At 67.2% G+C, this 56,663-nt stretch carries 56 protein-coding genes, 1 other RNA gene, 1 pseudogene and 1 riboswitch (2 of these 59 running past the window's edge); of the genes and pseudogenes, 28 read left to right on the forward strand and 30 right to left on the reverse strand.

Annotated elements, in window-relative coordinates; translation table 11 throughout:
- The 3 genes from AC1D1A_RS00455 to AC1D1A_RS00465 form a co-directional block, all read right to left on the reverse strand.
- On the reverse strand, positions 1-361 hold the beginning of the coding sequence (locus AC1D1A_RS00455) for a glycosyltransferase family 2 protein (RefSeq protein WP_476946892.1). 389 nt of this gene lie to the left of the window's left edge; 361 of the gene's 750 nt are visible here — the first part of the coding sequence; it begins with the start codon at positions 359-361; its stop codon lies beyond the left edge, outside the window.
- 78 nt (positions 362-439) lie between these two features.
- Complete coding sequence (locus AC1D1A_RS00460; protein ID WP_476946893.1) at positions 440-1,366, reverse strand: glycosyltransferase; 927 nt, start codon at positions 1,364-1,366, stop codon at positions 440-442.
- Positions 1,353-2,588, reverse strand: coding sequence for a polysaccharide biosynthesis protein (locus tag AC1D1A_RS00465; RefSeq protein WP_476946894.1), 1,236 nt, complete (start codon positions 2,586-2,588; stop codon positions 1,353-1,355). Before AC1D1A_RS00465 ends, AC1D1A_RS00460 begins: the two co-directional genes overlap by 14 nt.
- An 87-nt stretch (positions 2,589-2,675) precedes the next feature.
- Here AC1D1A_RS00465 and AC1D1A_RS00470 point away from each other — a divergent pair, with 87 nt between their 5' ends.
- Entirely contained in the window at positions 2,676-3,431 is a 756-nt protein-coding gene (locus tag AC1D1A_RS00470; RefSeq protein WP_476946895.1) for a glycosyltransferase, read from the forward strand.
- A 108-nt stretch (positions 3,432-3,539) separates the two neighbouring features.
- Here the strand turns inward: AC1D1A_RS00470 and AC1D1A_RS00475 are convergent, their stop codons facing one another.
- The gene (locus AC1D1A_RS00475) at positions 3,540-5,330 is read right to left on the reverse strand and encodes a GH25 family lysozyme (protein WP_476946896.1); all 1,791 of its coding nucleotides are present in this window, start codon (positions 5,328-5,330) and stop codon (positions 3,540-3,542) included.
- A 157-nt stretch (positions 5,331-5,487) separates the two neighbouring features.
- On the opposite strand from AC1D1A_RS00475, the gene rfbB reads away from it, so the two are divergent.
- On the forward strand, positions 5,488-6,486 hold the full coding sequence (rfbB, locus tag AC1D1A_RS00480; RefSeq protein WP_476856700.1) for a dTDP-glucose 4,6-dehydratase: 999 nt from the start codon (positions 5,488-5,490) through the stop codon (positions 6,484-6,486).
- A gap of 3 nt (positions 6,487-6,489) precedes the next feature.
- Positions 6,490-7,914 (forward strand): sugar nucleotide-binding protein, encoded by a 1,425-nt coding sequence (locus tag AC1D1A_RS00485; RefSeq protein ID WP_476946897.1) that lies wholly within the window; start codon positions 6,490-6,492, stop codon positions 7,912-7,914.
- An 80-nt stretch (positions 7,915-7,994) separates the two neighbouring features.
- Here AC1D1A_RS00485 and AC1D1A_RS00490 read toward each other — a convergent pair whose 3' ends face one another.
- A complete protein-coding gene (locus tag AC1D1A_RS00490; protein WP_476946898.1) occupies positions 7,995-9,659 on the reverse strand; it encodes a DUF2142 domain-containing protein in 1,665 nt (554 codons plus the stop codon).
- Positions 9,656-10,660, reverse strand: coding sequence for a substrate-binding domain-containing protein (locus AC1D1A_RS00495; protein WP_476946899.1), 1,005 nt, complete (start codon positions 10,658-10,660; stop codon positions 9,656-9,658). Before AC1D1A_RS00495 ends, AC1D1A_RS00490 begins: the two co-directional genes overlap by 4 nt.
- Positions 10,661-11,334: 674 nt before the next feature.
- On the opposite strand from AC1D1A_RS00495, the gene AC1D1A_RS00500 reads away from it, so the two are divergent.
- The 13 genes from AC1D1A_RS00500 to ssrA all read left to right on the forward strand — a co-directional run bounded on the left by AC1D1A_RS00500 (position 11,335) and on the right by ssrA (position 21,846).
- Positions 11,335-12,558 carry a CpaF family protein gene (locus tag AC1D1A_RS00500; RefSeq protein WP_476946900.1) on the forward strand — a complete coding sequence of 408 codons (1,224 nt, stop codon included), beginning with the start codon at positions 11,335-11,337 and terminating at the stop codon, positions 12,556-12,558.
- On the forward strand, positions 12,558-13,412 hold the full coding sequence (locus AC1D1A_RS00505) for a type II secretion system F family protein (RefSeq protein WP_476947062.1): 855 nt from the start codon (positions 12,558-12,560) through the stop codon (positions 13,410-13,412). Before AC1D1A_RS00500 ends, AC1D1A_RS00505 begins: the two co-directional genes overlap by 1 nt.
- Positions 13,409-14,350, forward strand: coding sequence for a type II secretion system F family protein (locus AC1D1A_RS00510; protein ID WP_476946901.1), 942 nt, complete (start codon positions 13,409-13,411; stop codon positions 14,348-14,350). Before AC1D1A_RS00505 ends, AC1D1A_RS00510 begins: the two co-directional genes overlap by 4 nt.
- Positions 14,351-14,632: 282 nt before the next feature.
- On the forward strand, positions 14,633-14,836 hold the full coding sequence (locus AC1D1A_RS00515; RefSeq protein WP_476947063.1) for a hypothetical protein: 204 nt from the start codon (positions 14,633-14,635) through the stop codon (positions 14,834-14,836).
- 3 nt (positions 14,837-14,839) lie between these two features.
- Complete coding sequence (locus AC1D1A_RS00520) at positions 14,840-15,265, forward strand: TadE family protein (protein WP_084475966.1); 426 nt, start codon at positions 14,840-14,842, stop codon at positions 15,263-15,265.
- The gene (locus AC1D1A_RS00525) at positions 15,246-15,698 is read left to right on the forward strand and encodes a hypothetical protein (RefSeq protein ID WP_230008411.1); all 453 of its coding nucleotides are present in this window, start codon (positions 15,246-15,248) and stop codon (positions 15,696-15,698) included. Before AC1D1A_RS00520 ends, AC1D1A_RS00525 begins: the two co-directional genes overlap by 20 nt.
- 35 nt (positions 15,699-15,733) lie before the next feature.
- The gene (locus tag AC1D1A_RS00530; RefSeq protein ID WP_476946902.1) at positions 15,734-16,147 is read left to right on the forward strand and encodes a pilus assembly protein TadG-related protein; all 414 of its coding nucleotides are present in this window, start codon (positions 15,734-15,736) and stop codon (positions 16,145-16,147) included.
- A gap of 160 nt (positions 16,148-16,307) precedes the next feature.
- Positions 16,308-17,423, forward strand: coding sequence for a peptide chain release factor 2 (gene prfB / locus AC1D1A_RS00535; protein WP_476946903.1), 1,116 nt, complete (start codon positions 16,308-16,310; stop codon positions 17,421-17,423).
- A 193-nt stretch (positions 17,424-17,616) separates the two neighbouring features.
- Positions 17,617-18,438: a cell division ATP-binding protein FtsE gene (ftsE, locus tag AC1D1A_RS00540; RefSeq protein WP_043435207.1), complete on the forward strand. Its 822-nt coding sequence runs from the start codon at positions 17,617-17,619 to the stop codon at positions 18,436-18,438.
- Positions 18,435-19,349: a permease-like cell division protein FtsX gene (gene ftsX, locus AC1D1A_RS00545; RefSeq protein WP_028276034.1), complete on the forward strand. Its 915-nt coding sequence runs from the start codon at positions 18,435-18,437 to the stop codon at positions 19,347-19,349. Before ftsE ends, ftsX begins: the two co-directional genes overlap by 4 nt.
- A 26-nt stretch (positions 19,350-19,375) precedes the next feature.
- Positions 19,376-20,779, forward strand: a complete 1,404-nt coding sequence (locus tag AC1D1A_RS00550) for a peptidoglycan DD-metalloendopeptidase family protein (RefSeq protein ID WP_476931283.1) — start codon at positions 19,376-19,378, stop codon at positions 20,777-20,779.
- Between the two features lie 116 nt (positions 20,780-20,895).
- Positions 20,896-21,366 (forward strand): SsrA-binding protein SmpB, encoded by a 471-nt coding sequence (gene smpB / locus AC1D1A_RS00555; protein ID WP_026266743.1) that lies wholly within the window; start codon positions 20,896-20,898, stop codon positions 21,364-21,366.
- A 111-nt stretch (positions 21,367-21,477) separates the two neighbouring features.
- Positions 21,478-21,846, forward strand: a transfer-messenger RNA (tmRNA) gene (ssrA, locus tag AC1D1A_RS00560).
- 142 nt (positions 21,847-21,988) lie between these two features.
- Here ssrA and AC1D1A_RS00565 read toward each other — a convergent pair.
- From AC1D1A_RS00565 to AC1D1A_RS00630, 14 genes are all read right to left on the reverse strand, one after another.
- Complete coding sequence (locus AC1D1A_RS00565; protein WP_230007703.1) at positions 21,989-22,333, reverse strand: SHOCT domain-containing protein; 345 nt, start codon at positions 22,331-22,333, stop codon at positions 21,989-21,991.
- 39 nt (positions 22,334-22,372) lie between these two features.
- Positions 22,373-22,837 carry a DUF6325 family protein gene (locus AC1D1A_RS00570; protein ID WP_223916098.1) on the reverse strand — a complete coding sequence of 155 codons (465 nt, stop codon included), beginning with the start codon at positions 22,835-22,837 and terminating at the stop codon, positions 22,373-22,375.
- Positions 22,838-23,137: 300 nt separating this feature from the next.
- Positions 23,138-23,272: a hypothetical protein gene (locus AC1D1A_RS00575; RefSeq protein WP_018775274.1), complete on the reverse strand. Its 135-nt coding sequence runs from the start codon at positions 23,270-23,272 to the stop codon at positions 23,138-23,140.
- Between the two features lie 47 nt (positions 23,273-23,319).
- On the reverse strand, positions 23,320-23,691 hold the full coding sequence (locus AC1D1A_RS00580) for a hypothetical protein (RefSeq protein ID WP_223916096.1): 372 nt from the start codon (positions 23,689-23,691) through the stop codon (positions 23,320-23,322).
- Positions 23,692-23,778: 87 nt separating this feature from the next.
- Positions 23,779-24,147, reverse strand: a complete 369-nt coding sequence (locus AC1D1A_RS00585; protein ID WP_223916176.1) for a fluoride efflux transporter FluC — start codon at positions 24,145-24,147, stop codon at positions 23,779-23,781.
- Entirely contained in the window at positions 24,147-24,596 is a 450-nt protein-coding gene (locus tag AC1D1A_RS00590) for a fluoride efflux transporter FluC (RefSeq protein WP_476858860.1), read from the reverse strand. The genes AC1D1A_RS00585 and AC1D1A_RS00590 overlap by 1 nt, the downstream gene beginning before the upstream one ends.
- Entirely contained in the window at positions 24,597-25,310 is a 714-nt protein-coding gene (locus AC1D1A_RS00595) for a metal-dependent transcriptional regulator (RefSeq protein ID WP_476946904.1), read from the reverse strand. It abuts the gene before it with no gap.
- 16 nt (positions 25,311-25,326) lie between these two features.
- Complete coding sequence (locus AC1D1A_RS00600; RefSeq protein WP_476848814.1) at positions 25,327-26,613, reverse strand: Nramp family divalent metal transporter; 1,287 nt, start codon at positions 26,611-26,613, stop codon at positions 25,327-25,329.
- Positions 26,614-26,780: 167 nt separating this feature from the next.
- Entirely contained in the window at positions 26,781-27,575 is a 795-nt protein-coding gene (locus AC1D1A_RS00605) for a class I SAM-dependent methyltransferase (RefSeq protein WP_476946905.1), read from the reverse strand.
- Positions 27,576-27,655: 80 nt separating this feature from the next.
- Entirely contained in the window at positions 27,656-29,095 is a 1,440-nt protein-coding gene (locus AC1D1A_RS00610; RefSeq protein ID WP_476946906.1) for an aminotransferase class V-fold PLP-dependent enzyme, read from the reverse strand.
- 34 nt (positions 29,096-29,129) lie between these two features.
- Positions 29,130-29,243, reverse strand: a riboswitch (SAM riboswitch).
- 77 nt (positions 29,244-29,320) lie between these two features.
- Positions 29,321-30,151, reverse strand: coding sequence for a histidinol-phosphatase (gene hisN / locus AC1D1A_RS00615; protein WP_028277489.1), 831 nt, complete (start codon positions 30,149-30,151; stop codon positions 29,321-29,323).
- A gap of 76 nt (positions 30,152-30,227) precedes the next feature.
- Positions 30,228-31,343, reverse strand: a complete 1,116-nt coding sequence (rsgA, locus tag AC1D1A_RS00620) for a ribosome small subunit-dependent GTPase A (RefSeq protein ID WP_079553032.1) — start codon at positions 31,341-31,343, stop codon at positions 30,228-30,230.
- Positions 31,327-32,730: a 3-phosphoshikimate 1-carboxyvinyltransferase gene (gene aroA, locus AC1D1A_RS00625; protein WP_476858857.1), complete on the reverse strand. Its 1,404-nt coding sequence runs from the start codon at positions 32,728-32,730 to the stop codon at positions 31,327-31,329. The genes rsgA and aroA overlap by 17 nt, the downstream gene beginning before the upstream one ends.
- Positions 32,731-32,737: 7 nt before the next feature.
- Positions 32,738-33,286: a DoxX family protein gene (locus tag AC1D1A_RS00630; RefSeq protein WP_028277492.1), complete on the reverse strand. Its 549-nt coding sequence runs from the start codon at positions 33,284-33,286 to the stop codon at positions 32,738-32,740.
- Between the two features lie 248 nt (positions 33,287-33,534).
- On the opposite strand from AC1D1A_RS00630, the gene AC1D1A_RS00635 reads away from it, so the two are divergent.
- Together AC1D1A_RS00635 and rsrA are read left to right on the forward strand one after the other, a co-directional pair.
- Entirely contained in the window at positions 33,535-34,287 is a 753-nt protein-coding gene (locus AC1D1A_RS00635; protein WP_156945176.1) for a sigma-70 family RNA polymerase sigma factor, read from the forward strand.
- On the forward strand, positions 34,284-34,544 hold the full coding sequence (gene rsrA / locus AC1D1A_RS00640) for a mycothiol system anti-sigma-R factor (RefSeq protein WP_018775287.1): 261 nt from the start codon (positions 34,284-34,286) through the stop codon (positions 34,542-34,544). Before AC1D1A_RS00635 ends, rsrA begins: the two co-directional genes overlap by 4 nt.
- Before the next feature lie 97 nt (positions 34,545-34,641).
- Here the strand turns inward: rsrA and AC1D1A_RS00645 are convergent, their stop codons facing one another.
- The 5 genes from AC1D1A_RS00645 to AC1D1A_RS00665 all read right to left on the reverse strand — a co-directional run bounded on the left by AC1D1A_RS00645 (position 34,642) and on the right by AC1D1A_RS00665 (position 40,963).
- Positions 34,642-34,716, reverse strand: coding sequence for a 50S ribosomal protein bL37 (locus AC1D1A_RS00645; protein WP_104061284.1), 75 nt, complete (start codon positions 34,714-34,716; stop codon positions 34,642-34,644).
- Between the two features lie 114 nt (positions 34,717-34,830).
- Positions 34,831-35,469, reverse strand: coding sequence for a PadR family transcriptional regulator (locus tag AC1D1A_RS00650; protein WP_476946907.1), 639 nt, complete (start codon positions 35,467-35,469; stop codon positions 34,831-34,833).
- A complete protein-coding gene (locus AC1D1A_RS00655; protein WP_476946908.1) occupies positions 35,469-36,296 on the reverse strand; it encodes a DUF4097 family beta strand repeat-containing protein in 828 nt (275 codons plus the stop codon). Before AC1D1A_RS00655 ends, AC1D1A_RS00650 begins: the two co-directional genes overlap by 1 nt.
- Before the next feature lie 151 nt (positions 36,297-36,447).
- Positions 36,448-37,047, reverse strand: a complete 600-nt coding sequence (locus AC1D1A_RS00660) for a GDSL-type esterase/lipase family protein (RefSeq protein WP_079553040.1) — start codon at positions 37,045-37,047, stop codon at positions 36,448-36,450.
- 112 nt (positions 37,048-37,159) lie between these two features.
- Positions 37,160-40,963 (reverse strand): multifunctional oxoglutarate decarboxylase/oxoglutarate dehydrogenase thiamine pyrophosphate-binding subunit/dihydrolipoyllysine-residue succinyltransferase subunit, encoded by a 3,804-nt coding sequence (locus AC1D1A_RS00665; RefSeq protein ID WP_476946909.1) that lies wholly within the window; start codon positions 40,961-40,963, stop codon positions 37,160-37,162.
- A 353-nt stretch (positions 40,964-41,316) separates the two neighbouring features.
- Between AC1D1A_RS00665 and AC1D1A_RS00670 the strand changes: the two genes are divergently transcribed.
- From AC1D1A_RS00670 to AC1D1A_RS00695, 6 genes are all read left to right on the forward strand, one after another.
- A complete protein-coding gene (locus AC1D1A_RS00670; protein ID WP_476856717.1) occupies positions 41,317-42,795 on the forward strand; it encodes a GuaB1 family IMP dehydrogenase-related protein in 1,479 nt (492 codons plus the stop codon).
- 318 nt (positions 42,796-43,113) lie between these two features.
- Entirely contained in the window at positions 43,114-44,451 is a 1,338-nt protein-coding gene (locus AC1D1A_RS00675; RefSeq protein WP_476946910.1) for a hemolysin family protein, read from the forward strand.
- Positions 44,448-45,512 carry a hemolysin family protein gene (locus AC1D1A_RS00680; protein ID WP_476946911.1) on the forward strand — a complete coding sequence of 355 codons (1,065 nt, stop codon included), beginning with the start codon at positions 44,448-44,450 and terminating at the stop codon, positions 45,510-45,512. The genes AC1D1A_RS00675 and AC1D1A_RS00680 overlap by 4 nt, the downstream gene beginning before the upstream one ends.
- 177 nt (positions 45,513-45,689) lie before the next feature.
- Positions 45,690-46,664, forward strand: a complete 975-nt coding sequence (locus AC1D1A_RS00685; protein WP_476946912.1) for a metal ABC transporter solute-binding protein, Zn/Mn family — start codon at positions 45,690-45,692, stop codon at positions 46,662-46,664.
- Positions 46,665-46,713: 49 nt separating this feature from the next.
- Positions 46,714-47,529, forward strand: coding sequence for a metal ABC transporter ATP-binding protein (locus AC1D1A_RS00690; RefSeq protein WP_476873191.1), 816 nt, complete (start codon positions 46,714-46,716; stop codon positions 47,527-47,529).
- On the forward strand, positions 47,530-48,417 hold the full coding sequence (locus AC1D1A_RS00695) for a metal ABC transporter permease (protein WP_476848826.1): 888 nt from the start codon (positions 47,530-47,532) through the stop codon (positions 48,415-48,417). It begins immediately after the preceding gene.
- A gap of 122 nt (positions 48,418-48,539) precedes the next feature.
- On the opposite strand, the gene AC1D1A_RS00700 is transcribed toward AC1D1A_RS00695, so the two are convergent.
- Positions 48,540-49,001: a Fur family transcriptional regulator gene (locus AC1D1A_RS00700; RefSeq protein WP_223916071.1), complete on the reverse strand. Its 462-nt coding sequence runs from the start codon at positions 48,999-49,001 to the stop codon at positions 48,540-48,542.
- Positions 49,002-49,133: 132 nt separating this feature from the next.
- Between AC1D1A_RS00700 and AC1D1A_RS00705 the strand changes: the two genes are divergently transcribed.
- Positions 49,134-49,790 (forward strand): MBL fold metallo-hydrolase, encoded by a 657-nt coding sequence (locus AC1D1A_RS00705; RefSeq protein ID WP_476856721.1) that lies wholly within the window; start codon positions 49,134-49,136, stop codon positions 49,788-49,790.
- 61 nt (positions 49,791-49,851) lie between these two features.
- Here AC1D1A_RS00705 and AC1D1A_RS00710 read toward each other — a convergent pair whose 3' ends face one another.
- A complete protein-coding gene (locus AC1D1A_RS00710) occupies positions 49,852-50,970 on the reverse strand; it encodes a PLP-dependent cysteine synthase family protein (protein ID WP_476931229.1) in 1,119 nt (372 codons plus the stop codon).
- A gap of 48 nt (positions 50,971-51,018) precedes the next feature.
- Here AC1D1A_RS00710 and AC1D1A_RS00715 point away from each other — a divergent pair, with 48 nt between their 5' ends.
- Positions 51,019-51,891, forward strand: a complete 873-nt coding sequence (locus AC1D1A_RS00715) for a sulfurtransferase (RefSeq protein ID WP_476858847.1) — start codon at positions 51,019-51,021, stop codon at positions 51,889-51,891.
- A gap of 77 nt (positions 51,892-51,968) precedes the next feature.
- Here the strand turns inward: AC1D1A_RS00715 and AC1D1A_RS00720 are convergent.
- Together AC1D1A_RS00720 and AC1D1A_RS00725 are read right to left on the reverse strand one after the other, a co-directional pair.
- Positions 51,969-53,470 (reverse strand): annotated as a pseudogene (locus tag AC1D1A_RS00720) (HNH endonuclease).
- Positions 53,471-53,834: 364 nt separating this feature from the next.
- Positions 53,835-54,695, reverse strand: coding sequence for a phosphotransferase family protein (locus AC1D1A_RS00725; protein ID WP_476946913.1), 861 nt, complete (start codon positions 54,693-54,695; stop codon positions 53,835-53,837).
- Between the two features lie 150 nt (positions 54,696-54,845).
- On the opposite strand from AC1D1A_RS00725, the gene AC1D1A_RS00730 reads away from it, so the two are divergent.
- Together AC1D1A_RS00730 and AC1D1A_RS00735 are read left to right on the forward strand one after the other, a co-directional pair.
- Positions 54,846-56,030 (forward strand): NAD(P)-dependent alcohol dehydrogenase, encoded by a 1,185-nt coding sequence (locus AC1D1A_RS00730; RefSeq protein WP_476946914.1) that lies wholly within the window; start codon positions 54,846-54,848, stop codon positions 56,028-56,030.
- Positions 56,027-56,455 (forward strand): HIT family protein, encoded by a 429-nt coding sequence (locus AC1D1A_RS00735; protein ID WP_476857530.1) that lies wholly within the window; start codon positions 56,027-56,029, stop codon positions 56,453-56,455. The genes AC1D1A_RS00730 and AC1D1A_RS00735 overlap by 4 nt, the downstream gene beginning before the upstream one ends.
- Before the next feature lie 72 nt (positions 56,456-56,527).
- Here the strand turns inward: AC1D1A_RS00735 and hrpA are convergent, their stop codons facing one another.
- On the reverse strand, positions 56,528-56,663 hold the end of the coding sequence (hrpA, locus tag AC1D1A_RS00740) for an ATP-dependent RNA helicase HrpA (RefSeq protein WP_476946915.1). It continues 3,890 nt past the right edge of the window; the window shows 136 of its 4,026 coding nt (coding positions 3,891-4,026); the start codon falls outside the window, past its right edge — the gene reads right to left on this strand; its stop codon occupies positions 56,528-56,530.

Raw genomic sequence — 56,663 nt, forward strand, 5'->3', positions numbered from 1 at the left:
CGAAGCGGGCGCCGATCGAGATATCCGCGTGCTGAAGGCCGGCGAGAACTTCGTCAATGTTCCGGGGATCGTGCTGGCCGTCCGAGTCCACCTGGATTACCTGGACGTAGCCGAGACGCTGGGCGTACTTGAAGCCGGCCCGCATGGCGCCCCCGACGCCGAGGTTGAAGGGCAGGTTCAGGACGGTCGCGCCAGCCGCTGCTGCCTCGTCCGGCGTCGAGTCCGTGGAGCCGTCGTTGACGACCAGCACGTCGTAGCGGGCATTAGTGCGGAGGACTTCACGCACGGTGCTGCCGACTACGGCGCCTTCGTTCCAGGCAGGCATAATCACCAAGACGCGCGGGGAGGGTATGGCTTCCATATCGTCCAAACTATATCAATTCAGTGCAGGGTCCTCGCCGGCGTGGGCCGCCGGGCCGGCGTCGGGCGCCCCCGGGCGTCAGCGCAGGCGCCGCTCAAGCTCCGCCGGTATGCGCCCCGTGGAGCCCCGGACCGCGTCCGCGAACCCCGCGGCGGCAGCGCGCAGGAGCTTGCCGCGGCCGGGACTAAAGGTAAAGCGAAGGACATGCGCCTTCATCTCCTCAACGAGGCGCCGCAGCACCCAGCCCGGATATTTGCGCAGGTAGCGAAGGGTCAGCAGCGTTCCGTTCCGGCAGATGTAGTAGACCCGGCTCGGGGAATGGTAATTGTAGGAAATTTCCCGGCCCAGCACCCTCAACGGCCGGCCAAAAAACCGGCCGGGTTCGCGCTGTCCCAGGTCGTGGGCGATGTCACAGCCTTCGCCCACCAGTACCGCGAGCCCTGCCGCGCGCGTCCGCATGGTGAATTCGGAGTCGACGCCGTCGATGAACAGGGCCTCCTCGAAGGGACCGATCCTGTCAACGGTGGCACGTGGGATGAGGAAGCCGGACTGCATCGGATCGAAGGCGTGAACGAACGGGCCCTCGACGTGCAGCACGGGGATTGGGTGCCCGCTGTACGAAGCGGCCGTCACGAATCCGACGCCGACACCGGCGGCGGTGGCTTGGGCGTAGGTGGCCAGGCCCCGCCGGACGTACTCGCCGGTAGGACGGGAGTCTTGGTCCAGTGTCAGGAAGAAGTCCGGGTTCCAGCGTGCCCGCGCCGCCGTCACGCCGGCGTTCAGCGCGGCCGCGATCCCGGAATTCTGCTGCTGCCGGACAACCAGGGCGCCGGTCTCCGCGAGGGCCGCCAGGACGGCTTCGGAGCCGGCAGGCGATCCGTCGTCCACGACGATGACGTGCCCCACCTGCTGTTGGAGGGCCCGCACGGTGTCGGCCAGCGATGGATCGGGGCGGTAGGCGGCGACGACCGCGGCGACGGCGGGCGAGGGATCATTCGGCGTCAACGGTTTCCTTGCTTTCTGTGGCGAGCAGTTTCGACCCCGGGATCAGCAAGGTCACGAACAGGATGGCTTCGCTGAGGGCCATGCCCAGCGCGATGCCCGGGGCGTTCCCCATGGACCCGGCGTAGATCATGGCCGCGACCCCGAATACGGCCGAAATCAGCGTCCAGCGAAGCACCAGGCCCTGTTGGCCGGCCGGGATGAGCAGGTTGCGGATGAAAGGGGTGCTGGCGCTCAGGAAGAGGAAGGCGAGCCCGTAGTAGAAGCACAACTGGGTGGTGGCTTGGGCTTGTCCGGCGAAAAGCAGGCTGCTGACAAACGGTCCGGCGACCGTCAGGACCGCTGCGCCGATCACGCCGAGTCCGATATGGGACCAGATGGCTGCAAGGTGGCGCCTCTTGCGGCCCGACGCTCCGTGTTCCAAGGTCCAGCCCTGGAAGGCGTTGCCGAGGGCCACCACGGTGAACAGGCCGAAGCGGTAGAGCGTGTCCGCCGTCGCCAGGCTGCCCGACGCCGCCGGCGCGGTGGTGGCGGTCGCAATGGGGGCGGGCGTGGAGGCGTAGGCATTTCCGGCGAGGCTGATGCCCGCCGTCCGGCCCTGGGCCCCCAATTCGCGGACGGCCCCGCGGAGATCCCGGGGCCACCAGTTTCCTCCGGGCGAGTAGGCCCGGTGAAACACGATGAGGGAGGCCAGGGTCGTGACTGCGAGCAGGCCCGTGTAGTACCAAAGCTGATGGCTGATCAGCAGAACAGGGACGGCCAAGGCGGTGGCGATGAAGCGGGGGACGGTGTCGTAGACGGCCAGCAGCCGGGGCTGGCCCAGGCCGATGCAGAACCACGACGGCGACATCCCGGCGATGGCCACCGCGCAGGTCATCGCCACGGCTTCCCAGCGGAACGCGGGAACGGCCACCATCGCGGCGACGGTTGCGGCGGCGGGCAGGGTCAGGACCAGGAGTATCAGCCTGGTCCGGATGCTGCGCACGTAGACGGCGGCACGGTCGGCGCTGCTGGCTGCCCGGGCGACGGCGACGGGCCCGTCCACGTTCCAGCCCCACATCAGCACGGTGGCGCCGAAGGTGCCGATCGCCTGCCCGGAGATGACGCTGGAGATTCCCTCGCCGCCGACAAATCCCGAGATGACCGGGATGAGGAGGAGCGGAGTGATCAAGGACAGCAGGGGCAGAACGGTGAACCCTGAAAGTCGCAGCAGTACGGTTCTCATTCGAGCCGGAATCCTTGTTTCTTAGACATCGTCCCTCGATCCTACGGGATGCCAAGGCGTTGCCCGCGGTCCCCTAGGATGGTGCAGATGAACGATCAGAACCGGTTGCCCGACGTTCCGCTCCGGGCCAGCATCTGCATGGCAACGTACAACGGCGCGGAGTTCGTGGCGGAGCAGCTCGCCTCGATCCTGGCCCAGTTGGGCCCGGATGACGAGATCGTGATCGTGGACGATGCCTCAAAAGATGACACGGTGGCGCGGATCCGGGAGCACGACGATCCCCGGGTCCGCCTGATCGAGGCCGTCGCCAACCAGGGATACGTCCGCTCCTTCGAGCAGGCCGTGCGGGCCAGCCGCGGCGTCGCGATCTTCCTGGCGGACCAGGATGACGTCTGGATCGAGGGGCGGCTGGACGCCATGCTGGACGCCCTGGCGACGGACGCCGTCGTGGCCAGCAACTTCGATGTGCTCGGCGGCGGTGACCGCCCCCGGATTCCCCGGCTCCGTGCGGCTGACAGCGGCCGCCACCGGGCCAATCTCTGGGGCATCCTGGTGGGCTACCGCGCGTACTACGGCTGCGGGATGGCCTTCCGCCGTGAAGTTATCGGCAGCTTCGTCCCGGTCCCCGCGTACCTGCGCGAGTCCCACGACCTCTGGCTGGCAATCCTGGGCAACACGGCCGGCTCGATCCGCCACCTGGACGCCTCGACCCTGCTGCGGAGGCTGCACGAGAGCAACGCCACCCCGCGCGGCTGGCGATCGCTCCGTGTGATCCTGGCCGCCCGGGTGGTCCTCCTGCGCCTCATGATCGAGGCCCGCCGGAGGCTCCGCACGGCGTCCTGAGCGGCACCCCCAGTGGGAAGTTAACGGTCGATACAGCGGGAAGATACGCGGAAGATACGGCGAAGGCCCGGGACCTGACGGTCCCGGGCCTTCGTTCGTCCGGCGCTCCTAGAAGTAGGAGATGTCCACAGTCCGCTTGGCGAGGCTGTTGGTCAGCTGCCAGCTGTTGCCGCGCACAATGCCCACGGTGGTCAGCCTGTCCCCGTTCCAGTCGCCGGTGATGGGACGGTCGGTGCCGACTCCGAAGGCGATGAAGTTAGACACAACCGGGGACTTGATGCGGTTGCTGAGCCACCACTCGCCCTTGCGCCACACGCCGATGCTGGTCTTGCCGTCCCCGTCCCAGTCGCCGACGATGGGCGTATCGGAGGGAATCCCGAAGCCGCTGTACTCGTTGACCACCGGATTGTTGACGTTGTAGCTGACCTGGAAGCTGGAGTTGCGCCAGATGCCGATCCCGTCGCGGCCGGCGCCGTTCCAGTCGCCAACGATGGGGGTGTCGGATCCGACGCCGAAGCCGACGACCTTCGTGATGGCCCTGGTGTTGATGTCGTCCACGAGCCACCACATGCCGTTGCGGAAGATGCCAATCCCGGCCCGGCCATCACCGTTCCAGTCGCCGACGACGGGCTTGTCGCCCGGGCTGCCGTAACCGAAACAGCGCCGCGGGGCCAAGGGCATCTGCAGGCACCAGTATCCGTCCTTGAACCAACCGGTGTAGGACTTGCCGTCGCCTGCCCATTTGCCGCTGAGCAGGGTGGCGCCCGGAATGAGGCCGATTGGGTAGGTGTCAGGCGTGGAGGCGAGTCTCCGCAACTGGTCCAGCGAGCCGTTGAAGACGTTCTGGTCGCCCGGGAACGTGGCCCTGACCGTCTGGGAAGCGTTCGCGAAGGCGTTGGCGTACTGCCAGACCGTGTAGGTGGGCCAACCGCCGGGAACGGACGGTCCATTGGTGTAGTAGGAGGCCAGCCACAGCGGGTTGATCTGGCTGAATTCGGTGGTGTTGCCCAGACAGTCGCGCCAGAAGTAGTAGCTGGTGTAGATCATGGCCTGTTTGTTGGTCATCCGGTAAACGGTCTGGGTGAAGTCCCTTACCCACGTGGCCAGCTGCCCSGGGGAGGCACCGTAGCAGCGGTTGAGGCCGGCGTAGGGGTTGTCCTCGATGTCGAGGACCGGGGGCATCGTGACGCCGTCCGGGGACCAGCCGCCGCCGTTGTTGACGAAGAACCGGGCCTGGGCGGCGCCGTCGGAAACATCGGGGCGGCCAAAGTGGTAGGCGCCGCGGAGCAGGCCGACGGAACGTGCACCGGTGTACTGCGCTCCGAATTCGCTGCTCCGGTAGGTGGTGCCCTCCGTGGCCTTGACGTAGGCGAAGCGGGCGCCGTTGGCCCGCACGGAGGACCAGTTGACGCCGCCTTGCCAGGAGCTGACATCCAGGCCCAGAGGCTGCCCGCGGGTGGCGAAGGGCTGCTCTGAAACCCAGGGCTCGGTGGCCTGGGCGACGGTGACCTGCTGCGTCTTGGCCATTGCGGCCGAGGTCGAGGCCGGATTGAGGCCGGCCCGGCCCATTCGCGCCTGTCCCTGTTCCGGCGCGGGCTCGGGCGCGATGGCGGCCTGCACCCGTGCTGAAGGGGACGCGGACGACGCCGGCGCCGCCGCGGTCGCTGGGGCCGTGGCCGGCGCGGTTGCCTGTTTCGGGGCGGCACTGGTTGCCGCCACCGCAGTCGGTTTGGGGGTCGTCGCAGCCGCCGATGCGGTGGGCGCAGGCGCCTTGGTGGTGACGGCGGGAGAGGGGCTGGGCGCCGGTGCCGCAGCGGCAGGATTGGCCCAGGTCAGCGCCAGCGCGAGAGGAAGACAGAGTGCCGCGGTGGTCCGTAGTTTGTGGATTTTGATTGTCATCACCGTTACTCCGGAGGATCTGGACAGAGGCCAAAATCACCCCCGCATGTGCGTAAAGAGTAACCAATTGACGTCAGTGTTACCAATGTGGCCAATGTTGCGGCAGGTGTGTCCGCCGTCGGGAGGGGAGAATTTCGGCAGCCGGTAAGCTGGCCTCATGCAGAAACTCCTCGTCACCGGCGGCGCCGGCTTCATCGGCTCCAATTTCGTCCACTACGTACTGGAGAACACCGACCACCACGTCACGGTCCTCGACAAGCTCACCTACGCGGGCAATGTGGAGTCGCTGGCGGGCCTGCCTGCAGGCCGGTTCACGCTGGTGCAGGGCGACATCTGCGACGCCGCCGTGGTGGAGCGCCTGGTGGCCGGGTCCGACGTCGTGGTGCACTACGCCGCGGAATCCCATAACGACAACTCGCTGCACGATCCGCGCCCGTTCCTGGACACCAACATCATCGGGACCTACACCCTGATCGAGGCCGCGCGGAAGCACAACAAGCGCTTCCACCACATCTCCACCGACGAGGTCTACGGCGATCTCGAGCTCGATGACCCGGAGCGGTTCACCGAGAGCACGCCCTACAACCCCTCCAGCCCGTATTCCTCCACGAAAGCGGGCTCGGATCTGCTTGTCCGCGCCTGGGTGCGGTCCTTCGGCCTGCAGGCAACCATCAGCAACTGCTCCAACAACTACGGTCCGTACCAGCACGTGGAGAAGTTCATCCCGCGCCAGATCACCAACGTGATCGACGGCATCCGTCCCAAGCTGTACGGCAAGGGCGAGAACGTCCGTGACTGGATCCACGCCAACGACCACTCGTCCGCTGTCCTGGCGATCATCGCCGAGGGCCGGATCGGGGAGACCTACCTGATCGGCGCCGACGGCGAGAAGAACAACAAGGACGTCGTCGAACTGATCCTCAAGCACATGGGCCAGGCGCCGGACGCGTACGAGCACGTGGTGGACCGGCCCGGCCACGACATGCGGTATGCCATCGACTCCTCCAAGCTGCGCGAGGAACTCGGCTGGAAGCCGCAGTTCTCCAACTTCGAGGCCGGCATCGAAGACACCATCGCCTGGTACCGGAACAATGAGGACTGGTGGCGGCCCCAGAAGGCCGCCACGGAAGCGAAGTACAAGGAACAAGGCCAGTAGATTATGTCGATCGAGTTCTCGAAAAAGCTCACAGCGCACGAAACCCCGATCCCCGGCGTCGTCCTCTACGACCTTCCGGTCCACGGTGACAACCGGGGCTGGTTCAAGGAGAACTGGCAGCGGGAAAAGATGGTGGCGCTTGGCCTGCCCGACTTCCGCCCGGTGCAGAACAACATCTCGTTCAACGAATCCGCCGGCACCACCCGCGGCATCCATGCCGAGCCGTGGGACAAGTTCATCTCCGTGGCCACCGGCAGGATTTTCGGCGCCTGGGTGGACCTGCGCGAAGGCCCGACCTTCGGCGCCGTGTTCACCGCCGAGATGGATCCCAGCCAGGCCATCTTCATTCCCCGCGGGGTCGGGAACGCCTTCCAGACGCTGGAGGACAACACCGCCTACACCTACCTCGTCAACGACCACTGGTCCGCCGACGCCCAGGGCCAGTACACCTTCCTGAACCTCGCCGACGAGACCGCGGCCATCAGCTGGCCAGTGCCGCTGGGCCGGGCCGAGCTCTCGGACAAGGACAAGGCGCACCCGCGCCTGGCGGACGTCACGCCGATGCCGCCGAAGAAGGTCCTCGTGGTCGGCGCCAACGGCCAGCTCGGCAAGGCGCTGCGCCGGCAGTACGACGGCGACCCGTCCGTTGAGTTAGCCGGCCGGGACGATTTTGACCTCGACAGCGAGGACGCCTTCGCCGGACGGAACTGGAAGAACTACTCCACGATCATCAACGCCGCGGCCTACACCGCCGTGGATGCCGCCGAGTCGGCCGAGGGCCGCGCGGCCGCCTGGGCAGTCAACGTCACGGCCGTGGCGCGGCTGGCCCGCACCGCCGTCGAACACGACCTCACCCTGGTGCACGTGTCCTCGGACTATGTCTTCGACGGCACGCGCGCCACGCACGACGAATCGGAGCCGGTGGCGCCGCTGGGCGTCTACGGCCAGACCAAAGCCGCGGGCGACGCCGTCGTCAGTGTGGTGCCCCGGCACTACATTGTGCGCACCAGCTGGGTGATCGGTGAGGGCAACAACTTTGTCCGCACCATGGCCTCGCTGGCCGAGCGCGGCATCGAACCGTCGGTGGTTGATGACCAGATCGGGCGGCTGAGCTTCACCGAAGACATCGCCGCCGGCATCCGGCACCTGCTGGAATCGGGCGCCGAGTACGGTGTCTACAACCTCAGCAACGACGGCGAGCAGCAGTCCTGGGCGGATATCGCCGCGGACGTCTACGAACTCTCCGGCAAGCCGCGGGAGGCCGTGACCGGTGTGAGCACCGAGGAGTACTTCAAGGGCAAGGCCGTCTCGCCGCGGCCGCTGAACAGCGCCCTCAACCTGGACAAGATCAAGGCGACCGGGTTCGTCCCGCCGCTGTCCGCCGAACGACTCAGGGAGTACATGGGGGCAACGGTTTCCCAGCACTGAGGATTGGCAAAAAAGACCCGTTCACGCGCTTTGAACTTCGCGTGGACGGGTCTTTTTGGCGCTGGCCAGGGGAGTTCAGGTCAGTTGGCCGCCGCTGCGGCCACGGGACGCTTGCCGGAGTGCTTCCTCCTGAGCCGCCATGGCCGCTTCGGGAGCAGGGCATGGCCCGGGAAAAGATAGCTGAACAGCTTGGACGCACACAGCAGAACCGCGGCCGCGAAGGCCAGGGTGAGGACCTCCCAGGTCATTGGCGGCTGCCAGCCAGGCACGGTGAACATCGTCTGCCAGTTGGCCGTTTCCTGGAGTCCGACGACGTAGCGGCGGAGCACGTTCACAAAGGCGTAGGTCTGCGCGATGCAGCCGGTCAGCAGCAGGATCCTGGCGATCGTCCGGCTCTGCGGGCTGCGTCCGAACGGGCGGAACCGCATGGCGAGCCCCGCCGAGATGATCGCGATCGTGAACAGCGGCAGGCTATACCGGCCCTGCCAGATGAATCCGGCGGTGTTGATGAGGGCAGCCTGCACCACGGCCGGGACCACCGCCAGCAACGCGACCGCGACCCAGAACGCGGCCTGCAGCCGGTAGGGCCGGACCAGCAGTACCGTGAGGATGAGGCCGAACAGCAGCATGTTCCAGAACATGTGGACGGCCTGTGGAACGGGTGCATCCAGCCACCCCGCGACGCCAATGTACTGGCCGGCAAAATCAAAGGACTTGTCCATCATGGTCAGGAACGCGTTGTAGGGGCGCACCTCGCCGTTGACGTTCGAGATCCCGGCCGGGGCTTCACCGGCGGAGGCCGGCGCCCTGAACATCAGGAAGTTCCACGCCACGCCCAGGACGATTCCCACGGTGGTCAGCGCCGTCACCGTCAGCACCACCCGGTTTTTGAAGATGGCGGCGATGTCCGCGCGCCGGAAGAAGAGGCAGGCAACGATTGCGCCGCAGAGGAGCCACAGGAGGGACACGTTCCGGGTGTTGGCCAGTGCCGCGGCCGCTATGCCGACGGTCAGGATGGCCGGACGTGCCCGGTCAAGGTGCCGCGAATTCTCGAGCACGGACACCAGCCCGCAGAAGGCGGCCATGGACGCTGCGATTTCAAGCGAGTTGGGATTGATGCCGCTGGCAAGGAACAGGACCATCGGCGTCGTCCCAATCACAGCCGCGACTAGCGGCCACTTCGGGTGCCGCAGGCGGGACAAGGCGGTGAAGCCGGCAGCGTAGAAGGCGGCGGACAACAGGCCGCTGACGATCCGCATGGCGAAGATCGCCGGCGCACCGGACATGAAGAGGCTGGGCAGCCCGACAAGCCAGTAGTAGAAGGGGTTGTAGAGCCCGGCCGAGGTCACACCGATGGTGAGGTCGTTGTCATCGAGGGGGATCGCCGGGGCGCAGCCTGCGGGTTTCGTCGCCTGGAAGGGGAAACACATCTGCGACTGCACGTTGGCGATGTAGGACGGAACCTGCACATGGACTCCGTGGCCATAGGATTCGCCGGGGCCAGGGAAGAACTGGCCCCGGGCGACTGCGGCCGCCTTGATGGTGTGCGAGGGTTCGTCCGGATAGGCCATGAGCGGTGTGGCCAGGATCCACAGGGTGATGAGGACCGAAAGGAGACCAAAGACGGGAAGGAAGAAGCCCAGCCCGCTGCGGGTGGCCGGGGACAGCGCGAAGCGCCGCACCCGTCCAGTGCCTGGCGCTGAGCCTGCAGGGGAGGGCTGTTCCGCCTCGGTTGCGTGGATCACTGTGCGTCCCCGATCGTGTCAATCAGTTTCTTGGACTCCCGCATGGCCTCTTCGCTGGGTGAGGCGACATTGGCGAAGTACGCTGACGTGACCTGGCCGTCGGGACTGAGGACAAATTCCCCCCAGGACTTCACGAGGGTGCTCAGTTGGTGGTTTGAGTACGCACTGCAGAATGCCTGATAGCCGACGACGCCGAGGGCGTAGCCCTGCTCACTTGTTTCGGGCAGCGTGAACTCCACCCCGGTGGGCAGGGTCCGGGTGCTGCCTTCCTGGGCCGCTGTCGCGGCCGAGTCCTTGGACATGCGGACGTAGTCGCCGCCGAAGGAGAGCAGCGCGGTTTCAAAGCGGCTGCCGATCGAGCCGAGGTCCATGAAGGCGATGCCCCCGGCGGTCTTGTCGACCTTGTCGGCAAGGTCGGAGTGCTTCTTGACCGTGACGGCATTCTCGGTCTTCGGCCACGTGGCCGACACTCCCGAGGTCCACGCGGCGTCGGCGCTGAGGTACTTTGTGGCCGCCTCGGTTTCCACGCTGGGCTCCGTGGCCATGATGGGGACGATGTCATCGGAGGGCAGTGCGGTCCCAGGGTTGATGTCCGCGATTTCAGGCGCGTCCCAGCGCTCGATGGAGCCGGAGAAGATGCCGGCGAGGACTTCGTGGCTTAGCTTTACGTTGCGAAGACTCGGGTTGTTGAGGGCCACCCCGATGGAGGTCACGGAAACGGGAACGGAAAAAGCCCCGGCCGGTCCGCATACGTCCTTGGTCTGGTTCTGCTGTTCCGGGGTGAGGGGGCCGTCCAGGGCTGCGAAGTAGGCCTGGCGCGTGGCCAGGGCTGTCAGCCCGACGTCGGATCCGTCCGGGGAGTAGTTCAGCGACGTGGCGGTGAGGTCTTTGCTCCAGGCGTTGCTCCAGGCACCGATCGGGTCCTTCTGCACGGGCGTGCCTATCGCCGTGAGTGATCCCCGGACCTCGCTGACGGGCGCGCCGCTGGAGCAACCGGTCACTCCGATTCCCAACAGCAGAATGCAGGCGAGAGCTCCGCCACTGGACCGATAGCGCAAAGAAAATCCCTTTCCGTTCCGGAATCCCTCCGAAACTGTTCCCTATTACCCTAACCGGTCCCGCTGTGTCGAGGGGTTCCCAGATCACGCCTCCGGCAGTCCCCAGGGCGGGAGGTGCTGGTCTAGACTTGCCGGATGTCCTCGCAAAACACGGTGCGGGGATCTTCGTCCGCGTTGGCTTCTTTTCCGTGGGCCGCTCCTGCGTCGGCTCGGTCCGGCGGGGCCGCAGCGCTCTGCGCAAGGGAAGGCTCATGGTTTCAGTGCACCGTTTCAGAATGAGAGACGCGTCCTGCGCCGTTGAAGCCCCACGGCGGAATGCAGCCCATTAAGTTCATGCAGAGCACAGCGTTGGGACGCCGGGGCCGGTCTGTTCCCCCGTCGATCAAAGGGCCACGAGGCGCTGGGTTCAAAAGCGCAGTATGTGCAATCGGTCGCTTTGATCCGGTGCAGCGCGAGACCAGTGAGCCTGCTGTGACCAGTGGGAACGGTGTTGTGCGACGGCGGCGGCTGTTATCCACAGTGGGCCACCGCACCTCTTGTCCGGCCGCTCAGCGCCGCCTAGGTTTAAGCCAATTTCATCGCCCCGGCACAGGGGCGGCAGTCATATGGGGGTCCAGGTGGAGGCTGTACGCATTGTTGAGGACGAGGTCCGTGAGCTGATCCGCCGGCGGGGCCTTGACCCCCTGCGGGAGTCCGGCGAAGTCCGGCGCCTGGTCGAGGCGGCTGTCAGCGACTACGACGAACGGGCCCTCCTGGCGCCGCTGCCCCCGCTGGGCCCGTTGGAGTCGGCCCGGAGATTCGTCTTCGACGCTGTGGCGGGCTTTGGTGCGCTCCAGCCGCTCCTGGACGATCCGGGCATCGAGGAAATCTGGCTCAACGCGCCGAATGAAATCTACGTGGCGCGCAACGGCGAATCGGAACTGACGTCCGTTTCGCTGACGGACCAGCAGGTCCGGGACCTTGTGGAACGGATGCTGAAGAGCTCGGGCCGGCGCCTGGACATGTCCTCGCCGTTCGTGGATGCGGCGCTCCCGGACGGCTCCAGGCTGCACGTCGTGATCCCGGACGTCACCCGGCGTCACTGGGCCATCAATATCCGCAAGTTCGTCGTCAAAGCCAGCCGGCTCGAGCACCTGGTGGAGCTGGGAACGCTCACCCCGCAGGCGGCCAGGTTCCTCGGCGCGGCCGTCGCCAGCGGCCTCAACATCCTGGTCTCGGGCGCCACACAGGCGGGCAAAACCACCATGCTCAACTGCCTCGCCGCCAGCATCGGCACCCGCGAACGGGTCATCACGGTGGAGGAAATCTTTGAACTGCAGCTGCCGCTCCGCGACGTCGTCGGCCTTCAGTGCCGTCAGCCGAACCTGGAGGGGCAGGGGGAGATTCCGCTGCGCCGCCTGGTCAAGGAGGCCCTGCGCATGCGGCCGGACCGGCTGGTGGTCGGGGAAGTCCGGGAGGCCGAGAGCCTGGACATGCTCATCGCTTTGAATTCCGGGCTTCCCGGGATGTGCACCGTGCATGCGAACTCCGCCCATGATGCCGTGACGAAAATCTGCACGCTGCCGCTGCTCGCCGGCGACAACATCTCCAGCGCGTTCGTGGTGCCCACCGTCGCGTCCTGCATCGATCTGGTGGTCCATTGCAGCAGGCACACCAGCGGGCGCCGACAGGTCACCGAGATCCTGTCCCTGGGCCGCCGGGTGGAAAACGGGATCATCGAGTCATCCATGGTGTTCACGATGTCGGACGGGCAGCTTCTGCCCAAGGCCAACTCCATGCCCGCCGCGGAAAAGTTTGCCCGCTCCGGGTACGACGTCGCGGCGCTGCTGGAACAACGGTGATGGCGCCGCTGGTCGGGATGCTGGGCGGCGCAGGCCTCCTGCTGATCTGGTGGTCCGCGTGGGAGACGCCTGAGAGCGTGCGGCGCAGGCCCCGGACCAGCCGGCTTGAGGACCTCCTGCGGTCGGCGGGCATCGAAAAGGTCAGCGCGGCAGGTCTGCTCGCCTCGTGCCTTGGACTCGGGGCCTTCACAACGCTCGCGTTCTTCGCAGTTACCGGGTCTTGGCCGATCTCGGCATGCTTTGGCCTGTTCGGCGGCTGGCTGCCGATGGCGATGGTCCGGTGGCGTGCCAGAAAGCGCACGGCTGTCCTCCGCCAGCTCTGGCCCGACGTCGTTGATCATTTGCGCTCAGCCATCAGGGCCGGCCTGTCGCTGCCGGAGGCCCTTATCCAGCTGGGCGACAAGGGCCCCGTGGAGCTTCGCCACGTGTTTGTGGACTTTGGCTCCGACTACCGGTCGGGAGGCCAATTCGATCCCTCACTCACCCGGCTCAAGGACCGTCTGGCCGATCCCGTGGCGGACAGGATCGTCGAGGCCCTCCGGCTCACCCGGGAGGTGGGCGGTTCGGACCTCGGGAGGCTGCTGGGCACCCTCGCGGAGTTCCTGCGGGAGAGTGCCAGGACCCGGAGTGAGCTGGAGGCAAGGCAATCCTGGACCGTCAACGCCGCACGCCTGGCCGTCGCTGCGCCCTGGATTGTCCTGGTGTTGCTGGCCAGCCGTCCTGAGGCTGTGATGGCGTACAACACCCCGCTCGGCGCTGCCGTCCTTTTGGGCGGCCTTGCCGTCTCCCTGCTGTCCTATGCCATCATGCTGCGTATCGGGGCGCTGCCGGAAGAACAGCGGGTCCTCCGGTGACCGGCCTGATGGCCGGCGCCACGGTGTGCGGGGCCGTGCTCGGGGCGGGCCTGTGGCTGTTCCTCGTCCGGCTCCCCTTCATGCGCCCAACGACGTTCATCGAACGTATCGAACCGCAGCTGAGAACCCACAGCCTCGAATCCCGGCTTTTGCTCACCGCCCCGCGGAATGTCACACCGTTTGGGCCGCTCGAACGGATCCTCCGCCCGGCGTTCCGGGACGGGGCCAGGTCCCTGGGCCGGATCAACCTTGGCGCGACGGCGTTAAACCGCAGGCTCGCCCGCGCCGGCAGCGCCAAAACAGCCGTGGACTTCCGGGCTGAGCAACTCCTCTGGGCGGCCGGCGGCTTCGTCCTCGCCGTCGGCGTTGTGGCGCTCGCCGGCTCGATCGGCCGCTTCAGCCCGTTCGTCGCCGTCGTGGCCGTCGTGGGCAGCGCCGTCGGCGGGTTCCTGCTCCGGGACTACCTGTTGGGCGCGCACATCAAGAAAAGGGAGGGGCGGATGATGGCGGAGTTTCCGAGCATCGCCGAACTCATGGCCCTGGCCGTCAGCGCCGGCGAAAGTGCCACCGGTGCCCTGGACCGGGTCTGCCGCAGTGCGCGGGGTGAGCTCTCGCAGGAATTCGGCCGTGTCCTCGCCGAGACCAGGTCCGGCAAGCCCCTCGTGGAAGCCCTCCACGAGTTCTCGTCCAGGACCGATCAAGGTCCGCTGCTCCGTTTCGTGGACGGGATGATCGTGGCCGTCGAACGTGGAACACCCCTCGCCGACGTCCTCCGGGCGCAGGCACAGGATGTCCGGGACACAGCCAAGAGGGAGCTCATGGAGTCCGCCGGCAAGAAGGAAATCGGCATGATGGTGCCGCTTGTCTTTGGTGTCCTTCCGCTCACGGTCATCTTCGCCGTCTTCCCCGGCCTGGCCGCCATCAGTCTCGGACTATAGGAACCTGGCGAACGACGACGGACAGCCGGCGGCTGCCCACCGGCCGGCCCGGGCAGGACTCAAGAAAAGTCATACGAGGAGGGGACAGGATACGAAGGACGCCCTGCAGCTGGCCGGCCAGCCTGGGCACACGGTGCACGATCTGCCGGCGACACGTCACGAACCATCAGATCCAAAAACAGGACTCCGGAAAAACAGAAAACAGAAAACCAGAGAACCAGGAAAGAGGACACGGTGAAGAACTTCGGAACCCGGGCGGCATTGGCGGCCTGCGCGCTCAGCATGTTGACCTGGTGGTCTGCTCCGTCGCAAGCGCGGGCGGGGGAGCACGCTGACGTGGGAACCGCCCATCCCCAGCGCGGGGACGTCCCCGGCTGGGTCATGATCACCCTCATGTCGGCAGTCCTCGTGGCCGCCCTGCTCGCGCTCGCCGGTCCTGCGCTTGAGGGACTCTTCAACCAGGCCATGGACAAGGTCGGACAGTAGGCAATGGCAGCCCAGGGCGGGGGGACCGGGCGCCAGATCGATAGCGGGGAAAACCGCAAGGGCGTAGAACGGGGCGCTGCAGTGGTGGACTTCGTGCTGATCGGTGCGTTGCTCACCTTGCTCTTCCTCGCGATCGTCCAGCTCACCCTGGTACTTCACGTCCGGAATACGCTGATCGACGCCGCCGCCTCGGGCGCCAGATACGGCACGTTGGCCGACCGCAACGACGGGGACGCCAAGGAACGGACTGTCCAGCTGATCACGGCGGCGCTCAACGCGGATTTCGCGCGGGACGTGGGGACAAGCGAATCGACGTTCCAGGGCATCCGCACACTCGAGGTGACCGTCCGGGCACCCCTGCCGGTCATCGGCTTCATCGGTCCCCGGGCGCTCTTGGAGGTGAAGGGCCATGCGGCCATCCAGCGGTGAATGGCCGGAGCACGGCGCGTCACCGGAACAGGGGAGTGCCGTGGTCGAGTTCGTCTTCCTGTCCGCACTGCTGATGGTGCCGCTGGTGTACTTCATCATCACCGTGGGCCAGATCCAGGGCGGCTCGTTCGCAGTCGTGGGCGCCGCCGACCAGGCCGCCAAGGTCTACGTGGCCCAGCCGGACGCGGCAAGCGGCCGGGCAGCGGCAGAGCAAGCCGTGCTGCTGGCGCTCGCCGATTACGGCCAGCCGGCGGGAAACGCCACCGTCGACACCCGTTGCGAGCCTGCCGATTGCCTGGCTCCCGGCTCGGCGGTGACAGTCACCGTCCGCCTCACCGTGCCCCTGCCGTTTGTGCCGTTCAGCGACGCACTGCATCTGAACGCGAGCCAGCTCAGCGCGTCGGCAACCCAGCTGGTGGGCAGGTTCCGGTGAGGGGCCGGCCCGGGCCCCGCCGGCAGGAGGGGCAGGTGCTGGTGCTGAGCATCGGCTTCGTGTTGATTGCCCTGCTGGTCGCCACCGTCGTGATGGCGGCCTCCAGCGTTTACCTCGAACACAAGAAGCTGCTCTCCGCCGCGGACGGTGCCTCGGTGGCGGCCGCGGACAGTTTCACCCTCGGCCAGCTGGGCAACTCCGGCGGCACACCGTCCGCCGTCCTCAGCGGGGCGAGGGTTCGCAGCGCCGCCGTCGACTATCTGGGCCGCAACGGCGCGTTCGACCGCTTCAGCGCCCTGGCCGTGGCGTCCTCGACGGGCAGCCCGGACGGCGCCACCGCCGTCGTGGTGTTGAGTGCAGCCGTCCACCCGCCGGTGGTGAACTTCCTGGTGCCGGACGGCATCCGGATCGAGGCGACGTCCACGGCGCGGTCCCGCCTCAGCCGCTGAGTTGCTGGCCCACCACTCCGGTTGCCCTGTCAGTAGATGCTGCCAACCAGGCCGTCGGGCAACCCAAAGTGACAGGGCAACCATCTATCGGGCAACCCGAAGTGATAGGGAAACCGGCAGGGTCGGGCGGCTAGGACACATAGCGTAGGCTTAAAAAACCATGGCAAACATTGATTTTCCCGCTGAAATCCGCGCACTGCGGGCCACCTACACGTCCATCGAGAACGTCTCGAACGTCGAGGCGCTCAAGGAAGACATCGCCGAGCTCAGCGAGCGGGCCGGTGAACCCAATCTTTGGGACGACCCCGCCGCGGCGCAGGTCATCACCTCGAAGCTCTCGCACAAGCAGACCGAGCTTGAGCGGCTCAACAAGCTCGTGGCCAGGATCGACGACCTCGAGGTCCTCGTGGAGCTCGGCCAGGACGAGGACGACGCCGACTCCATGGCCGACGCCGCCGCGGAACTCGAATCGGTCCGCAAGGCGCTGGCCGACCTTGAAGTCGTCACCCTGCTCTCCGGCGAGTTCGACGAGCGCGAAGCCGTGGTGACCATCCGCGCGGGCGCCGGTGGCGTGGACGCGGCGGACTTCGCCGAAATGCTGCTGCGCATGTACCTGCGCTGGGCCGAACGCCATGGCTACCCGACCACCATCATGGATACCTCCTATGCCGAAGAAGCCGGGCTGAAGTCCGCCACGTTCGAGGTCAAGGCGCCGTACGCCTTCGGCACCCTCAGCGTCGAGGCCGGCACCCACCGCCTGGTCCGGATCAGCCCGTTCGACAACCAGGGCCGCCGCCAGACCTCATTCGCGGCCGTGGAAGTGATCCCGCTGATCGAGCAGACGGACTCGATCGACATCCCGGACAACGAGATCCGCGTGGACGTCTTCCGTTCCTCCGGCCCCGGCGGCCAGTCGGTCRACACCACCGACTCCGCGGTGCGCCTGACCCACATCCCCACCGGCACCGTGGTGTCGATGCAGAATGAAAAATCGCAGCTGCAGAACCGCGCCGCCGCCCTGCGCGTGCTGCAGTCCCGGCTCCTGCTGCTGAAGAAGGAACAGGAGGACGCCGAGAAGAAGGCGTTCGCCGGCGACGTCAAAGCCTCATGGGGCGACCAGATGCGCTCCTACGTCCTGAACCCGTACCAGATGGTCAAGGACCTCCGCACCGAGCACGAGGTCGGCAACACCTCGGCCGTGTTCGACGGCGAAATCGACGACTTCATCGACGCCGGCATCCGCTGGCGGACGGACAACCGCAACGCCGAGAAGTAGGCCCGGCGCCGGGCCGGGCGCCTCCACTGGGAGGTCCCTGACAATCGCGCGACACGCCCCGCCGTTCCGGCGGTTCCGCCGTTACCCGTGCGTATAGTCGAGGGGCCGGAGCTCTACTTCCCCCAAACGAAAGCCCTTGCGCCGGCAGCAGAACCGGGCCCTCGCGGCCATGTCCTGCAGGGTACTAAGGGCCATGATCCGTTTCGAAAATGTCACCAAGGTCTATGACCAGAAGGCGCGGCCGGCGCTGGATTCGATCAACCTTGAGATCGACCGTGGCGAATTCGCCTTCCTCGTCGGCGCCTCCGGCTCCGGCAAATCGACCTTCCTGCGCCTGGTCCTCAAAGAGGACCGCGCCTCCTCCGGCGCCGTCTACGTGGCCGGCCAGAACGTCGCGAACATCTCCAGCTGGCGCGTGCCGCGCCTGCGCCGCGGAATCGGCGTCGTCTTCCAGGACTTCCGCCTGCTGCCGCAGAAGACCGTCTTCGCCAACGTCGCCTTCGCCATGCAGGTCATCGGCAAGAGCCGCAGCGTCATCCGCGACACCGTCCCCGAGGTCCTGAAGACCGTCGGGCTGGAAGGCAAAGAAAACCGTCTCCCGCACGAACTCTCCGGCGGCGAGCAGCAGCGCGTGGCGATCGCCCGCGCCGTCGTGAACCGCCCCGGCATCCTGCTGGCCGACGAGCCGACCGGAAACCTGGACCCCACCACCTCGATGGGCATCATGGGCGTGCTGGACAAGATCAACCAGAACGGCACCACCGTGGTGATGGCCACGCACGACGACGACATCGTCAACGAAATGCGCAAACGGGTGGTGGAACTGAAGAACGGGGTTGTGATCCGCGACGAGGCCAAGGCCCTCTACACCTCCATGATTCCCGTCGTGGGCCAGTCGCGCCGCCTGCGCGACGCCAGCGGACGGGACGAACAGCCGCAAGTTATCCCGCCCCGGGCCGGCTCGCGTGCCGAAGCCCGCGCCGAGTTCCGCACCGCAGGGGAGGGCCAGGCGTGAGGCTTGCATTTGTCCTGGGCGAGATCGGCAGCGGCCTGCGCCGCAACCTGTCCATGGTGATCTCCGTGATCCTGGTGACCTTCGTGTCGCTGACCTTCGTCGGCGCCGCCGGCATGCTGCAGCTGCAGATCAACCAGATGAAGGGCTACTGGTACGACAAAGTCCAGGTGGCCATCTTCCTCTGCAGTGACGGTTCGACGGCGCCCGGCTGCGCCACCGGTCCGGCGACGCCGGAGCAGGAGGACAACCTGCGCACGCTGCTGAAATCGCCCGCGGTGGCGCAGTACGTCAACGACTTCCAGTACGAGTCCAAGGACGACGCCTACAAGCACTTCAAGGAACAGTTCTCCAATTCCCCGATCGTTGACTCCGTGACCCCGGACCAGCTGCCGGCGTCCTTCCGGATCAACATGAAGGACCCGGAGAAGTACGAAATCATCAGCGAGACCTTCTCCTCCCAGGCCGGGGTGGAGACCGTGATCGACCAGCGGCAGCTGCTGGAGCGGCTGTTCTCGGCCATGAACGCCGCGTCCCTGGTGGCCGTGAGCATTGCCGGCGTCATGATCATCTGCGCCATCCTGCTGATCGCAACCACCATCCGGCTCTCCGCGTTCAGCCGCCGCCGGGAAACAGGCATCATGCGCCTGGTGGGCGCGTCCAAGATGGTCATCCAGCTCCCGTTCATCCTCGAAGGCGTGATCGCCGCGGTGATCGGTGCCGCCCTGGCGTCCGGCACCCTGTGGGCCGTGGCCCGCTTCTTCCTCGAAGGCGTCCTGTCCAAGCAGTATCCGGACACCGCGTTTATCTCGCCCGGGCAGACCCTGATCCTGGTACCTGCCCTGATTGGCCTGGGCGTTGTCCTGGCCGGAATTTCCTCCCTGCTGACCCTCCGCCGGTACTTGCGGGTCTAGCTTTGCGCAACGAAAAGGGAATGCTTATGACACCGATGGCCCGCCGCCCCCTCCGGCAATCCCTCCGGCTCCGCCTGGTGGGGCGCCGCAGCCGGATGATCAGCGCCACCCTGGCGCTGGTCCTGGCCGGGACCATGGGGGCCTCGAGTCCGGCGGCATTCGCCGACGACCTTGAGGACCAGCAGGCCGCGCTGCGCGAGGAGGCGGCCCGGGTCCAGCACTCCCTCGAATTCGTGGACGGCAAGATCGCCCAGGCTGCGGCAGACCTGGTCCTGTACCAGGGCCAGCTCCCCGGCGCCCAGCAGGCGCTCACGGACGCCCAGGGCCGGGTGGCCGGAGCGGTCCAGGAAGTGCAGGCCCTCGCGGCCCGCGTGGACCTGGCGCAGCAGAACAAGGCAAAAATCACGCAGCAACTGGAAGCCGACAAACAGAAGATCGCGGACACCCGGAAACTGATCGGGCAGATCGCCACGCAGGCCTACAAGTCCGGCGGCGTCCCGTCCAATCTGTCCCTGTTCTTCGGCTCGAACCAGGGCAGCAGCCTGACGGACACCATCGACCTCGCGGACCAGGCCCTGCGCAGCCAGAACTCCGCGATGGACAAGCTCACCCAGCAGAGCGCCACCAACGTCAACGCGCAGGCCCGGCTGGCCGCCGTCGAGGCTGAAATCACCGACCTCAAGGCCAAAGCCGACGCCGCACTGGCCCGGGAAAAGACCGCCCGGGACGAGGCCGCAGCCAAGAAGGCCGCCGTGGACAAGCTGATCGCCGACACCACCCGGCTCGACGCCCAACTCCAGGCCGCCAAGCCCGGCATCCAGAACCAGCTCGCCCAGGTCAAGGCCCAGCAGGACGCCGTCGCCGCCGAGATCGCCGAACGCGACCGGAAGCTGCGTGAGGCCTGGCTGGCCGAGCAGCGGCGCATTGCCGAGGCCGCGGCGGCCGCGGCCCGGGCGCAGGGACAGGCGGTCCAGCCGTATGTCCCGCCGGCCCAGGGCTCGCCGTCGGCCTTCGGGCTGCAGCACCCGTTCCCCGGCAATATTCCGATCACCTCCGGGTTCGGCTGGCGGGCGACGCCGCCGGGCACCATCGACTTCTACGGCCAGGGCGGCTACATGCACACCGGCATCGATTTCGGTGCCGCCTGCGGCACGCCCGTCTACGCCGCGGCTGCCGGCACCGTCTTCTCGGCCGGCTGGGCCAACGACGGCGGCGGCAACAACGTGAAGATCTCCCACGGGGTGGTCCAGGGCAACTCGCTGACCACGATTTACTACCACAACACTTCCGTGGCGGTCTCGGTCGGCCAGCACGTCAACCAGGGACAGCTGATCGCCTATTCAGGCACCACCGGCAACTCCACCGGCTGCCACTCGCACTTCGAGACCTGGCTCAACGGCCGGGCCGTGGACCCGATGAACCTGCTGTAGTCCGGCCCGGGCGGTCCGGCCCGGGCCATCCGCTGAGGCGGTCGCACTGCCGTAAACTGGAAAGACTCCGCACCACCTGGCCGGAGTGAACCACCAACAAACCGAGGAGTCCTACCGTGCCCAAAGAAAGTGGCCGTAAGGTAGTGGCCACCAACCGCAAGGCCCGGCACGACTATCACGTCCTTGACACCTATGAGGCCGGCATCGCGCTGATGGGCACGGAAGTAAAGTCCCTGCGCGAGGGCCATGCCTCGATGGTGGACGGCTTCTGCACGTTCTACAACGACGAGCTGTGGATGGAGGGCATCCACATCCCCGAGTATCACCAGGGGAGCTGGACGAACCACGCCGCACGCCGCCGCCGCAAGCTGCTGCTGCACCGCGAAGAGCTCACGAAGATCTCGCACAAAATCCGCGAGTCGGGCTTCACGATCGTGCCGCTGCAGCTGTACTTCGTGGACGGCCGCGCGAAGGTCGAAATCGGCGTCGCCCGCGGCAAGAAGGAATACGACAAGCGCCAGACGCTGCGCGAACAGCAGGACAAGCGCGAGGCCCAGCGCGTCATGCGCGAACGCAACCGCCGCTAGCGCGCCGCAGGCTGTCACGGTCCCCGGGAATGTTTCCCGGAGGCGGTGCGTTATGATTGGTAGTCCGGGAAGGATCCGAAAGTATCCGGTCCGGGTTTGATAAAAAAATACGGGGATGATCGGTTTCGACGATGTTAGTCGCGACAGGTGAAGCGGGCCGAGGATGCAGAATTATCTCGTAAACGCTGTCTGCAAACCAATAAGTGCCGAATCAAAACGCACTGACTTCGCTCTCGCTGCCTAAGCAGTAAGACAGTCCGTCAGCCCGAGGTTGCTATTGCCCCGGATCCTGGCGTCATTTAGATAGCCACTGCTGTTTACCTCCGTCATCGGGGTAAACGGGACTCTTAGATGACTGGGCCCGGATCAGCCAGCTGTTTGCAGCATGGCTGGGGCCGAGAAAATCCGACGCAAACTGCGCCCGGAGAAGCCCTGACAACACGACATCGGACGGGGGTTCAATTCCCCCCATCTCCACATAGGGGCCCGGCAACGGCGCTCCACCCCGTATTGGGTTCACGAAACTCCCCGCCGGCTTCTGTCGGCGGGGAGTTTTGTGCTTAAGGCCAAAGAGGAGGGAAGCGTCTTCCGACACTTCCCTCCTCCTTCCAGTTGTTTGGCACTACATGCCGAGGATCTTCGCCTTCTGGACGCCAAACTCTTGTTCCGTGAGAATCCCTTGATCCTTCAACGCCCCGAGCTGCTTGAGCTGTTCGAGGGCTTCGTTTGAGATGCCGCCGGCAGCCGGGGGAGGGGGTGGTGGCTGCTGGTAGACCGGCTGCTGGTAGGCCTGCGGCGGTGGTTCCTGCTGGGCCATCTGCGAATCGTAGGCCTCCTGCTGCTTGGCCGCGGTCGCGGCGTCCTTCTCGGCAAACTTGTTGGCCTGGCGGCGCTGGACCCGGCCGCTGACTGCACTAGCCGTTCCGGCAACGACTGCCGTCCGTGCCACACCCCTAAGAAGTCCCATAATTCTCTTCCTCTCACATCTCTTGTTCTGCGTCAGGTCTCAGGCGTCGGCAACCGGAGGTGCGGCGGCGTCAAGTGCATCAAGTGCTTCCATCACGTCCGGAGCAGGGATCCGCGTGCTCGCGATGAGTTCGCCCCCGCTGTCCCGAACGGCCGCCACGAACGGTGCCGCCCAGGTGTTCTCGTAGACGATCAGCGCGGCCACCGTCCCGGGGAGCAGCGCGGCCGAGGCCTCGGCGATGTCATCGTCGCCCAAAAGCCCGGTCCGGGCCCCCTCGAAGTAGGAGAACCCCGCCGCGGGACCGCCTGGGTCGGTGAGTTCGAGCACCTCGACAGATCCGTCGTCATTCTTCATGACGACGAGGAGATCGAAGAGGCGGATCACGCCCTGCTCGACGAGCTTAACGAGTTCCTCACTCGCCCGTCCCGTCAGTCCCGATACGGGGAACTCCAGGAGTACGAAGTCGACCGGCCCGTGGGCCTCAGTCTCCGGTGTGGTTGTCACTGGTATTCCTCCGGTCTGTGTCGAGCACGCTGTCTGGCGCACTGGTCTTAGTGTGGGCGGTCCCCGCCGGGCCGTCACCACCCGCGTCGAATGATTCCGATGGGCCCCGCGCCGCTCAACGGTTGGAACTGCGTCGCGGACATGCCCCGGAATAGGACCTCTCGGTCGGATCCCAAGACCACTCAACCGCCAACGTGAGATTGTCACATCATCCATTTCGGGTGAGCCACCAGCCCGCCGGGACGTGTCAGGGCAACACGACAAGAGGCCGGAAGCAACGGCTTCCGGCCTCTCGATTTTTCAGCGCTTCTTGATGTGTGCCACTGGGTCGGTGTGGGCATCAACGATGTGTTTCGCCTTTTTCTCTGCCCGTTTTTCCTTGATGGTTTTAACCGACTTCTTCGACACGCTCTGGTGCGGCGTCTTGTCAGGCATGGTGCTCTCCCTCACGGCAGGGGCCAGGGGTAGCCCCGTCTTTTAAGCTACGCCTCGGGAACGGCGGCGTCCACGATCCCTGCGAAACGGCTGCCGACGCCGTCGTACACACTGCGCACGAGCCCGGGCCCGAGCACCGGGATCTCGCGTGCCTCGTGGTGCGCGCAGCAGACGTAAGTGAACTCTGGCCACCATTTTTTGGGCCGGGCCGCTTCGGAGAATCCGCAGACGGCACAGGTGAGCTGGACCCAGACGGGCCGCTTGCCGGTGCGGTTTGCCTTGGACTGGACCAGCCACGCCGGCGGGTTGTCCAGCAGCTCGCCCAGCTCGGCCTCGGACAGCCGGGGCGGGATGCCGTGACGGTGCGCCATTTCCAGGGGAATGTCGAGGGTCTGGGCTGCTTCACGTCGGGTAACCATCCTTCAACGATACGGGAACGACGGCGGCCCGAAGCCACCAGGGCGCCCCGGTGTTACCCTCGACACACCGGCGGCGGGCTAAGGTTTTCAGCCCGCGAGGGCAAGCCCAAGCGCGGCGGCGGCGAGCCCCACGAGAAGGTTCGCGCCGATGTTGAGCGCCGCCGCCCGGTACCGCTCTTCGCTGACCAGGCGGACCGTCGCGGTGGTCCATGAGCTGAAGGTGGTCAGGCCGCCGGCGAGACCGGTTGCGATCGCGGCGTGCCAGTCGGTGCCCAGCTCCAGGTGGCCGGTCAGGCCGACAGACCAACCGATGATGAAGGATCCGGCGACGTTGACCGTGAACGTCGCCCAGGGCCAGTGCGGTCGGGAGCCCTGATGGTGCGCAAACCAGGAGTCGACGGCGAACCGCAGGAGTGCTCCCGCCACCCCGCACGCCCCGACCACGAGCGCGGTCATCATTGGGCGCCTCCGCGGAGGTCTGCAATCGCCTTGCCGGTTTTCCAGCCGGCCGCCGCCGCCCCGAGGCCCAGGACCAGCGAGAGCCCGAGGTAGGCCAGCCACGTGGCATGGAAGCCGCCGCGGATCTGCTGGTCAATGGCGATCACCAGCGCCGAAAAGGTGGTGAAGGAACCCAGGAGGCCGGGGCCGATGCCGGCCCGCAGCCAGAAAGCCGTCTGCGGCCGCGCGATCCAGAGGGTGGTCAGGGTGGCCAGAACGAAACTCCCGGAGACATTGATCGCCAACGTGGTCCACGGCACCGCACCGGCGCTTTCGGGAAAAATCAGGCCGGCGCCGAAACGCAGCTCGGTTCCGATCAGCCCGCCGACGGCGACGGCGGACCAGGCCTTCCACCCCGGCACGCCGGGGCGCGGCACGGCCCGGCGCTCGTCCAGCGCACCCTTCACTCAGCTCTCCGTGACGCTGCAGCCGGCGTGCCCGGCATCGCTGTGGACCCAGAGGGCCGAGGCTATCTCGTCGGCGAAATCGAATTCGCGCGGTGCCGCGGCGGAGCCTATCCGCACTACCATGGGGCCACCGAAGGGACGCCGGCCCACCACCTCCACTTCGGCGTCGAGGTCGATGTCCTCTGCGGCGAGATAGCGCAGGAGCTCCGGGTTCTCGTCGCTGATCCGGGTGATCCGGCCGGTGTGGCCGTCGTCGAGTTCGCTCAGGCGGTGGGCGGCGGGCATCAGCACCGAGCCGTCGGCTGCCGGAATGGGATCGCCGTGCGGGTCCCGGGTGGGGTTCCCCAGCTTGGCCGCCATGCGTTCAATAAAGGTGTCCGAGACGGCATGCTCCAGGAGTTCGGCTTCGTCATGGACCTCATCCCAGCGGTACCCCAGCTCGCGGACGAGGAAAGTCTCGATCAGCCGGTGCCGCCGGACCATGGACAGGGCGAGCCGGACGCCATCGCTGGTGAGCGTGACGGCGCTGTAGGGCTTGTGGTCCACGAGACCCTGGTCCTTGAGCTTGCGGACCATTTCCGAAACCGAGGAGTTGGCGACGCCCAGGCGCTGCGCCAGCTGCGTGGAGGTGATGGGCTTGCGCTGCCACTCGGTGAACGAATAGATGACCTTGACGTAGTCCTCGATCGAGGAGGAGGGCGTACTGGTCTTCACAGACCTAAGCCTACCGTCAGCTGCTTCCGGAGAAAGTGAGCCACAGCAGCACCAGGTTGAGAGCCACGACGAGCACCACGCTGATGATGGCGGCGACTCGGAGGGCCGGGCCGTCGGCGAACCGGCCCATCAGGGCTTTGTTGCTGGTCAGCACCACCAGCGGGACCAGGACAAAGGGAATCCCGAAGCTGAGGACCACCTGGCTCAGGACGAGCGCCCAGGTGGGGTCGAAGCCCACCGCCAGCAGCACGACGGCGGGGATGAGGGTCACGACGCGCCGGGCCATGACGGGGATCCGGATCTTGAGCAGGCCCTGCATGATGGTGCCGCCGGCATAGCAGCCCACCGAGGTCGATGCCAGGCCGGAGGCGAGCAGCCCGACCGCGAAGATCACGCCGACGATCGGGCCGAGATTGGCGGTGATGGCGGCGTGCGCGCCCTCGATCGTGTCCGTGCCTTCTTCGCCGCCGAGGGTGGAGGCGGCCAGGAGCAGCATGCCGATGTTGACCAGTCCGGCGATCGCGAGGGCGGCCACGACGTCGAACCGGGTGGCCCGGACCAGGCGCGCGATGGCCGCCGGGGGAACATGCAGGTGTTCGTCCGGCCGGTGCCGGTCCCGGGACAGGGCCGAGTGGACGTAGATGGCGTGCGGCATGACGGTGGCCCCGAGCATGCTGGCGGCCAACAGGACGGTGTCCGGGCCCTGGAAACCGGGCATGAGCCCGGCCAGGGCGGCCCCCGGATCGGGCGGGCTGATGAACAGCCCGGCCAGGAAGCCGACTGTGATGATGCCGAGCAGGAACATGATGATGAATTCGAACGGCCGCTGTTTCTGCCGGGCCTGGACCGCGAGCAGGAGCATCGACACGGCGCCGACAATCACGGCGCCAAGGGGGAGGGGCAGGCCGAAAAGCAGGTACAGGGCAATTGCGCCGCCCACCACCTCCGCGAGATCGGTGGCGGCGGCGACAACTTCGGCCTGCACCCAGAAGGCGCGGCGCCAGAACGGCTTGAGCCGTTCACCAAGGATCTCCGGAAGGCTCTTGCCCGTGACGATCCCGAGCTTGGCGGACTGGTACTGGACGAGCACGGCCATGACGTTGGCGGCCACGAGGACCCACACCAGCAGATAGCCGTACTGCGCTCCGGCGGTCAGGTTGGCGGCCACGTTTCCGGGGTCCACGTAGGCGATCGACGCCACGAAGGCCGGTCCCAACAGGCCGATCAGCGCCCTCCGGGCCCCCGGGTGTTTGTAAGTGGGGGCGTCCTGCGCCGGTTGCCCGTGTCCCGTTAGCTCCAGCACTGCCAGCTCCTGTGATTGGCGCGTCGGCGTTGACGCGATGATCGGCGCCGGCCGGAAAACAGCCGGTGTCAAAGTTTCGTGTGCCTATAAGAATTTATTAGGCATACCGAAACAATAAGCCCGGCGGGCGCTGCGTGCAATCCGGGGGAAACCGGGGTGAGCGTGCATCAGCCCCGGAAGGCCCGCCACGTCTGGGTCAGGTAGGGCAGCCGGAGCACCTCGCCAGGCATATGTCCCAGGTGCTCGTTCAGGTACCAGAGGAGGTTGGCGGTGACCTTGGCCCGGGTGGAGTCCGATGCCGCGAGATAGTAGCTGCGGGACTTGGCCAACTCCTGGATGTCCTCCGCCGTGACGGAATCCTCCCAGCGCGTCAGGTGGCTCTCCAGTCCGGTGAACTCGGGGCCCACGGCCGGACGGAAGTTTGGCTTGTGGACGTCCCCTGCATGCATGATCCGGGAGAGCCGGTGCACCCAGGGCACGCTGGTGTCCAGCTGGTTCCAGATCAGGCCCAGCACGCCGTGCGGCCGCAGGATCCGGGCAATCTCGGTGCTGGCCAGGCCGGGGTCGCACCAGTGCCACGCCTGGGCGACCGTGACCAGGTCAAAGGACTCCGGCTCGAGACCGGTGTCCTCGGCGCTGCCCTCGATGGCGGTGACGTCCGGCAGGGTCCGGCGCAACTGCTCAAGCATGTCGGCAGAGGGGTCCACGGCCACCGTGGCCAGTCCGCGTACTGCCAAAAGGGAGGTGAACTTCCCGGTGCCAGCGCCAATGTCCGCGGCGTCCCTGGCTCCCGCCGGGACCAGCCAGTCGGCTGACTCCTGCGGATAGCCGGGGCGGACGCGCTCGTAGTGCTCCCCGCCGTCCTGGAAGCTTTGTCCGAGTTCCTGGCGCCGCTCGCTGTGCAGCTTCGGTCCGCTGTGGAGCCTAGCTCCGCTGTGCAGCCTGGGGCCGGCGCTTGCCACGTGCGATCTCCTTCGGGAAGGTCCTGCTGGTTTCAGATACCTTTCGAATTTACCGCACCCGCGCCGGGCCCCGATCCTGCCTAGTCGAGGGTGCAGGGCGCAGCGCCGGCGGTGCCCGGGGTGTTCGGCGCCCAGTGGGGATAGCTGCGGGTATCGTTGGCCGGCACCCAGCGGCCCGCGTCCACCACGTAATCCCAGCCGAGTCCGTTCTGCCGCAGCTGCTGCAGGCCGGCCAGCAGGCGTTCGGCGTCCTCCAGCCGTGAGCCGAGGCCGAAGCTGGCCCGCAGGGAGCCGGCGGGCAGGCCGAGCCGCTTGAGCAGCGGGTGGGCGCAGAAGCGGCCGTCGCGCAGGCCAATGCCGTGTTCGGCCGACAGGTAGGCGGCCACCAGTCCGGCGTCGTAGCCTTCCACGGAAAAGTTCACGACGCCGATCGTGCCGGTGTCCGGCTGATCGCCTCCAGTGGAAGAAGCGAAGGAAGAATCGGAAGCCGAATCGGCAAAGATCCGGTGCACGGTTACTCCCTCGATGCCCTGGAGGCCCTCGACGAGGAAGGACCGGATGGCGTCCTCGTGGGCCTGCCACTGCTCCGGGTCCAGGGCCGCAATGACCTGGGTGGCACGGGCGAGGGCCGCCGCGCCGAGGACGTTCGGCGAGCCGCCCTCGTGCCGGGCAGGTCCCGTGGTCCAGCTGACGGAGTCGAGCCGGGCATCGCGAACCGCGCCGCCGCCGGCCAGGTGCGGGGTGCCGGCGTCGAGCCAGTCCGTCCGCCCCACCAGCACGCCGGCGCCGAACGGGGCGTACAGCTTGTGTCCCGAGAAGGCGAGGTAATCGACGTCGTCCGCGGCGATATTGATCCGCCGGTGCGGGGCGAGCTGGGCGGCGTCGACAACGATCCTGGCGCCGTATTCGTGCGCCAGTGCGGCCAGGGTCCGGATCGGGAGGATCTCCCCGGTGACGTTGGAGGCGCCGGTGACGGCCAGCAGGCCGACGCCGCCGCGGGCGAGTTCGTCGCGCAGCCGGTCCACGGTGGCCGCGAGGGTGGCGGCGGCCACGACGCTGCGGTGCGGGACATTCTGCCAGGGCAGGAGGTTGGCGTGGTGTTCGATGTCGAGGTAGAGGACCTCGCCCGCGGGCCGCCCGTCGCGCAGCGGCAGGCAGCCGGCCAGCAGGTTCAGGGAATCGGTGGTGTTGCGCGTGAAGATCACGGAATCGCCGGGCCGGCCGCCCACGAAGTCCCGCACGATGTCCCGGGCGTTCTCGTAGACGGAGGTGCTGATCTGTGATGCGTAGCCGGCGCCGCGGTGCACGCTTGCGTAGTACGGCAGGATTTCGTTCAGGTAGGCCGAGACCACGGACAGGGCCGGTGCGGAGGCGCCGTAGTCGAGGTTGGCGTAGCGCGCGTGGCCGCCGGTGATCAGCGGGGCCTGGATTTCGGCCCCGGTGACGGCTGCCAGCGGGCGGGCCGCGAGGGCAAGCCGTGCTTGGAATTCAGTGGCGGCGGGGAAAATGGCAGTTGTCATGGGACCTCACTCGAACAGGACCCCACACCGTGGGAATCCGCGCTTGCCGGGTCCGTTCCGGACCGGCCAGGTCGTCACCCGGGGCACCCCACCGCGACTGGAGGGTTGCCGGCCAGCAAACCGGGGTTTAGCGCTGGCACTCGTGACCTGCATCGAGCGTAGGACATCGGCGCAGCCCGGGAAAAGGCAGCCGCCGATTGTGAAGCGGATTATTACGGGCGCGGATCAGTTGTTCGGGTGGGCCTGAAAGAGGTCGTCGAGTCCGGGGTTGAGCCGCTTGAGCACTTCCGAGTGCAGGATCGAATTGGTGGCCAGGGCGTTGCCGCCGAAGGGGCCGTCCTCGCCTTCGAGCGAGGTGAAGCGGCCGCCGGCCTCGGTCACGATCGGCACCAGGGCGGCCATGTCATAGAGGTTCAGCTCGGGTTCGCAGGCGATGTCCACGGCGCCCTCGGCCACGAGGCAGTACGACCAGAAGTCACCGTACGCGCGGGTCCGCCACACTTCCTCGGTCAGGCCCAGGAACTCATCCAGGTTCCCGCGTTCCTTCCAGCCGCCAAGGCTGGAGTAGGACAGCGAGGCGTCCTCGAGATTGGAGACGTTGGATACCTTCAACCGTGTGGCGGCGGCGAGCGAGCGGCCCGTGTAGGCGCCCGCACCCTTGGCGGCCCACCAGCGCTTGCCCAGTGCCGGCGCGCTGACGACGCCGACCACCGGCTCGCCCTCATCGACGAGGGCGATCAGGGTGGCCCAGACCGGGACGCCGCGGACAAAGTTCTTCGTGCCGTCGATCGGGTCGATGATCCACCGGCGGGAACCATGGCCCGAGCTGCCGAATTCTTCGCCCAGGACCGCGTCACGCGGACGTGACCGGGAGAGCTGGCCGCGGATGGCCTCTTCCGCGGACTTGTCGGCATCGGTGACGGGTGTGAGGTCGGGCTTCGTCTCGATCCGAAGGTCGAGTGCCTTGAAGCGGCTCATGGTCTGGGAATCGACCGAATCTGCCAGTACATGGGCAAGGCGCAGGTCATCGTTGTAGCTCGAAGCGGGTTGGCTCATGGTTCCAAACTACCGTCAAACCGGGCTGCCGGGCGGGAAGCCGCGGCACGGCGCCGCCGCCCCGTTGCCGGTCCGGCTAGGAGACGGTGCCCAGTTCCTTGGTTTCCTGCGCTTCCATCCGCGGGTCCGTGCCCAGCAGCCGGCGCAGGGACGCGAGCCTGGCCGGTCCCGAGGGCCCCGCGTGCCCGGCCGCAACCCACTTGTCGACGCCGCAGTTGACGGCGGTGGAGTCATGCTTGCAGCCGCGTTCGCAATCATCGGTGCCCGGTTCCAGATCCGGGAAGGAACGCAGGATCCGGTCCGGGTCCACGTGGGCCAGGCCGAAGGACCGGATGCCGGGGGTGTCGATGATCCAGCTGCCGGCCGGGGCATCGTTGACTTTGAGCGCCAGTGCCGAGGAGGACGTGTGGCGGCCGCGGCCGGTTACCGCGTTCACGCCTCCCGTGGCCCGCTCCGCCCCGGTCAGGGCGTTGACCATGGTGGACTTGCCGACGCCGGAATGGCCCAGCATCACGGTGACCTTGCCGTCGAGGTAGTCGCGCAGCTGGGATACCGCGTCCTTGTCGAGCCGGGCGGAAAGCCCGTCGTCGGAGCGGGCGTCGATGCCGGAAGCGGCGGAGTCGGCGGTCTTGGAGATGATGACGGGGAAGTCGAGGTGCTGGTAGTTGGACAGCAGCTCGGCGGGATCCTTGACATCGGCCTTGGTGACGAGCAGCAGCGGCTCAATGCCGGCGTCGTACGCGGCCACCAGCGCGCGGTCGATGAAACCGGTCCGCGGCTCGGGGTTGGCGGCGGCGACCACCACCACCAGCTGGTCGGCGTTGGCCACGACGGCACGTTCGATCGGGTCCGTGTCGTCGGCGCTGCGGCGCAGCAGCGTCTTGCGGTCCTGGATCTTGACCAGCCGCGCCAGGGTGTCGGGCTCGCCGGTGACATCCCCGACCAGGGAGACGAAGTCGCCGGCAACCACCGGGTTGCGGCGCAGTTCCCGGGCCCGGGCCGCGATGATCTTGCGTTCGTCCGCGGTCCCCTCGCCGACGACGGCGGTGTAGCGGCCGCGGTCAACGGTGATGATGCGTCCGGTGACGGCGTCATCGTAGCTGGGCCGGTCCTTGGTGCGGGGCCGTGTGCCCTTCTTGTTCGGCCGGATCCGGACGTCGGACTCGTCCCAGGAATCAGTGCTGCGTGCCACCGGCGGTGTCCTCATCTGCGGCGGGTCCCTGGGCCAGCATCGCTTCCCAGAGTTGCGGGAAATCGGGCATGGTCTTGGCCGTGGTTGCGATGTCCTCGACTTCCACGCCGGCTACGGCAAGGCCGAGGATGGCGCCGGCGGTTGCCATGCGGTGGTCCGCGTAGCTGTGCACGACGCCGCCGTGCAGCGCGGCCGGGCGGATGATGAGGCCGTCGGGGGTTTCTTCGGCGTCGCCGCCGAGGCGGTTGATTTCGGCGACGAGGGCGGCGAGCCGGTCCGTTTCATGGCCGCGGAGGTGGGCGATGCCGCCCAGCCGTGAGGGGCCGGTGGCGAGGGCGCACAGCGCGGCAACGGTGGGGGCGAGTTCGCTGGTTTCGTCGAAGTCGCCGCCCTTGATCTCCGGGCCCCCGCTGACGGTCAGGGTGCCGCCGTCAACCGTCACCGTGGCGCCCATAGCGGTCAGGATTCCGCGCCATAGATCACCCACCTGGGTGGTTTCTGCAGGCCAGTTCGGGATCCGCACGGTGCCGCCGGTGGCCAGGGCCGCCGCGAGGAAGGGTCCGGCGTTCGAGAGGTCCTGCTCGATCCGGACGTCGAAGGCGCGGATCGGGCCGGGGGAGACAACCCAGTGGTTCGGCACCGAGTCGTCGACCGCCACGCCCGCGCCGCGCAGCACGGCCACGGTCATGTTGATGTGGTCCAGGCTCGGCACGGGCTTGCCGACGTGCTCCAGGTGGAGTCCCTCGGTGAAGCGCGCCCCGGCCAGCAGCAGGGCGGAGACGAACTGGGACGAAGCGCTGGCATCGATGACCAGGTGGCCGCCGCGCACCTCGCCCGAGCCGTGCACCGTGAACGGCAACGACGACGCCGGACCGCCGTCAGGTGCGGTGACTGCCACACCCAGGCCGGCGAGGGCCTCGATAATGGTGCCCATGGGGCGTTTGCGGGCGTGCGGGTCGCCGTCGAAACGGGACTCACCGCGGCGCAGCGCGGCCACCGGCGGGACAAAGCGCATGACCGTGCCGGCCAGGCCGCAGTCGATCTCCGTGTCAGCCGCCGCGGTGTCCATGCTGATCGGGACGATTTCCAGGTCGGGGCCGAAGGCGCCGTCGCCGGGCACTTCCGTGACGGTGGCCCCCAACTGCCGCAGGGCCTCAATCATCAGCGCGGAATCCCGGGAGTGCAGGGGAGCCCGCAGCCGGGAAGGTCCGTCCGCGAGGGCGGCGAGCACGAGGTACCGGTTGGTCAGGGACTTGGATCCGGGAACCGTGACAGTGGCATCGACCGGCCGGGCGGCGAAGGGGGCGGCCCAGTGCGGACCGGCGTCGGCTGCATGGGCGCCGGCAGGGTGGGACGGGGCAGCTGCAGAGGGGGTGGTGCCAGTCATTACCGTCTTAAGCCCCGGCAGAGTGGTCTACGGCCTTGCGGACGACTTTGTCGGCCTTCTTCAGCTGCTTGTTGGTGGTCTTGCGGGCATCTGCGGCGAGGTGTCCGGCGCTCTTCTTGGCATCGGCGGCCAGGTGCCCGGCGCGCCAGGCCAGGCTGGGCTTGCCGGCGGTATCGACCGCGGCGAGGAGCACGCCGCCGGTGAGGGAGACGTTTTTCAGGAGCTGTTTGCGGCGGGCGTCGCGGGCTTCCTTCGAGGAGATGTCCGCGCTGCGCCATTCGACGTAGCCGTTCAGGAGCGAAATGACGGCGAGCAGGGTGGCCGCCAGCCGGGCGGACTTGCCGAGGGCGAAGCAGACGCCGGCACCGATCTGGGTGCCGCCGATCACGCGTGCCACGACTTTTTCATTTGGCTGGAACGGCAAGGCGTCGGCCGCACGGCGCAACAGGGGGGACAGCTGGGCCGCAGTGTCATCCGCGTTCTTGAGCTTGTCCATGCCGGCGAGGACGAAACTGGAGGCGAGCATGGGCCGGGCGAGAAAGCGGACAAACGACATGAATTTCCTCCTGGATGGACGAACAGCGGCTTCACTGCGGGAGAACCGGTTCTAGTCTTGCACTTTTGCGGAATATTTGCCCGCAGGACGTGGTTGTGAAAAGCAGATCCCAGCAGGCTAACGAAGGCGGAGATTTGACTCTGGTCAAAGACAGGGCGGAACCGGAAGCCGGTTCCGGTCAACCATGGACCCTCGCGCTTCCGGCGGTTCCGGGTGCCCAGCGGAAGGTGACAGTAGACTTGAACGCAATGAGCACCATGGACCCGGCCGTTGCGGCCATGCACGAGGTTGCCGGAAACGACGCCACGCCCACCAAGACACCTGATGCAGGCACACCCGCCGCTTTGGAGACCGAGGTGGACGGGAAGCCCCTTGATGTCTCCACCGAGTCCGCGGAAGAGCGCCGGGTGCGCTTTGAGCGTGACGCCATGCAGTACGTGGACCAGCTGTATTCGGCGGCCATGAGGATGGCCCGGAACCCCTCCGACGCCGAGGACCTGGTCCAGGAGGCGTATACGAAGGCGTTTTCCGCGTTCCACCAGTACAAGCCCGGAACCAATCTGAAGGCCTGGCTGTACCGCATCCTCACCAACACGTACATCAACCTGTACCGGAAGCGTCAGCGCGAGCCGCTGCAGTCGAATTCGGACACCATTGAGGACTGGCAGCTGGCCCGCGCCGAGTCGCATACGTCCTCGGGACTGCGTTCGGCGGAGGCTGAGGCCCTGGACCACCTGCCCGACTCGGATGTGAAGCGCGCCCTCCAGTCGATTCCGGAGGAATTCCGGCTGGCCGTGTACTTCGCCGACGTCGAGGGTTTCGCGTACAAGGAAATTTCGGACATCATGAACACCCCCATCGGGACCGTCATGTCGCGGCTGCACCGCGGCCGGAAGATGCTGCGGGACATGCTGGCGGACTATGCCGCCGAACGAGGATTCAGGGCCGCCACCGAGTCAAGCGCCGCGGCCGACAGCAACAAACAGGAGAACAGGAAATGAGCGACTGCCAGGGACTGGGCGATTGCGATGACGCCCGGATGCAACGTATCTATGAATATCTGGATGGTGCGCTCACGCGTGCAGACATCGCAGAGATCAAGGACCACCTGGACAGTTGCCCGGAGTGCCTGGAGCAGTATGACCTCGAATGTGTCATCCGCGTGATGGTCAAGCGTTCGTGTACCGAAGCAGCTCCGGAAAACCTCAAGAACTCCATCCTGGACCGGATTCACTCGATCCGGACTGTGGAAGCCTGAGCCGGACTGTGGAAGCCTGAGCCGACATAAGCGAATGACCCCGGAATCCGTGAGGATTCCGGGGTCATTCGTTTAAAGCTGTCATTCCAAGCTTTGCTTAGGCGTTGGGGCGCTTACCGTGGTTCGCGCCGCCACGCTTACGGTCACGACGTTTACGTGCACGTTTGCTCATAGCTGGCCTCCTTAATCTTGGTACTCAAAAGAGCTGCCCTCAAGTCTCCCACATCGCGGCACCCGCCGCGAACCGGAGGCCCGTGCTACGCGCCGCGGTCGGTCGGTCCCGGCCTCAGCCCTCCAACGAATTTCGGATCGAGATCCGGGCCTGGTCCAGCACGGTCCTGACCGTTTCGAGCGTGACGGTGGTGACCGGACGGCTCCCGGCATGACGCCGCAGTTCCACCCGCATGTCGTCGCGGAACGCCTGCACCAGCATTTCCGCCTCCTTCAGCCGCCGTTCGCCCTCCGGGGAGTACCACGGGCTTCCCGCGGCGCCGGCAGTGCCCGTCCCGCCGGCAGAACCGGCGGCGCGGGCCGAGGTCCGGGCCGCCTCGGCCGTGGCCGCAAGGTCGGCCCGGAGGCCGCGCATGTTGACGCGGATGTCCTGGCGCAGGTTGTCGGCGAGCCGGCGGACCGACGCCGAGATGTCGTTCTCGACGCCGGCGAGTTCGTCCCGCCGGCGGTTCAGTTCCGTGAGGCCGGCCGGAGTGATGCTGTAGTTGGTGCGGCGGCCTTCCGTCCGGGTGGCGACGAGCCCTTCCTCTTCAAGCTTGCCCAGGCGCGGGTAGATGGTCCCGGCGCTGGGGGAGTACGTTCCGCCGAAACGCTCGCTGAGCGCCTTGATCAGCTCGTAGCCGTGCTTGGGGCCCGATTCGAGCAGGGCGAGCAGGTACAGCCGCAGCGCCCCGTGGGCGAAGACGGGAGGCATCAGAGGGCCGTTTCGGTGTCCGGGCTGGGTTGGCCGTGGAAGAGCGACGTCTTTCCCGAGACCGAGTTGGTCCGGACCAGCATCAGCTTGGCGTCCGGTCCCGCGATGGTCTGCACCGTGCCGCCGGGCTGGGCGTACCTCGTGTCATCGATGACCACCGCGCCGCTGGCGGACTTGGCAACGATGTCCACCCCGACGTCGTGCGGCAGCCGGATGGTGACGTCGCCGGAGACCGAATTGGCGCCAAAGTCATGGGTGAAGCCGTGCAGGTCGAAGTTCAGGTCGCCGCTGACGGTGTTCGCCCGGATGTTGCTGAATTCGCCCGAGGCCGTCACCTCGCCGGAGACGCTCTTGGCGGTCAGGACGCCGCGGTGGTTGCGGGCAATCACCTCGCCGCTGACCGTGTTGACGGACAGGTTCCCGGCGGTGCCGTCGGCCAGCACGGACCCCGAGACGGTGTTGAGCCGGGTGTGGCCGCTGAGCCCGGAAACCATGCCGTCGCCGCTCACCGTCCCGGCCTCGACCTCGACGCCGGCCGGCAGGGCGATGCTGATGACCACTGAGTTGCTGCTGCCGTTGTTGACGGTGCTCATCAGGTTCTTGAACCAGCCCTGCGGGCCGTGCAGCTGGTGGCGGACTTCCAGGCGGCCGTTGACGATCGAAACCGACAGCGGGTCGCCTTCGATTTCCGAGACCTCGATCCTGGCAACGTCCTCGTCATGGGTGACGATGTCGAAGCGGCCGTGGACAATCCCGAGTTTGAGGGAGTGGACGCCGTCGACGTCGATGGTCTGCGGGCCGGTCACGGTCCACGTGTTCTCTGACATGGTTCCTCCGGAAAAGGCGAAAGGGCTGGGGCAACTAACGATATATCGCGACTATGAAGTCACGATATATCGCGCTTGCCGGCAGGTCAAGATATATCGCGAAATCCCTGGAGGGTGTGATCCCGGCGCGGCCGGTTGCCTGCTTGCCCGCCTATTCCGGGGTGTCCAGGCCCAGCCACTGGAACCAGCCGCGGTGCAGCACGAGCCAGGCCATGAGGCCATAGCCGGCCTGGCCGGGCGTGCCGCCGTTGGCCGCGAGGTCCTGGCGCCACTGCTCGTGGTTCAGCAGCGGCGAGAACGTGTCGACATAGAGGTGCTTCCGGCGCGTCGTGACGTCGGCGAAGGCGGTGTTGAGCTCGCCGAGCCTGCGGTTCTGTGCGGGGTCAAGCGTGGGCGGCGGGCCCACGACGAAGACCTCGATCTTATTCTGGGAGGCGGAGTCCAGGATGTTGGCCAGGTTCAGGCGGCTGCGGGCCGTGGACAGGCCGAACTCAATGTCGCGTCCTGACAGGCCGATCACCAGGCGGTTTTCGTGGTGGTTGCCGAAGCGCCGGCCCGCCTCCTCGAGCCAGCGGGCCGCAATGCCCTCGGTGCCCTCTTCGGGGCATGGCAGGGAGTAGCACTCCAGGGCGACGCTGTCCTGCGGCGTGCGGGCCAGGACCCGGCCCAGCCAGCCCAAGGCGCGCGGATCACCAAGCCCAGCCAACAGCTCGTCCCCAACGGCTGCGATCCGCAGCTTCCGATCTTCCACGACTACCTCTTCACTTCAACGCTGTCCATCAAGCTGACCACTAATAGTCCATTAAACAGAACCGCCCGGCCGGAGTGTTGTTGTTTCAGTCTCCGGCCGGGCAGCAATGCCGCTATTTACGAGCGAATGCCTGCTTGAGCAGGGCGTCCTGTTCTGCCGCGTGGCGCTTCATCGACCCTGCCGCGGTGGAGGCCGAGGCGGGGCGGGAGATGAGGCGGACCCGGCGGTCCAGGGCGTCCGGCAGGTTCAGGCCGATGAACGGCCACGGACCCTGGTTGGCCGGTTCGTCCTGCGCCCAGACCACTTCGGCGTTCGGGTACTTGGCCAGCTCCGCGGCGATCTCGTCGGCCGGCAGCGGGTACAGCTGCTCGACGCGGACGATCGCCGTGGTCTTGTTCTCGGTCTTCTGCCGGGTGGACAGCAGATCGTAGTACAGGCGCCCGGAGACCAGCAGCACGCGTTCGACGGCGTCGGCCTGCAGCTGCGCGTGTTCCGGAATGACCGGGCGGAACGAGCCGGTGGTGAAGTCCTCCACGGAGGACGCTGCGGCCTTGAGGCGGAGCAGCTGCTTGGGCGTGAAGATGATGAGCGGCTTGCGCGGCCTGCTGTACGCCTGGCGGCGCAGCAGGTGGAAGTGCGAGGCCGACGTCGTGGGGTTGGCCACGATCATGTTCTCTTCGGCGCACATCTGCAGGAAGCGCTCGATGCGGGCGGAGGAGTGGTCCGGACCCTGGCCCTCGTAGCCGTGCGGCAGCATGAGAACCAGCGAGGACCGCTGGCCCCATTTCTGCTCGGCCGAGGAGATGAACTCATCGATGATGGTCTGCGCGCCGTTGACGAAGTCACCGAACTGCGCTTCCCAGAGCACCAGCGCATCCGGGCGTTCCACCGAGTATCCGTATTCGAAGCCCATGGCGGCGTATTCGGAGAGCAGCGAATCGTAGATCCACAGCTTCGCCTGGTCATCCGAGAGGTGGGACAGCGGAAGCCACTCGTCGCCGTTGGCGCGGTCGTGGAAGACGGCGTGGCGCTGCACGAAGGTGCCGCGGCGCGAGTCCTGGCCGGCAAGCCGGACGGGGACGCCTTCCATGATGAGCGAACCGAACGCGGCCAGTTCACCGAAGCCCCAGTCGATGCCGCCTTCACGGGACATCGCCTCACGCTTCTCCAGCAGTTGCTTGAGCTTGGCGTGGACGGTGAAGCCGTCCGGGATATCGGTGTGGGCCTTGCCGATGCGGGCCAGGGTCTCCGCGGAGATCGCGGTGGATACCGGCGCGCTGACGCCGGAATCGGACTGCTGGGCCATCGGGCGTTCCAGGTCCGACACCGCGGCCGAATCGGCCGTGATGATCGGGATCGGGGACGTCTGGGCGGCGTGGGTTTCCGCGAAGACGCGTTCCAGGCGTTCCTGGTAGTCCCGCAGCAGCTGCTCGGCTTCTTCCTCGGTGATGTCACCGCGGCCGATCAGTGATTCGGTGTACAGCTTGCGGACCGAGCGCTTGGCCTCGATCAGGTTGTACATCAGCGGCTGGGTCATCGAGGGGTCATCGCCCTCGTTGTGGCCGCGACGGCGGTAGCAGACCATGTCGATGACAACGTCCTTGTGGAAACGCTGACGGAACTCGTAGGCAAGCTGCCCGATGCGGACCACGGCCTCCGGGTCGTCGCCGTTCACGTGGAACACCGGTGCCTGGATCATCTTGGCGACGTCCGTGGAGTACGTGGAGGAACGCGAGGACGACGGTGCGGTGGTGAAGCCGACCTGGTTGTTGACCACGATGTGGATGGTGCCGCCGGTGCGGTACCCGCGCAGCTGGGAGAGGTTGAGCGTTTCCGCGACCACGCCCTGGCCCGCGAAGGCGGCGTCGCCGTGCACCATGATCGGCAGCACGGGGAACGCCTCGCCCTGGTCCAGGCGGTCCTGCTTGGCACGGACGATTCCTTCGAGGACGGAATCGACGGCCTCGAGGTGGGACGGGTTCGCGGCGAGGTAGACCTTGGTCTCCTTGCCGTTGTCCGAGGTGAAGGTGCCTTCGGTGCCCAGGTGGTACTTGACGTCGCCGGAGCCCTGCACGGAGCGCGGGTCCTGGGTGCCTTCGAATTCGCGGAAGACCTGCGCGTAGGTCTTGCCCGCGATGTTGGTCAGCACGTTGAGCCGGCCGCGGTGGGCCATGCCGATCGCCACTTCGTCGAGTTCGTCGTCGGCGGCGTCGGAGATGATCGCGTCCAGCAGCGGGATCAGGGACTCGCCGCCCTCGAGCGAGAAGCGCTTCTGGCCGACGAACTTCGTCTGCAGGAAGGTCTCGAAGGCCTCGGCGGCGTTGAGCTTGGAGACGATGCGCAGCTGCTCGTCGCGGCTCGGCTTCGAGTACGGGTGCTCCAGCTGGTCCTGGAACCACTTGCGCTCGGCCGGGTCCTGGATGTGCATGTATTCGATGCCGGCGGTGCGGCAGTAGGCATCACGGAGGACGCCGAGGATGTCGCGGAACTTGAGCATCGGCCTGCCGCCGAAGCCGCCGGTGGGCCACTCGCGGTCCAGGTCCCACAGGGTCAGGCCGTAGGTCAGGACGTCGAGGTCCGGGTGCTTGCGCTGGACGTACTCGAGCGGATCGGTGTCCGCCATGAGGTGGCCGCGCACGCGGTAGGCGTGGATCAGCTGCTGGATCCGGGCGACCTTGTTGATCTCGTCGGCCGGGTCCACCTGCAGGTCGGGGCTCCAGCGCACGGGCTCGTAGGGGATACGCAGGGACTCGAAGATCTCGTCGTAGAAGTTCTGCGCGCCCAGCAGCAGCTGGTGCACGAGCTTGAGGAACTCGCCGCTGCCGGCACCCTGGATGACGCGGTGGTCATAGGTGGAGGTCAGCGTGAGGACCTTGCTGATCGCGTTCTGCGCGATGATCTTCTCGCTGGCACCCTGGAACTCGGCCGGGTAGTCCAGTGCGCCGACGCCGATTATGGCGGCCTGGCCCTTGGACAGACGCGGGACCGAGTGGACGGTGCCGATGCCGCCGGGGTTGGTCAGGGACACGGTGGTGCCGGAGTGGTCGTCCGCGGTCAGCTTGCCGTTGCGGGCACGCTTGATCAGGTCCTCGTAGGTGTGCCAGAACTCGGAGAAGTTGAGGGTCTCCGCCTTCTTGATGTTCGGGACCATGAGCAGGCGGGTGCCGTCGGGCTTGGGCATGTCGATCGCGATGCCGAAGTTCACGTGCGCCGGCTGGACAGCCACCGGCTTGCCGTCGATCTCGTCGTAGTAGACGTTCATCGACGGGAACTGGGACAGGGCGCGGATGACGGCGTAGCCGATCAGGTGCGTGAAGGAGACCTTGCCACCGCGGGCGCGGGCCAGGTTGGAGTTGATGACCACGCGGTTGTCGATCAGGAGCTTCGCCGGGATGGCGCGGACGCTCGTGGCTGTCGGCACTTCCAGGCTGGTGACCATGTTCGAGGCGATCGCCTTGGCCGGGCCGCGCAGGACCGAGACGACGTCTTCTTCGGGAGCCGTCGGGGCCTTGAGGTTCTTGGGCAGCTGCGCCGGGATCGGCGCGGTGCCGGGGCCGGCGTCGGAAGTCTTGGAGCCGTCCCGGGCGACGGTGGCCGGGGCTTTCTTGGCGGCGGGCGCAGCCGGTGCGGGCGCAGCCGTGGCGGCGGAAGCTGCGGGGGCGGCGGGCGCAGGTGCTGCCGGAGCGGCGGCGGGCGCTACAACGGGAAGTTCACGGGTGGCAGGATGCACAGCTGTCGCGGTGCCGGACGTTCCGTTGGCGGGAGAGGCGTCACTAGCTTCAAAGGATTCGAACAGGGGCCACCACTTGGAGTCGACCGTGTTCTTGTCCTGCTGGTAACGCTCATACAGTTCGTCAACGAGCCACTCGTTTCCGCCAAATTCCTCTGGTAGACGGTGGCTAGGCTGCTCTGGCACTTGAAATACGCCTCTTCCGTGAGTTTGATTCCCTCTGGCTTCCACGGTGCCTCGGCACAACGATTGAGCCAGTCTCTGCGTCCAGTGAACCCAGACCCATGCCAGTCTAGTGAGGATTCTTGCCAAACCGCCAATAAGCGTGACCCAAATCATGATCCGCCCCGGCAGCCGCCGAATTGCGGTGAAGAAGAGTTGCAGAATCGGCCCCGGATGCGGCCCACATGCGGTGCCCTGCGCGAGGCCGGACGCGGTGCCGGACGCTGTGCCGGCCCCGCCGGAAACCGCCCTAGAATGCAGTGAGAACCCGTTTGTCGCCGACGGTGCCAGCTGCGGGTGCCAGCAAAGGAGCAGCAGTGCGTTTCCTGAATGAGCCCACCACCGATCTGACCTACTCGGACCTCTTCCTGGTCCCGTCCCGGTCCGATGTCACCTCCCGCCTGGACGTCGACCTCGCGGCCGACGACGGGACCGGCTCCGCGATCCCGCTGGTGGCGGCGAACATGACGGCGGTCACGGGGAAGCGGATGGCCGAGACCATGGCCCGCCGCGGCGGCCTTGGAGTCCTGCCGCAGGACGTCCCGCTCGACGTCATCCGTGACGTCACGGCCTGGATCAAGGGACGCCACCCGGTCCTGGAAACCCCCGTCACGCTCGCGCCCACGGACACCGTCATTGATGCCCTCCACCTGATGGGCAAGCGGCCGCACGGGGCCGTTGTGGTGGTGGACGACTCCGGCGCGGTCACCGGTGTTGTCCGGGCCGCCGACTGCGAGGGCCAGGACCGTTTCGCGTCACTGGCCTCCGTCATCCGCCACCAGCCGCTGGTGCTCGACGCCGGACCGCTCGCCGGCGGATTGTTTGGGGGCGGGTCGGCGGCCGATGCTGCGCAGGCACTCCGCCGCGCCTTTGAAGCGATGGACGCCGCCGGAACCGACTACGCGCCGGTGCAGCAGGACGGAGTCCTGGCCGGCGTGCTCACCCGTAAGGGCGCCCTGCGCTCCACGCTCTACCGGCCGTCCCTGGACGACGACGGCAGGCTGAAGGTCGCTGCCGCCGTCGGAATCAACGGTGACGTGGCCGGGCGGGCCGCCGAATTGCTGGCGGCCGGCGTCAACGTGCTGGTCCTCGACACCGCACACGGGCACCAGCAGAAAATGTTCGACGCCCTCGCCGCCGTGAAGGGTCTCAACCCCGGCGTGCCGGTGGTCGCCGGCAACGTCGTCACCGGCGACGCCACACGTGAGCTCATCGAGGCCGGGGCGGACATCGTTAAGGTCGGGGTGGGCCCCGGCGCCATGTGCACGACGCGCATGATGACGGCCGTGGGCCGCCCCCAGTTCAGTGCCGTCCTCGAATGCTCCGCCGCGGCCCGGGAAGCCGGCGGCCGGGTATGGGCCGACGGCGGGGTCCGCTACCCGCGCGACGTCGCCCTGGCCCTGGCCGCCGGGGCCAGCCAGGTCATGATCGGCTCCTGGTTTGCCGGTACTCACGAGAGCCCCGGGGACCTGCAGCTCGACGCCTCGGGCCGGCAGTACAAGGAGAGCTTCGGCATGGCGTCCGCCCGGGCGGTGCAGAACCGCAACCAACGCGAGGGCGCCTTTGAAAAGGACCGCAAGGCCCTCTTCGAGGAGGGCATCTCCACCTCCCGCATGTACGTCGATGCGGCCCGGCCCGGCGTCGAGGACCTGCTGGACATGATCACCGCGGGCCTGCGCAGTTCCATGAGCTACGCCGGTGCTGCCGATCTCGCCGCTTTCCGGGAACGCGCCGTGGCAGGCATCCAGTCCGCGGCCGGGTACGAGGAGGGCCGGCCCGTCCCGCAGAGCTGGTGAACCCGGCGCGGCCGGTGACGCGGGCGGTCGGGGGCTGGCGGCGGTTGCTCCTGTAGACTGAAATTCTTATGGACAGTAAATCTAGGTGCCGGCCTGGGGGCTGTCAGCGGAGTACGGAAACCGTTCCCGCCCAGTCCACCCGCAGAGCCGGCAAACCCCGTTCACGCGCCCATCACTCTCCGGCCGCACGCCATTCCGGAGCTATCCAGGAAACAGGGTCGGCCGCCGCCGACCATCCTCCGCCAGGCCGGGCCTTCCCGCATTTGCGTCCCCTGACGCGCCGTGTGTCATGCGCTGCTGCGGAAGCAGGCCGCTGACATGGAATGGCTACTCCTCGCAGCAGGCCTCCTGCTCATCCTCGGCACCGGCTTCTTTGTCGCCGTGGAATTTTCTCTGGTCGCCCTGGACCAGGCCACCGTGCAGCGCGCCGTTGACACCGGCGACACCGCCGCCGAGCCATTGCTCAGATGTCTCAAGTCACTTTCCACCCAGCTTTCCAGCTGCCAGCTGGGCATCACCATGACCACGCTGCTGACCGGCTATGTCATGGAACCGTCCGTGGGCAAGCTGCTTGAAGGCCCGCTCACCGCGCTCGGCGTCCCGCCGGCGGCGGCTGCCTCGCTGTCCCTGGTCCTGGCAATGGCGGTGGCCACCCTGCTCTCCATGGTGATCGGCGAACTGGTGCCCAAGAACATGGCCATCGCGCTGTCCTTCCCGATCGGCAAGGCCGTGGCCCGGCCCCAGCTGGTGTTCACCGCCATCTTCAAGCCCGCCATCGTGGTGCTCAACGGCTTCTCCAACAAGGTCCTCAACGTCTTCGGCCTGGAGGCCAAGGAAGAAATCTCCGGCGCCCGCACCCCGGCCGAGCTGGCCTCCCTTGTGCGCCGCTCCGCGGCCATGGGCACCCTCGACGCCGGAACGGCCAACTTCATCGCCCGAACCCTGAAGTTCTCCGGGCGGACCGCCGCGGACGTCATGACCCCCCGCATCCGCGTGGAGACCATCGACGCCGACCAGCCGGTCTCGGATATCGTCGAGGCCGCCAAGCGCACCGGATACTCCCGGTTCCCCGTGATCGGCGAGTCCTCCGATGACATCCGCGGCGTGGTCCACATCAAGAAGGCCATTGCCGTGCCCGCGGACCGCCGCGTCAAGCTGCAGGCGGGGGCCATCATGACCGACGTGCTCCGGGTCCCCGAAACCATCCACCTGGACGCCCTCCTCGCCGAACTGCGCGAGGGCAACCTGCAACTGGCCGTGGTCCTGGATGAATACGGTGGAACCGCCGGCATCACCACGCTGGAGGACCTCGTGGAGGAAATCGTCGGGGAAGTGGCCGATGAGCATGACAAGGTCCGGCCCGGCCTGCTCCAAAGCGCCTCGGGCGACTGGTACTTCCCGGGCCTGCTCCGGCCCGATGAACTCTCCGAACAGATCCCGGGCCTGACCGTGCCCGACGAGGCTGCCTACGAAACGGTGGGAGGCTACGTCATGAGCCAGCTCGGCCGCATCGCGGCAGTCGGCGACACGGTCGACGTCGTCGGCGGGACACTCAGCGTGACCCGCATGGACGGCCGCCGGATCGACCGGATCTGTTTCCGGCCCATCCGCGTGTCCGGCGAGGGCCAGCCCGCCAGCCAGGCAGGTGCCGCATGAGCGACTGGGCCGGAATCCTCTGGCTTGCGTTCCTCCTGGTGGGCAACGCCTTCTTCGTGGCCGCCGAATTCGCCGTCATGTCGGCCCGCCGCAGCCAGATCGAGCCGCTGGCCGAGGCAGGTTCGAAGCGCGCGCAGACCACCCTGCGGGCGATGGAAAACGTTTCCCTCATGCTCGCCTGCGCCCAGCTCGGCATCACCGTCTGCTCGCTGCTGATCCTGCAGGTGGCCGAGCCCGCGATCCACCACCTCCTGGCCGTGCCGCTGGAAGCGGCGGGCGTCCCCGTGGAGGTCGCGAACATTGTGGCCTTCGCCGTCGCCCTGCTGTTGGTGACGTTCCTGCACGTCACGTTCGGCGAAATGGTGCCCAAGAACATCTCCGTGTCCGTCGCGGACAAAGCGGCGCTGCTGCTGGCGCCGCCGCTGATGTTCATCGGGCGGCTCGTCAAGCCCGTCATTGCGGCGCTTAACTGGTCCGCGAACCACATCCTGAAGCTGATGCGGATTGAGCCGAAGGACGAGGTGACCTCAACCTTCACCCTTGAAGAAGTGCAGTCGATCGTGCAGGAATCCACGCGCCACGGACTCGTGGACGACGACGCCGGACTCATCACCGGAGCGCTCGAGTTCTCCGAACACACCGCGTCCCGTGTGATGGTTCCGCTGGGCAAGCTCGTCATGCTCAAGGCGGCCACCACGCCGGTCGAATTCGAAAAGGCAGTGAGCCGGACCGGGTTCTCGCGCTTCCCGATGCTCGACGACGACGGCATGCTGGCCGGCTACCTCCATATCAAGGACGTGCTGTCCATCCCGGACGCCGGGTACCACCAGCCGATTGCGGAAAGCCGCATCCGGTCGCTGGCGAACCTCGCCATGGACGACGAAATCGAGCAGGCCATGTCCGTCATGCAGCGCACGGGCTCGCACCTGGCCCGCGTGATCGGACCCGATGGGCTGACCCAGGGAGTGCTGTTCCTCGAAGACGTGATCGAGCAGCTCGTCGGCGAAATCCGGGACGCGACGCAGGCCACCGGCTACCGCAGGCTGGGCCAGGACCAGTAGGGGGCAGCCCAATAACGGGCGGTCCAGTAACGGCCGGTCCAGTAACGGGCAGCCCAGCTGCGGCCGGGCACCGGCGGGGCACGCCGTGTATCCCTAAATAGGAATGATTCCTATTTAGGGATACACTCGGGCTGTTGCTATTGCTCCTGATTCTCAATAACAGATCCGAGGTTTTCCGTGCGTCGTCCCGCTGCCCGAGTCCTGCTGGCTGGTCTTGCCGGCCTGGGCCTCCTGCTCACCGCGTGCAGTCCGACGTCCGGCAGCCCGCGGGGGACCGCGGGGGACGGCGTGGTCAACGTCGTCGCATCCACCAGCGTGTACGGCGACATCGTCTCCAGCATCGGCGGCGACAAGGTCCGGGTCAGCTCGATCATCAACCGGACCAGCCAGGACCCGCACTCCTACGAGGCCACCACGCAGGACAAGCTGGCTGTCTCCAAGGCCGAGCTGGTGGTGGAGAACGGCGGGGGATACGACGCCTTCATGGACACGCTGGCGACCGACACCGGCCTGGACCGCGGCAGCGTCATCAGCGCCGTGGATGTTTCAGGGCTTGTCTCCGAAAGCGCTGCCAGCGAAAGCCCGCCAGCGGCGAGCCCCGACTCCGCCGGCCACACCCACGGGTCCACGGGGCTGAACGAACACGTCTGGTACAGCCTGCCTGCCATGTCCCGCCTCGCGGACGCCGTGGCCGAGAAGCTGGGCTCGCTGGAACCGGCCTCGGCGCAGACGTTCCGGAGCAACGCGGCGGCCTTCAAGGACTCGCTCGGCGGCCTGGAAACGAAGCTCGCCGCCATCAAGTCCTCGGCGGGCCACGCGCCCGTGGCCGTCACCGAGCCCGTACCGCTGTACCTGCTCGAGGACGCCGGACTGGAGAACGAGACCCCGGCCGAGTACACGGCGGCGATCGAGGAGGACGCCGACGTCCCGCCCGCCGTGCTCAAGACCACCGTCGATCTCGTGGCATCCCGGGGCGTAAGGCTGCTGGCCTACAATACCCAGACCGAGGGACCGCAGACGGCGGCGGTGAAAAGAGCCGCCGAGAACGCCGGCGTCCCGGTCGTGAACTTCAGCGAGACCCTCCCGGACGGCCAGTCCTACCTGCAGTGGATGACCGGAAACGTGGAGAGCATCGGCAAGGCTCTAGGATGATCGCAACAGCGGGAGCAGCCATCTCCGCGGAAAATCGAGGAAACCCCTTTTGACACCGGTAGTGAGCCTGCGCGGCGCCTCCCTGGCGTTCGGCCAACGGACTCTCTGGGAGGGCCTGGACCTGGACATCAACCCGGGTGAATTCTTTGCCGTGCTCGGGCCCAACGGCAGCGGCAAGACCACCTTCCTGAAGGTCCTGCTGGGATTGCAGGAACTGAGCACGGGAACGGCCGTGCTCGACGGCCACCCCGTTGAGCGGGGAAGCCGCCGGATCGGCTACGTGCCCCAGCAGAAATCATTTGACCCCGATACGCCCCTGCGCGCCCGCGACCTCGTGGCCCTCGGCGTCGACGGCCACCGCTGGGGCATCCGCCTCGGTGGTGCCAAGGTGAACCGTAAAGTCGATGAACTCCTGGAGCTTGTGGGCGCCACCGATTACGCCAAGGTGCCGGTGGGGCAGCTTTCCGGCGGTGAGCAGCAGCGCCTGCGCGTGGCGCAGGCCCTCGCGACCGATCCCAAGGTGCTGCTGTGCGACGAGCCGCTGCTCTCCCTTGACCTTCAGCACCAGCAGGGCGTCAGCGCGCTGATCAACAGGCAATGCCGCGACTCGGACAGTGCCGTGGTGTTCGTGACCCACGAGATCAACCCGATCATGGACTACGTGGACCGGGTCCTGTACCTGGCCGGCGGAAAGTTCCGGGTGGGCACACCCGCGGAGGTCATGACCACCGAGGTGCTCTCCGATTTGTATGACAGCCGTGTTGAGGTCATCCAGGCCAACGGCCGGCTGATCGTCGTCGGGCTGCCGGACGCCGCGACGCACCACCATCTGGACGCGCACTCAGTCGCGGGCGAGGCGGGCTAAGTGGATCTGGGCGACCTGCTGCACTCAATCTTCAACTTCGAAAACTACGGCGAGCTGCTGGTCCTGGTGCAGAACTCCATCTGGGCCGGCGCCGTCCTCGGGCTGCTCGGCGGAATCATGGGCACCTTCGTGATGAAACGCGACCTCGCCTTCGCCGTCCACGGGATCTCGGAGCTCTCCTTTGCCGGCGCGGCGTTCGCGCTGTTGATCGGCGCCGACATCATCCTCGGCTCGCTGGCAGGATCCGTGCTGGCAGCCCTGGTGCTGGGCGTGATGGGGGTCCGCGCACGGGACAAGAACTCGATCATCGGCGTCATCATGCCCTTCGGGCTTGGCCTGGGCATCCTCTTCCTGTCCCTGTACGAGGGCCGGGCGGCCAACAAGTTCGGCCTGCTCACCGGGCAGATCGTGTCGGTCGGGACCGTCCAGCTGCAGGTCCTGGCGGTCGCCGCCGTCGTGGTGATGCTGGCGCTGGCCGCCATCTGGCGGCCGTTGACCTTTGCCAGTGTCGACCCCGACGTCGCCACCGCCCGCGGCGTGCCGGTGCGGGCCCTCGCCCTTGGTTTCATGGTGCTGCTGGGGATCAGCGTGGCGCTGTCCATCCAGATTGTGGGCGCGCTGCTGGTGCTGGCCCTGCTGATCACGCCCGCGGCCGCCGCCATGCGCGTCACGTCCTCGCCCCGGCTGGTTGTCACGCTGAGCATCGTCTTTGCGATGACGGCGACAGTCGGAGGCATCCTGCTGGCCCTCGGCGGCCGGCTGCCGATCAGCCCCTATGTGACCACGTTGTCCTTCCTGATCTACGTGGCCTGCCGGATGATCGGTGGCGCACGGGCCAGACGGGGACTCAACGGCCGGGTGGTGCGGAGCGCCGCTGCGTCGGCTTAACGCTCTCACGCCACAGTGGCGGAATTTCCCCAGGTTTGCCGTAGGCCGCCGGCGGGTCCCTTCGCCCCGCCGGTGATTTCCGGGGTCACGAGGTCAAAGGTGGGGAATTTCAGCAGCTTCGACTACTGGCCGGGCTGACTGGCTGTGCATTCGGGGCACAGGCCGAAGATTTCCACGGTGTGCTCCACCGCGGTGAAGCCGTGCTCATTCGCGATCCGCGCGGCCCAGGCCTCGACCGCCGGTGCTTCCACTTCCACGGCCTTGCCGCAGTTCCGGCACAGCAGGTGATGGTGGTGCCCGGTGACGGCGCAGCGCCGGTACACCGCTTCGCCGTCGGCGTTGCGCAGGACATCCACCAGCCCGTCGTCGGCGAGGGACTGCAGGATCCGGTAGGAGGTCGCGAGGGACACCGCGGTGCCGCGCTCTTGGAGGATGCGGTGCAGTTCCTGGGTGCTGACGAAGTCCGCCAGGTCGTCCAAGGCGGCACTGACGGCGAGGCGCTGCTTGGTGACGCGCTGTTCCTTGCCCTGCACGGGTGCCGAGGCCGGAGTCCGGCTGCTGCCGGTGGTAGCGCCTTGGGACATCGTGGAACTCGCTTCGTCAAAAGAATTCGCGGGTGGGACTCGCTGAGTGTGGCAATGTCCAAGATTACCAGCGCCCAAGATTGCCAGCGGCGCTTCGTGGACACTGTGACGGCTGGTGCCTAGGCTGGCCGGATGAAGCTGACCAAATTTACTCACGCCTGTGTCCGCCTCGAACAGGACGGCCGGGTGCTGGTGTTTGACCCGGGCACCTTTTCGGAGACGGACCAGGCCCTGGCCGGAGCACATGCTGTGCTCATTACCCACGAGCACGCGGACCATGTGGACGTCGACGCCGTCGCCGCGGCGTTGCAGTCGAACACCACCCTTGAGCTTTTCGCCCCGGAGGCCGTGGCCGCGACGCTCCGCGGCAAGGCGCCCGACGCCGGAAGCCGCATCCATGCGGCGGGCGCGGGTGAGGAATTTGAAACGTCGGGCTTCGCCATCAGGACCTTTGGCGGCCAGCACGCCCTCATCCATCCGCAGATCCCCGTGGTGGCCAACGTCGGCTACCTCGTCGACGGCAATGTCTACCACCCGGGGGACTCCTTCGCGATCCCCGACGGCGTCGATGTCAAGACGCTGCTTGTACCCATCCACGCCCCGTGGAACAAGGTGGGCGAAGTGGTGGATTTTGTCATCGGTGTCCGCGCACCACAGGCCTTCCCGATCCACGACGCGCTCCTGAACGAGCTGGGCCGCGGCCTGGTGGAGGGGCACGTGACCCGGATCGGCGCCAAGTACGGCACCGAGTACCGGCACCTTTCCAGCGGCGATACAGCGGAGGTTTAGCCGCCGCTGGCGCCTTGGCGGGCTTAGGCCGGCGTGCTGACGGGCGGGCTGGCCGGCTGGTTTAGGCCGGCCAGACGCCGGTCCGGAAGAACTCGCCCAGCACGGCCTCGTGGGGTTCGGGATCCAGGCCGTGGGCCGCCAGCCACTCCGGGTTGTAGTAATTTCCGGCGTAGCGGTCCCCGGCGTCGCACATCAGGGTCACAACACTGCCCCGGCGGCCCTCCGCGATCATCCCGGCGATGAGCTGCCACGCGCCCCAGAGGTTGGTCCCGGTGGACGGACCCGCGTGCAGACCGGCGTGGTCCCTCAGATGCCGCATGGCCGCCACCGACGCGGCGTCGGGAACCTGGATCATGTGGTCGATCACGGCGGGCACAAAACTCGGCTCCATCCGCGGCCGGCCGATGCCCTCGATGCGGGAGGGCAATCCCGCCGCGGGTGCGTCAGCTGCAGTCCCGCCGCCAGCTGTCCCGCCGTCGGGCCGGCTGTTCCGCCAGCCCGGATAGAACGCGGAATTTTCCGGGTCGACGACGGCGAGGCCCGTCTCGTAGCGGTGGTAGCGCAGGTACCGGCCAATCGTGGCGCTGGTCCCGCCGGTGCCGGCCCCGACCACCACCCAGCGGGGGACCGGGTGCTCCTCCAGCGCCAGCTGGCCGAAGATCGATTCGGCGATGTTGTTATTCCCGCGCCAGTCCGTGGCCCGTTCGGCGTACGTGAATTGGTCCATGTAGTGCCCGCCCGTGCTGCTGGCCAGATCCGCGGCGGCCTCGTAGACCTCGGAGGCGTGGTCTACGAGGTGGCAGGAGCCACCGAACTGTTCGATCAGGGCGATTTTCTCGCGGCTGGTGGTCCGGGTCATCACGGCGATGAAGGGCAGTCCCAGCAGCTGCGCAAAATAGGCTTCGGAGACGGCGGTGCTGCCGCTGGATGCCTCCACGATCGTGGTGCCTTCCCGGATCCAGCCGTTGACGAGGCCGAAGAGGAACAGGGACCGCGCCAGCCGGTGCTTGAGGCTGCCGGTGCGGTGGGTGGATTCGTCCTTCAGGTACAGCTGCACGCCCCAGTGCTCCGGGAGCGGCACCGAGTACAGGTGGGTGTCGGCTGAGCGGTTGTTTTCGGCGTTGATCCGGCGGACGGCCTCGTCGGCCCAGGCCCGGTCCTGCAGGTGCGCTGTGTTCACCGCTACAGCCTACCGGGGGCGGCGGGACGCCAAAGATAGAGTGGGGAAATGGACACCCTTCTCGATGCTGCCGCCCTCAAGGACCGGATGGACGACGCCGGCGCAGCCGGCCAGCGCACAGTACTCCTCGACGTTCGCTGGGCGCTGGGGGATCCCCACGGTCACGATCACTACCTGCGCGGACACATCCCCGGGGCCGTCTTCGTGGATCTCGCCACTGAACTTGCCGGACCGGCGGAACCGGAACGCGGCAGGCATCCGTTGCCGCCGTCGGAGCGGTTCCAGGAGTCCGCGCGCCGCTGGGGCATCAACGACGGCGATGTGGTCGTAGCGTACGACGACAGCGGCAACATGGCTGCGGCCCGGCTGTGGTGGATGCTGCGCAACGCCGGCTTCAGTTCTGTGTACCTGCTCGACGGCGGCCTGGCCGCGTGGCGGGCTGCCGGGTTCGAGCTGGCGGCCGGACCCGAACAGCCCGCACCCGGAAACGTCACCCTGTCCGACGGCGCCATGCCCGCGATCGACGCCGGACAAGCCGCCAGTTGGGGCCGGCGGGGGCTGCTGTTGGACGCCCGGGCGGGGGAGCGGTACCGCGGCGAAATCGAGCCCGTGGATCCCCGCGCCGGCCATATTCCGGGGGCCGTCAGTGCCCCTACCACCGGGAACCTGCGCGCTGACGGGCGCTTCCTTGCCCCGGCGGAGCTGCGGGAGCGCTTCGAACAGCTCGGTTACCGGGACGGCGTTCCCACTGCCGTGTACTGCGGGTCCGGAGTGACAGCGGCCCATGAAATCGCCGCCCTCGAGATTGCCGGCTTTTCCGCTGCCCTCTATCCGGGGTCCTTTTCGGAGTGGTGCCACGGTCCCGCGAACGATGTTGTCACCGGGCCGGAACCGTACGGCGAGGACGCGGCTTCACGCTAAGGGCCAGCACGAGCATTGGACGGCCCGCGCAGGCTGCCCAGAGCGCCTCCAGTTCCTCCTCGGGCGGTCCATAATTCCTAGGCTGCGGCAGCCGCTTTGGGTTTTCCACGCCTGAGCGTTTTGGCTTGGTGCCGGAGCTGGCGCCGGTGGCGGGAGCCTGGCTGGGAGCCTGGCTGGTCTGTGGCTGATGGCCGAAGCGGTGTTCCGGGCAGGGGTGGCGCGGTGGAGTGGTAGGTGTGGCCGGTGGGGGTGGTGAGTTCGATGGTGTGCCTCGCGCCGATGCTCGAGGCGGATCCGGATCCGGGTGCGGCTTCGGGGCTGGGGCGTGCTTTCCAGCCGGGGTTTTCTTTGGTGTGGTTGCAGGCTTCGCAGAGGCCGGCGGCGTTGTCCGTGGTGGTCGGGCCGCCGGTGTGCCAGGGAATGATGTGGTCCAGGTGGCGGATGGGCGCGTCGCAGTAGGGGGTGCGGCAGGTGTCGTCTCTGGTTTGGATGAAGCGGCGGTGCCCGGGTGGGAAGAGCCGGGCGCGGGAGTCCAGCCCCACGAGCTCGCCGGTGCCGGGGTGGGTGTAGAGGCGCCGGAGCCAGAGGTTGAAGTTCCGGTCCTCGGCGTTCGTCCCGGCGCCGATGCGTTCCCGGGCCCAGCCGGCGGGGACGGTGCCGTAGCCGGGCAGGACGGCCGGTTCGGCGTCGGCCTGGAAGAGGGTGCGGTCGGTCATGACGAGCTGGATTTCGACGCCGGTGATCCCGCCGGGGGTGCCGGTGGTGCGTTCGACCAGGGCATCGGCCATGAGCTGCCCGCGGCCCCTCGGGTCCCCGGCGGCGCGGAGGGTGTCGGCGTGCCCGGTGAGGGCCTTGTAGACGGCGACGCCGGCGGTCACGGGCAGCAGGGCGGTGAGGTGGCAAATGGTGTCGGGGGCCGGGCGGAGGCTGACGTGCCGCTCGGTGGCGGCGTGCGCGGCGCGTTCGGGGACGGAGCTGGGATCGCGCCGGTACGCGGCGGCCCGGGCCGCGGCGACCAGGGACCGGTCACCGGCCCCGGCGAACGTCCCGGCGTCGGGCGCCAATTCCTCGTCGACGGCGGCCCGGTCCGCGGCGCTCAGGCAGGCGGTTTCGCGCACCAGCAGGGTGGCGCGCCATTCGTTCAGCTGCCCGGTTTCGAGCGCGGTGAGGGTGTGCGGCATCTCGGTGATCAGGGCTTTGGCCAGGCCCAGGAGCCGGCCGCCCCTGGCGGGGATTCGTGCCGGGCCAGGGCGATCTGCGCGCCGATCCCGGCGCCGAGCTTCTCGGCCGGGACCCCGGCGGCGGCTTGTTCGCGGCGTTGGAGCAGGTCGAAGGCCACGGCGAGCCGGGCCTGTTCCGCGGACGCGGCGGATTTCCAGTCTTCCAGTTCCCGGATCCGGTCAATGATCCCGGCACTGTCCGTGGGCGGACAGCCTAAGCCCATCGGTCCGGCGGCCAGCCGGCCCGCCAAGGCCGCCTCTGCGGTGCCCGGAATGGCGGCGGCATCGCCCGCGGCGCGACTCAGGCCACCGTCGCCGTGTCCTGCCGAAGCCACTTCGGGCCCCTGATTGCCGTCCATGAATTAAGTGTCCCTGCGGGCTATGACATTTATGGCCCGCAGGAGCCGTTCCACGGCTTCCGAAGCCACTAGCGACCTATCAGATCCGAATGTCCACTGCTTGCCGTTCATGGTTCAAGTCTCCCTCGGAGGTGCGACAGAAAAGCGGGGACCGACGTACCGGCGGTGGGCTGAAGTGATCGTGGCAACGCACCCAGCGGCGCCGCGACTCGAGGGGGCTGTGTCCTTCAACGCCGAGTCCTTCGGTGCTGCGTCCTTCAGCGCCGCGAGATTGTATCGCCGACGTATGGGCCTCTGTTTTCCGTCCGCGCTTCAAGTGTCCCTGTGGGCTACGACATTTAGTCCGGGGATAAAGGAGGCTGCCTCATGTCTGTTGCGGATCCTGAAGGGTGCCTGCGTGAAACCGCATCTGGAAGTTGGAGAGTGCAAAGTCTTTGAGTTTGTTGTCGTTGATCAGCTGGGCAGCGGCTGCAACCTGCAGGGGCAGCGATGCCCGGTGAATCCTTGCCCTGGCGATTGTCTCCCTGTCCGCTATGTCGGAGACCCGGGCCGAGCCGAACGTTCCGATGAGGGGTGCGAGGTCAAGCGCGGGGTCGCCAACGCAGGCGTTGTCGAGGTCTATGACACCTGAAAGCTGATCTCCACACCACATGATGTTGTGCAGCCCAAAGTCGCCGTGCACTAGTGAAGTCTCAACTCCTGTTTCTTCTTCCAGTACTTCCTCAACAGCTCGCCGGGCAGCGGTCTTAGTGGCCTTATCTAACGGTTGGATGATCCGGTCGACAATGGCTGGCCATTGCTGCCCTCCGCACCACTGCCTGACAGGCCGGAGCTGGCCTCGAGGACTCGCAGCTTCCCGGAGACCGGCCAGGACGCGTTCCAACGGCCCCCTAGCCTGCTCCCAGGAGATGCCAGGCCGATGTTCGCCCGGGATGCAACTGCTGACCTGCGCAGACCATGAAGGCCCCGAAAGCGGTTCGGACATGGCCAGAGGGATACGGAACGGAAGATCCACGTCTCCTAATGTCCTGAGGTTCTGATGCTCGCTGTGAGTCCGCGAAGCGTGGCCTGCGCCGCGCGCTACGCGCACCACGGCAGAGGTGCTGAGGATGGCGACATGGTGGAAAGCTCCGTGCTTGAAGGTGACATCATTCCATTCCAGATGCGGCCACGCGCTCTCGACGGGCGGCCAGAGCGCTGAGGTGTCGGGATCGAGGGTATTCACGACCGCCAGTCTCTCAGGCACAGCCGCCCATCGCCTGAGTTGGCGCGTGAGACTGGCTGCGGCTCCGCCCCCTGGACAACCACGTGACCCGCAGTGTGGCCCCGCACCCCAAAGTGGAATACATCCCGGGACCGGGGGTAGCGTCAACGTATGACACCTGGACGTCCCGTACCCCCGCCCCTTGCCAAGCCGTTGCCGGATTTGGACACCACAGACACCAAATCCGCCACCGCGGACAGCGCCGCGCAGAACGCCGGCCCCACACTCGCTGCTGCGTATGGTGCCACCTCACCGGACAGCGGGCTCGTTCCCTTGACCGTGTCCCGACGGGCGCCGAAGGCGGACGACGTCGAGATCGCCGTTGAATTCTGCGGACTGTGCCACTCGGACGTGCACGCCACCCGGGGCGAATGGGGCGGCGGCACCTACCCGTTGATCCCGGGCCACGAGATCGTCGGCCGGGTCACCCGGCTCGGTTCCGCCGTCGACGACTTCACGGTGGGTGAGCGCGTGGGCGTGGGCTGCATCGTGGACTCCTGCCGCGAGTGCGACAGCTGCCTGGACGGCCTCGAGCAGTACTGCGAAAACGCCGCGGTGGGAACCTACGGGGCGAAGGATGCCCGCAACGACGGCGCCATCACCCAGGGCGGGTATGCGACGTCGATAGTGGTGGACCGCCACTATGTCCTGCGGGTGCCGGAAGCACTGGACCCCGCCGCCGCGGCGCCCCTGCTGTGCGCCGGCATCACCACGTATTCGCCCCTGAACCACTTCGAGGTCGAGGAAGGCGACGTCGTCGGCGTCGTCGGACTGGGCGGTCTCGGCCATATGGCCGTCAAGATCGCCAAGGCCATGGGGGCCGAGGTCAAGGTCTTCACGACGTCGGAGAACAAGTTCGCCGCAGCGCGCGAGCTGGGCGCCGACGACGTCATCCTCTCCACCGACCCGGCCGCGATGGAAGCCGCGAACCGCAGCATCGACGTCATTATCGACACTGTCGCCGCACCGCACGACCTCAACCCCTACTTCCGCACGCTGGGCCTGGACGGTGTGCTGTTCCAGCTGGGCCTGCCCGCCGAAGCGATGCCGCCCGTCAACCCCGGGGCGCTGATCCGGCGCAGGATCGCCTATGCGGGTTCGCTGATCGGCGGCATCGCCGAGACGCAGGAGATGCTGGACTTCTGCGCCGAGCACGGCGTGGTGTCCGACGTTGAGGTGGTCGGCGCTGACCAGCTCAACGAAGCCTACGACCGCATGGTGGCAGGCGACGTCAAGTACCGTTTTGTCCTGGACGTCAGTACCCTGGGGTCCCCGGCAGAAAAGGCGGACGCATGAGCACTCTCTTCACCAAAATCATCAACGGCGAGATCCCGGGCCGCTTCGTCTGGCGCGAGGACGGCGTCGTGGCGTTCCTGACCATGGGCCCGCTGGCCGACGGCCACACCCTCGTGGTGCCCACCGAGGAAGTGGACCGCTGGACGGATGCCTCGCCCGAGGTCCTCGGCCGGGTCATGGAGGTTGCCCGCAAGATCGGCGCGGTCCAGGTGGAGGTGTTCGACGCCGCCCGGGCCGGGCTGATCGTGGCCGGCTACGAAATCAACCACATGCACGTCCACGTGTGGCCATCGAACTCAATGGCGGACTTTGATTTCGGCTCCGTGGACCAGCACCCGGATCCGGCCAGGCTGGACGCCAACGCGGAGAAGCTCCGCCAAGGCCTCCGCACGGCCGGCCACGCGGAGCACGTCCCGGCCGCCTAGGTCCCGCCCGGACAGGCCCGCCCGGACATTCCCGGCTGCCAGTGCTGGCGCCGGCGCAGCACCCTCAGGGGTCTACGCCGGCGCCAGCACTTTGTTAAGGGCGGCCCGGATACGCTTTTCGGACACCGAATAGGCGGTCCCGAGTTCGACGGCGAAGAGGCTCACCCGCAGTTCCTCGATCATCCAGCGCACGTGGGTTAACTCCGCG

This window comes from Arthrobacter sp. P1_B9 (assembly GCF_056406495.1).

Coding starts and splice junctions, on each gene's coding strand:
- AC1D1A_RS00465 (WP_476946894.1), bottom strand. CDS start 2,588: ATGAGAACCGTACTGCTGCGACTTTCAGGGTTCACCGTTCTGCCCCTG.
- AC1D1A_RS00470 (WP_476946895.1), top strand. CDS start 2,676: ATGAACGATCAGAACCGGTTGCCCGACGTTCCGCTCCGGGCCAGCATC.
- rfbB (WP_476856700.1), top strand. CDS start 5,488: ATGCAGAAACTCCTCGTCACCGGCGGCGCCGGCTTCATCGGCTCCAAT.
- AC1D1A_RS00485 (WP_476946897.1), top strand. CDS start 6,490: ATGTCGATCGAGTTCTCGAAAAAGCTCACAGCGCACGAAACCCCGATC.
- AC1D1A_RS00505 (WP_476947062.1), top strand. CDS start 12,558: ATGGCGCCGCTGGTCGGGATGCTGGGCGGCGCAGGCCTCCTGCTGATC.
- AC1D1A_RS00515 (WP_476947063.1), top strand. CDS start 14,633: ATGTTGACCTGGTGGTCTGCTCCGTCGCAAGCGCGGGCGGGGGAGCAC.
- AC1D1A_RS00520 (WP_084475966.1), top strand. CDS start 14,840: ATGGCAGCCCAGGGCGGGGGGACCGGGCGCCAGATCGATAGCGGGGAA.
- AC1D1A_RS00525 (WP_230008411.1), top strand. CDS start 15,246: ATGCGGCCATCCAGCGGTGAATGGCCGGAGCACGGCGCGTCACCGGAA.
- ftsE (WP_043435207.1), top strand. CDS start 17,617: ATGATCCGTTTCGAAAATGTCACCAAGGTCTATGACCAGAAGGCGCGG.
- AC1D1A_RS00550 (WP_476931283.1), top strand. CDS start 19,376: ATGACACCGATGGCCCGCCGCCCCCTCCGGCAATCCCTCCGGCTCCGC.
- AC1D1A_RS00565 (WP_230007703.1), bottom strand. CDS start 22,333: ATGGGACTTCTTAGGGGTGTGGCACGGACGGCAGTCGTTGCCGGAACG.
- AC1D1A_RS00575 (WP_018775274.1), bottom strand. CDS start 23,272: ATGCCTGACAAGACGCCGCACCAGAGCGTGTCGAAGAAGTCGGTTAAA.
- AC1D1A_RS00580 (WP_223916096.1), bottom strand. CDS start 23,691: ATGGTTACCCGACGTGAAGCAGCCCAGACCCTCGACATTCCCCTGGAA.
- AC1D1A_RS00585 (WP_223916176.1), bottom strand. CDS start 24,147: ATGACCGCGCTCGTGGTCGGGGCGTGCGGGGTGGCGGGAGCACTCCTG.
- AC1D1A_RS00610 (WP_476946906.1), bottom strand. CDS start 29,095: ATGACAACTGCCATTTTCCCCGCCGCCACTGAATTCCAAGCACGGCTT.
- hisN (WP_028277489.1), bottom strand. CDS start 30,151: ATGAGCCAACCCGCTTCGAGCTACAACGATGACCTGCGCCTTGCCCAT.
- aroA (WP_476858857.1), bottom strand. CDS start 32,730: ATGACTGGCACCACCCCCTCTGCAGCTGCCCCGTCCCACCCTGCCGGC.
- AC1D1A_RS00630 (WP_028277492.1), bottom strand. CDS start 33,286: ATGTCGTTTGTCCGCTTTCTCGCCCGGCCCATGCTCGCCTCCAGTTTC.
- AC1D1A_RS00635 (WP_156945176.1), top strand. CDS start 33,535: ATGAGCACCATGGACCCGGCCGTTGCGGCCATGCACGAGGTTGCCGGA.
- rsrA (WP_018775287.1), top strand. CDS start 34,284: ATGAGCGACTGCCAGGGACTGGGCGATTGCGATGACGCCCGGATGCAA.
- AC1D1A_RS00650 (WP_476946907.1), bottom strand. CDS start 35,469: ATGCCTCCCGTCTTCGCCCACGGGGCGCTGCGGCTGTACCTGCTCGCC.
- AC1D1A_RS00655 (WP_476946908.1), bottom strand. CDS start 36,296: ATGTCAGAGAACACGTGGACCGTGACCGGCCCGCAGACCATCGACGTC.
- AC1D1A_RS00675 (WP_476946910.1), top strand. CDS start 43,114: ATGGAATGGCTACTCCTCGCAGCAGGCCTCCTGCTCATCCTCGGCACC.
- AC1D1A_RS00680 (WP_476946911.1), top strand. CDS start 44,448: ATGAGCGACTGGGCCGGAATCCTCTGGCTTGCGTTCCTCCTGGTGGGC.
- AC1D1A_RS00700 (WP_223916071.1), bottom strand. CDS start 49,001: ATGTCCCAAGGCGCTACCACCGGCAGCAGCCGGACTCCGGCCTCGGCA.
- AC1D1A_RS00705 (WP_476856721.1), top strand. CDS start 49,134: ATGAAGCTGACCAAATTTACTCACGCCTGTGTCCGCCTCGAACAGGAC.
- AC1D1A_RS00715 (WP_476858847.1), top strand. CDS start 51,019: ATGGACACCCTTCTCGATGCTGCCGCCCTCAAGGACCGGATGGACGAC.
- AC1D1A_RS00730 (WP_476946914.1), top strand. CDS start 54,846: ATGACACCTGGACGTCCCGTACCCCCGCCCCTTGCCAAGCCGTTGCCG.
- AC1D1A_RS00735 (WP_476857530.1), top strand. CDS start 56,027: ATGAGCACTCTCTTCACCAAAATCATCAACGGCGAGATCCCGGGCCGC.